The sequence below is a fragment of the Saccharolobus shibatae B12 genome, assembly GCF_019175345.1.
GTDB lineage: Archaea > Thermoproteota > Thermoprotei_A > Sulfolobales > Sulfolobaceae > Saccharolobus > Saccharolobus shibatae.
Genome location: NZ_CP077717.1, coordinates 2,037,651 through 2,095,321, shown reverse-complemented (window position 1 = coordinate 2,095,321; position 57,671 = coordinate 2,037,651). Strand labels below are relative to the sequence as shown.

Sequence of the window (57,671 nt, the reverse complement as noted above, 5' to 3'; positions counted from 1 at the left end):
TTTGAAGCTTGTGGGGGTTTGTAGAAGTAAACTCCATCATCAATTATATAAATTAGATCTAGACCTTGATCGTTATCTGGACCAGGTATCGTTCTTCCTGTAGCATAAATGAAGGTTGCAATATTATTACTAACGCCTAAATCTGCTAGGATTAGCCCATTTGGGCCTGCAGCAGCCCAGGTAATTAAAGCATTCTCGATATCAGATAAAGGTATGGGCTTCTTTTGGGACTTAAACTCTAATAATCCCTTAGGGTATTCAACTACCAGATTTCCTTTTCTAATATTCTCTCCAGTATCATATCTATATCCTAGCCCGAATCTCCTACTTCTAACATGAGCTAATTGCTTCATTAAGGATTCATTCCACACTCTTCTTAATAGTTCCCTCTCTTTTTCAGATGCCATATATTTAGTTAAGCAAAATTCTTTTTAAAACTTTATTCTTCTCCGAGAATTTATGATTAAAGTTTATTAAGTTAAATAAGAGAAATATATATGGGGGAATATGAAGGGTAAACTAAATGTAAATCAAGTATTTGCCATGCCTGGTAACGCTCCTCTATATTTAAAACCGCCAGCCTATTATAGGGACTGTCTAATATTGATGGGAGTATTTAAGGGAGATCCAGATGGAATTAGTGAAACAATACCAGATAACTTAGACCTAGTAACGTTAGGAGATAATAAGCCATTATTTCTTTATTTCCAAGCATATTATCCCTTCTCAAGTCTTTACGGGTCATATAACGAGGTTGTGTTAGCTCCCTTAGTCCTTTATCAGAATCAGCCTCATCTCTTTGTCTCATATATTTACGTGGATAATGACTCTGCTCTTACTGCTGGTAGGGAAATATGGGGATTCCCTAAGAAGTTCGCTAATATGAAATTAGAAATAAAGGGAGAGAGTATAGAGGCAAGTCTAGAGAGACCAGCTGGAAGGAAGTTAATAAGTGCTCAAATGAGGATTGAGAGGCAAGCGAAGTTAGAAGAATTGCAGGCAGCTGGAATTGGCTCATCACCAACTCTTCTCCTTAAAATAGTTCCCAATCCAGATGCGGAATCTAAACCTTCAATAGAGTTAGTTAAAGTTGAAGTTAAGATGATGCCTAGACTTTCAACGAGTGATAACTCCCTAGAATTATGGACCGGGAAATTGTTACTAAACTTCGTAGAGGAAAGTTTAACAGATCCTCTATCTAAATTCGGTCCAGTAGAATTAGTAGGTGCTTATTTCGGAAGATTTGATATGATCCTGCCTGTTGGAAAAGTTATATATAAATATATTTAAGTATTTAATTTTTTATTTATAGACTTAAGCTTGATAGTAAACTTTATATTTTTTTGAACTATTATTAATATAATGGAGTTGTATTCATTATCTAAAATTAGAAAGTTTATAAAGGAAGTTGAAGAAAATCCCCTTAGATTTTGGTGGGAAACTAGGAGAATGATAAAATGGATTGTGGAACCTAGATATGTCGCAGAAGGGGATTCACCAAAAATAAGATGATATATAGGAGGGAAATCAAATATATGCTGGAATGCAATAGACGTTAATCTCGATGAGAGTAAAGATAAGGTTGCATTCTATTATATGAATGAAAACGGGTTTGTCAAAGCGATAACTTACTGGGATCTGTTCTACGAGGTAAATAGAGTAAGTTACCTCTTAAAGGAGTTGGGTGTTAAAAAGGGAGATACTATATCCTTATTAATGCCTAATGTTCCAGAAGCGTTATACTTCGCCTTATCCATATATCGATTAGGAGGGATAATAGCAATGCACTATCTTGGTTTATCGTCACAATCTTTCGCTGAAAGGTTAAACGATAGTGGGTCTAAAATTCTAGTAACTGCATCAAAGGGATTTAGAAATGGAAGTGAGGTAAGGATTAAGGATTATGTCGATAAAGTCTTAAGTGAATATAAAACTCCCGTAGAGAAGATAATAGTAGTAGGTAGGGGATTTTCAGATTTCAATCTAATTCAGAATAGGGATTTATTATATGAAGATGTAGTTCCTAAGGGGAAGATTTATGTTAAGCCAGAAGAGGTTGAGTCTAACGATCCAGTGATAATTGCCTATACCTCCGGTACTACTGGAAAGCCTAAGGGCATATATTCCTCTTTAGCATATATAGTAGCCTCGACGTGGGCACTTAAGGCAGTTTTAGGATTCCGTGAGAAAGAAGACGTGATTTGGATTCTCTCAGATTTAGGATGGCTGACTTGGGGAGGTAATATTCATTTCCTCCCTCAGAAAAGGTTAATTGGAGTAATATTTGAGGGATTTATAGGTTACAAAAGGGAGTTATTCTCAAGGATTATTGAGAGGTTCAACGTTAATTTAGTATGGATGCCTACTACACTCCTTAACATGCTTAAGAGTTTAGGTGAGGAGTCCGTAAAGGCTGGAGATATAAGCTCACTAAGGTTGATACTAAATACCGGAGAGCCTCTTAATCCTGGGACGTGGAAATGGTTAAGAGAGAACATGCCCAACGTAGTTATTGCAGATTCCTATTGGATGACTGAATATGGATTTCCAATAGCTGCAACACCTTTCGGGCTAGGTGAAATTCCCTATAAGCCCGGTTCCGCTGGGTTAAAGTTCTTCGGCGTTAGAGTTGTTGATGATGATGGTAAACCGTTGCCTCCCAACCAGAGGGGATACATTGTTTTAAGTACGCTTAATCCCTCAATGGGTAGATTATGGAACGATCCTAACATGGAGAGATTTATAAAAGTATATACTTCGAGATTTCCCAATTACGTCTATACTGGCGATTACGGATTTTATGATGATGATGGATATCTTTACGTTTTAGGAAGAGTTGATGATATAATATTGGCTGGTGGAAATAGAATAGGTACTATGGAAATTGAGGGGATTTTAGCGAGTAATCCCGATATAGCGGAAGCTGCTGTAGTTGGTTATAATAGGGATAACAGTTATAGAGTAGCCGCCTTTATAGTATCCAAGGCTGGTATTAACATAGTAATAGACAATGTTAGAAATTATCTGAAAGACAAGGGATACTCAGTAGACGACATCTTTATAGTTAGAAGATTGCCTAAAACTAAGAGTGCTAAGATAATGAGGAGGTTACTTAGGGCTTTACTTTCCAATGAACCATTAGGGGATGTATCGGCTTTAGATGATATTAATATATTAAATGAGTTAAGGGAAGTAATAAACAATACCACCACTCATTAGATTTTGCCTTTTAATATTTTCGAAAAATTTTTAACTTTTTCTATTACGGAATCACTATAATTAGAAAACTGGAAGCTTATTAAATTTACTACCTTAAGGTAATACCTAACGGAAAGTTCCATAACTGCTACAAATAAGTTTCGTTCTAAATTATTTCGCAAATATGTGTAACATTTATTTGTGTAAAATTTCTTTAATAGCTAAGGTAATTATCCTATAAAATTAAAATGCTTCTATTTCATCATATTTATGATACTTATCAGATTTATCGTAATAAATACCTTTAAAAACATTTTTTGTAGTAATAATTAGTATGGGGTATGTAGATTCCCATGTTCATATTTGGGTAGAAGAAGTCCTATCTGAGGAAATGAAAAGGAGAATAAGCGGTATTGCCCAAAATGCTGGGAATAGAACGAACGTAAATGACGTAATTAAGGAAATGGATGAGGCAAATTTAGATTACGTGGTTAATATAGTATACCCATCAAGGGAAATGTGGGGATCCAATGAGGAAATAGTGATAAGGGCAATTAATTTCTTTAGAAAATATTCCGATAGATTTTCTATAGTTGGAGGAGTTCAAGTAAATCATTTATCTGAAAACGAGACTAAATACTGGATAGAGAAGCAATATGAGGTTGGAGTCTCTGGCTTCAAGGTTCATCCTCCCCATATGTGGCTTAAACCTAACGCCTATAGGCAGGAAGAGGGAGGATTAAAACAGTTGGAAACATTATATGAATTTGCACAAGATCATAAAATGCCCGTTATAATTCACACCGGGACGAGTTATTTTCCATTTGCCAGAAATAAATATGCAGATCCAGTATTTGCTGATGATATGTCAGTGGATTTCCCAAAGCTTTCAATTATATTAGCTCATGCAGGAAGACCTATTTGGGTAAATACAGCATTTCAACTGGCTAGAATTAGGAGGAACATATACTTAGACCTATCAAGCGTACCACCGAGGAAAGTGTTAGAATATTTACCTAGGCTAGAGGATATTAAGGATAAATGTCTTTACGGTAGTGATTATCCAGACATAGGAGTAAGAGGAATTAAGGAAAACTTACTTGAGTTTTTACAGATAAAAATTTCTAAGGAGGCTATGACTAAAATAGTTCAAATAAATCCGAAAAATTTCTTCAAACCGTTAAGTTATACTAGGTAGTTTTGAGCCCTACTGAGGTTTCTTCTAAGGGCTTTTTCTTAGTTTCTTTAGCCATGAGTAAAGATATTATAAATGCTAAAGTGCAAATAATTCCAAATACTACTAGGGAAGTTGAAAATCCTAACAACTTAGTCATAGTGGGAAAGTACGTTACACCTAAGACTGCCCCTACTCTGCTAACTGCAGTTGCGAAACCTTGCCCACTAGATCTAACTGAAGTAGGGAAGAGTTCTGTAGGATAAAATAACGTTACTGCGCCCGCCCATTGTTCTAAAGCTACAAATGACATGAAATAGGGTACCAGAAGCGTTCCCGTAATCTTAACCAATCCTCCTAATATTAGTAGGAGAGACATAGAGCCTAATCCTACTAAAAGGACCATCTTTCTGCCTAAGGAATCAATGAAGAATTCTGCAATTATATAACCTATAATAGCCCCTATACCTATTAACATAGTACCATAAAGTACTTCGTAATTTGAAGGGAAAGCGAATTGTCTTAATATAAATGGATAGTAAAGCCCTATTCCGTAAGAAGCTACATCAAAGAGGAACCATACACTAGAGACAAATAGCGTAATATATAATACTTCTCCCTTAAATAAATCTAGATATCTCCTAACTCCCTTATTCTCATCCTCTTGTCTAGGTAAACCGCTGTTCTTTATAATTCCCTTAGAGATTAACCATCTTGGGGATTCACTGAGGCGTATTCTGACCAGAATTATGGGAACGGATATTATAGCCCCAACTAAGAATACCCATCTCCAGAAATAAGGTCCTAATGGCAATAGAAATAGCGTAACTACAGCTGAGAGAAGGGTTCCTATCCAATACATTGATACGCTACCGGTCAAATATCTTCCTCTACTTGGGGAAGGGGAGAACTCAGCCATTAGAGTACTACTAACGGGATAATCACCACCTATTCCTATGCCTAAAAGCAATCTGGAAATGAAGAGTTCGAGGAAATTTTGAGACAATGCGGCAGTTAATCCGAAGAATGCAAAGAAAATTAAATCTATTCCCATTATTCTACTCCTCCCCATCTTATCCGACAACAAGCCGAAAAGTATTGCCCCCAATATCATGCCCATTAATGACGATGATGTGATTAATCCCGTTTGTATTGATGCTAACTTAAATTCACTTGAGATGAAATAAATAGCGAAAGATATTACAGATAAATCATATCCATCTAGAAAGAAACCCGCAGATGAAACGAAGAACGATTTAACCTTAATACTCGTGGGAATGTTATCGAAATGTCCCATAATTGTATTAACGATAAATGAAAATAAAACGTTTACTCGCTTATAGTTAACTGATATATTAAAAAGGTTTATCGAAAAGCTTAATTTTTACGAATGTTTAGAAGTTAGTGATGAAAATAAGCGATATTAAAACATATAGAGTTAAAATACCTTTAAGGGAGCCCACACAATTCTCATGGGATCCGTTACCTAATACCCACTTTGAATTTGCATTAATAGAAGTTACGAACAATAAGGGTACTAAAGGATATTCTGCGACACAGTTCACAGCACAGACTGAGGTTGCAATAAGGGGTTTAAAACCATTATTGAAGGGATTAGATGTAGAGGATTTCTTAGCTAATGATAGGCTTCTGGAATTGGGTAGTTGGTTTTTCGGAAGAGTAGGAGCTATTGAAGTGGCTCTATGGGATCTCTTAGCTAAGGAAGAGAACTTACCGTTATATAAACTATTTAGAGGAAATAGAAAGATAGTTAAAGTATACGCTAGTACTGGAAGATTAGCTAAGTCTGAGGAAATCATCGATTTAGTTAAAAAATACTACGATATGGGTATTAACGTCATTAAAATAAGGTTTCACAGAACTAATATAGACGATGATTTAAATATAGTTAAGGGAATAAGGAAGGAGTTTGGAGAGCAAGTCAGAATCGCAATAGATGCTAATCAAGCCTGGGGATTAGTTCCCCCGTTCTGGAATAGACGTGATGCATTAAAGGTGGCTAAGGAGTTAGAAAGATATGACGTAGAATGGTTAGAAGAACCCCTTTTTAAGGACGATATAGAAGGTTACATGTGGTTAAGGAGAAACGCTAACGTTAAGATAGCTGCTGGAGAACTGGAACATAATTTGTGGATATTTAAAAGATTTATTGAAGAGAATGCCTTAGATATAGTTCAAGCTGACGTCATCTACTCTAATGGCATTAACGAGTGTGTTAAGATAGCTTTATTAGCACAGATTAATGGCTTATTATTCTTACCTCATGCGTGGGATCCAGGATTAGGATGGTTGGCTAATTTGCATTTGACTGCAAGCTTGCCAGAAAGTTTAACTCCTTACTTGGAAACTCCCTTAGATCCTTTGTGGTGGTTTAATGACGTAATCCAGTTTGCCTTTAAGAAAGAGATAGAAATAGAAAACGGTTATGTAAGATTACCAGAAAAAGAGGGACTTGGGATTGAGCTAGATATGGAAAAAATTAAAAAATTCATCATATAATTATTTTTGACTTAAAATATTTGAATATCTATCTCTTAAAACCTTCTTATCCGTTTTTCCCGTACTCGTCTTAGGAAGCTCTCCCTCTATAATTATAACCTTTTCTGGAATCCACCATTTTGGAATAGTACCTTGGTTTACAAATTTATTTAAATGCTGTATTATGTCGTTTTCAGTTAATTTCCCCTTATATTCCTGCTTAGGAGTTATAATTGCAACTGGCCTTTCTACCCACTTTTCGTGCTTAGCTGCTATTACTGCAACCTCAGCTACTCCTGGATGTGTAGATATTAAATCCTCAAGCCTCGTACTAGGTATCCACTCTCCTCCGCTCTTTATAACATCTTTTACTCTATCAATATAGGCAATGTATCCCTCCTCATCCCAGACTGCTAAATCTCCAGTATGCATCCATCCCTCTCTCCAGGTATCCTCTGTCTTTTTAGGATCTTTATAATATCCTCTGGTGATCCATGGTGCCCTAACTATTATTTCACCCATGGTTTTTCCATCTTTAGGAACATCGTTCATATCTGGATCTACAACTCTAACGAAAACTAGTGGGGCTGGTCTTCCTGCTCTATATAAAATATATTCCTCTTTCTTTTCTTCAGGCCAATTCTCCATTTTGGGTTTAAAAGTTAAACCTCCCATTAGAGGAGCAGTTTCAGTCATCCCCATTCCTTGAGATATTAATATTCCTTTCTTCTTAGCCTCCTCATATAAACCTTTAGGAATTGCCTGCCCAGCAACAATAAATTTAAACCCCCTGAGATCATAGTTCGCCAGTTCTGGGCTGTTAATAATTAAATAGAGCATAGTTGGTACTCCCGCAGTATATGTTACCTCTTCCTCCTTAATTATCCTTATAATGTGATTCCAGTCATACCTTCCTGGGTATACGGTTTTCATTCCCAATAATAAAGTAGAGTAAGGAGATCCCCATCCATGAGCGTGGAACATGGGCGGTATCTGTAGCCAAACGTCTTTATGAGTTAAGTTTAAGGGTGGTGCGTTCCATACACCGGCATTTACTACAATACTGTGAAGAACCATATCCCTATGTCTGAAATATGTTCCCTTAGGTAAGCCAGTAGTCCCAGAGGTGAACACTAAAGTAGCAATCGTGTTCTCATCAAGTTCTGGAGGAGTGTAATTCGGGTCTCCTTCTCTACTTAACTTCTCATATTCATTTACTTCAACATTTGGCAATTTTACGTTAATGTCTTCGTTTTTATCGCTCATTACTATAACCCTCTTCACTGTAGGTAGTTTAGGAAGTAAGGAAGACAATAAAGGAAGGAAATCTTCGTTGGCGAATATTATCTCATCCTCAGCTACGTTTATAGTGTATGCCATTTCTTCTGGCGATAATCTTACATTAATTGTATGCATTACTGTCCCGGTGATGGGTATTGCGTAATATAATTCTAAGAATCTACTTGTGTTCCAATCCATAACACCTATCCTAGTGCCCAAATTTTCCTTATTCCCTTGTCTTATCTTAAACTGGCTTAGCGCACTAGCTATTCTCCTCACTCTTTCATGGAGTTTAGAGTAAGTCAGCCTAACTTTGGGAGCCTTAGGAGGAGCGTAGACAATTTGTTGGTCTGGATAGGCATAAGCGGCCCATTCTATTATCTTATCTATAGTTAATTGGTAGTCATAGATAGGACTTTTCATTCTTCCTCAAAAAATATTCGATTTAACCTATAAAAAGTTTGATAGATATAGAATCGATATTTTTATTTAATATATTCTTACCCTTGAAACTAAAAGTTTAGACTCAGATTCTACTAGGACTTCGTTATTTTGGTTTTTTATAAGTGATTTTATGGTAACTATACCACCATTGTATTTTTCAACTGGTCTTTTATCTATTACTTCAGCTTCTCCATAAATCGTGTCGCCAACTCTAACAGGTTTTAAGAACTTAGTATACATTTCTAGAAACGCTATTGCAGTCCCAGCAACTAACATGCCCATATGTCCAGAAAGTAAAGTTATAGTTAATAGTCCATGGGCAATTCTACTTCCAAATACTGTTTTCTTAGCAAAGACATCATCTACATGCAGAGGATTAAAATCACCGCTTAGTCCGGCGAAAAGGACTATGTGAGCATCTGTTACCGTTATTCTAGGAGATATGAATTTCATTCCTATTTCGAAATCATCGAAGGTTAAAGGTGGTGCTTTATTTGAGGACATACTTATAAGCTATAAAAATCGTTTAATAAACTTTTCTATTGTAACTTGATTTTCCAAAGTAATATATAGCTAATAAAAAATTAAAAATAGCTTGTCTTACTAGACTTTTCTTAACTCGTATGTGAAATAGCCCTCTGGTTCTCTCCTCACTACATTTACCTTCACCTTCATTCCTACTTGTATATCCTCAAGTTTCTCATTAACCCACGCTAAAATATTTATTCCCTCCTTCAGCCTCGCTATACCAACTATGTAATCTTGGTAGTGCATGAAACTAACAGGTTTCACAGTTATAACTGTGTAGGTCAATAGTTCTCCCTCTCCAGAGAGCTCTATAACATCGAGACCAGACACTCTACACTTAGTGCAGTCGTCTTGAGGAGGAAAGTAAATTGAACCACATTTAGGACATTTGGTTCCTATAATTTTTCCCTTTGATAGTTGGTCAAAGAACTTATATATTCTCCCTATGGGAATCATAAACCTCTGCGTTAGTTCCCTAACATCCACCCAAAGGGGATTATTAGTCTTTAAATCTCTCATTATAGGCATTTTACTATTCTTAATTAGTAGATCTATCTGCTCTAAAACCTTTTTGTCAATCTCATTAAATTGTCTCTCTCTAATCTCGGTAATGCCCATTACGATCACGCTGAAGGCTTCTTTAAGGAGAATATTGTTACATATGCGTAATGTCCTGTTCCTCCTACGTTGTGCGCTATTCCCATTCCCTTTTTGATGTCTGCTTGTGTTCCTTTTGCTGCTCTGTGTAGTAGTTGTCTTGTTATTGATACTGCCATGCTTACCCCAGTTGCCCCTATTGGGTGTCCTTTTGCCTTTAATCCCCCATCTACATTTACCGGTATTCTTCCTCCTACATATGTTTGTTCTTCTCTTGCTAGCAAATGTCCTTCCCCTCTTTTCGCAAAGCCCAAATCCTCATATGCCATTATTTCAGCTATTGTGAAGCAATCGTGAGCTTCAGCTACATCAAAATATTTCCAAGCCTCATCAAAATCTACCTTAGCCTTCTTATAAGCTTCCTCAGCAGCTAATCTTGCGACATCTATTGATATAAAATCGTCTCTTTTAGATAGATTAGCTGTCCCGGATTTAAACCCTTGTGAGACTATCCATACTGGGGAGTCTGTTATCTTTTTAGCGACCTCTTCTGATGCTAAAATTAGAGCTGCAGCACCATCAGTTATTGGGCAAGCATCGTATATCTTTAATGGGTAAGCTACAACTCTGGACTTTATATACTCGTCCATTTTTATTTGTTTTTGAAACATAGCATAGGGATTAAAGCTACCGTAATAGTGATTTTTAATAGCTATTTGTCCTAAATCCTCTTCCTTCATTCCAAACTTTGCCATACGACGCGTTGCATAGAGTGCATAATATCCAGGGAAGGTTAAGCCGAAATTCTCAAATTCCCAGAAGTAGTTCCCAGCCCTTCCCATCATTTCTACGGCGACTGGATTGGGCGATTGATGCATTTGCTCTACTCCAATTACCATTGCTATTTTAGCTTCTCCTGCCTTAATTGCTTGGTAAGCTATTCTTAATGCAGCACTGCCAGTAGCACAAGCAGCTTCAACTCTCATAGTTCCTTTAGGTGCTAAATTACAATACTCTCCTATTACTATTGCGGAAAGGGATTCTGAACTCCATCCACCGGCATTGCCTACTACGAATGTATCTATATCCTTTTGGTCTAAATTCGACTCCTCTAAGGCTTGTTTTACCGCCTCCCATGTTAGCTCTTGGAGATTAACATCTGTTCTATTTCCGAATTTACTATGACCAGTACCTACTATCGCAACATCTGTCATAACTATATGTATATGTTAACTGTCTAATTAACTTTTCGTTGTTTCATAATATAATTTTTATTTTAAGCTAACTTTATGTAAGGTATATATCTCAGAATCATAAAAGATTTTTAAGTTATTAATTATAAACTCTAATAGTGGTAGCAAATGTTATTGGGTTTTTCAAGTAAATATGAAAAGGTATATCAAGGATCGGTACTCGACTTAATAGCGGAAACGGTAGGAGAATCGTTAGATATGGCTAAACTGGAACCTAAGGATATAGATGGGGTTATAACTACGTGGTTACCATGGATTTTCGATGGTACGTTAGCAATAGGCTTTCCAGAGAATTATATTAGTGAGTATTTGGGAATAAAGCCTAGGTTCACAGACCTAGTTCAATACGGAGGAGCTTCTGCTGTGGAGATGTTTTATAGGGCCTATAAGGCAGTAAAAAGCGGTGAGGCAGATAGAGTTTTATGCATAGTAGGAGGTAAGGGTACTTTAATGAAAAAACAATTAAGAGAAGGAGGAGTAGAGAAACTTTCAGAAGTTGAACTGCTAAACATATTAAGGAATAACCCATTTGATGAATTCATAAGGATATATCGAGATATGGATCCTATATCCTTTTATGCGATGGTCGCTGCTAGACACTCGAAGTTATATGGAACTACTGATGAGCAAAGAGCATTACTAGCAGTTCAGCAGAGGTATAATGCAAACTCTAACGAGAGGGCTTTATTTAAAGGTCCTCTTACAGTTAAGGACGTTACGAATTCGCGAGTAGTATCAACTCCTCTTCGTCTTCTTGAAATAACTTATCCTATAGATGGCGTTTTAGCCTTCATAGTAGGTAAGGGAACTTCACAATTGAGGTCAATGGATATAATATCCTATGGAGACGTAGTATGGCCTGAATTCTTCGCTGAAAGGGATATTGATATCGTCTATACCCCCACAGTTGAGAGTGTTAAGAAGATAGATTTCAATTTAAATAAGATAGATGCCTTCGAAATATATGACGCTTTTACAATAATGGTATTAACTGAGCTGGAAGATTTGGGCTTAATCGAGAAAGGAAAGATAGGGAAATTTGTAGAAGAAAACGATCTGACGATAAAGGGTAACATACCAGTTAATACTGGAGGTGGTAGTTTGAATATGGGACAGCCTGCATATATGAGCGGGATAATTGTACTTGAAGAAGCGTTCCTGCAATTCAATAATATGGCTAAAGGAAATCAAGTAAGTGGGGCTGATCATATACTAGTTAACGGTCTGGGAGGGTGGAATACACATGCTATTACGCTAGTAATAGGTGAGAAAAAATGAATTTGAATGAGATAATTCAAACTTATTACGAATACTTTAATAAGGAGAAGTTACCTTATATTAAGTGTGCAAATTGTGGATATGTGTTTTACTATCCCAGAGGGATATGTCCGAAATGTTTATCTAAGAAATTATCCATTATGGAGAGTAAGGGGGAAGGTGAAATATACTCTGAAACTAAATTTGTAAACGAAAGAGGACAAGTTGTCATAGTAGGCTTAATAAAGCTTGAGGAAGGGTTTATAGTTTACGCTAATATATTAACTGATAGGTTAGAGAACGTTAGTATAAATAGGAAGGTTAAAGTAGAATTTAAGGAAGCTATTAAAGGGCAGAAATTCCCGTTCTTCACTACTATAAGCTAATCTTAACGTTTTCCTTTTGTTTAACATACTTAATTATACCGTCACTTATCATTGTCCTTACAGCGTTTATATTCTCTAAATATTTCAGATGCGCTAAGGTCTCTCCCATAGCTAAGTATTGCTGAGAGGGATCTAACTCATCCCAACCGTCATATTTCAACTTCCATTTGATCTTAGTTGCAATCTCGTAAGCTGTTAATCCACTATTTCCCATCACTTCTAATATTTCATTTAACCTCTCCTCATGATGTCTTATTAACTCTCTTATCCTTTCCTTAGTATTCTCTATAATTCTTCCGTGAGCTGACAGTGATTTTTTTACTTCAAAACTGGAAATTTTCATTAAGGACTTTAGATAATCGCTTAATGGATTAGAATTCTCTTCGTACAAACTTATATTAGGTGTTATGTCTGCTAATAAGGTATCACCAGATAAGAGTAATTTATTCTCTTCATCATAAATGCACATATGTCCGATCGTATGTCCAGGTGTAAATAAGAACCTTAAGTTATATAGTGACTGATTATTGTTAACTATTTCAATGTTATTAAGCTCTCCTACTCTGGAGTAAATGTTAGCTCTAAATCCGGAGGTAAAATCAAACGCTATATTTAAAAGTTGCTGAGAAGCACCATTCAATTTTAGGATTTTAATCATCTCGTCATATCTATATTTAAACCTCTTTATGAAATTATATTCTACATTACCGATTATTATTTTAACATTAGCTAGTTTACTTAGGAGATATGCTAGACCTATATGGTCTATGTGAAAGTGTGTTATTATAACCTCGTTAATCTCACTAATTTTCATGCCTAAATCTTCTAGATCTTCAACCAGTGACGATATTGAACCGTATGATGGACTTCCAGTGTCGATTAATATATTTTTATCACTAAGAGTTAATAAGTAAGCGTTTAGACTTCCAATTTCCAAATCTGGTAATTTAATCGAAAGTTTGAATAGATTCTTAGTTATACTTTCTGGCATGAGATAATCTAATTGCTTTATTATAAATAAATCTTTCCTTTTAAGATAAATTTATAGGCTCTTATTACGTCCTAGTTTATTATGAGTTTAAAAGATAAGCTTCGTGAATTATTTGAAAGTATAGACATGAAGTCCTTAGAGGATTTACCGAAAAAGGGATTAAAAATAGGAATAAATTTTGGGAATGATCATATTACTGTATTTTTAGATAGATCTAAGACTAGCATAGTGGAAAATAAATTAGATAATTTAGATAATGAAATAATAACTGATGAGGAAAGTTTAAATCAGCTCCTTGAGGGAAAAGTCTCATTAATAGACCTTATTATGCAAGGTAAATTGTATATAAGCGGGAAGTTAAGCAATTTATTGAAATTAGTTAACGTATTTAAAGCTAAGTCGATCAGCTTAGGGTTTGAGGGGTCTAGTTTATATGATGTTTTGAAAGCTGTTTTTGAGGGAATATGTAATAAGAACGAGGAGATTTTAAGACAGATAAGAAACTTTAATGCTACCTTTCAATTTAGCGATTTTGAGGGAAGTGTTTGCTGCCTTATAATAGACAGAGGTAAATTCATTGTTAAGGATGGGAAATGTGAAGGGAAACCTACTGCTTCCATATCAGCGGAAAGGGAAGTGTGGAATAAAATATTTAACGGTGAGGAAAGTGTAGGTACTGTTGCAATGAACGGTGAGGCAAAAATAGAGGGTAACTTAATCCAAGCGTTTAAATTAAAAACAATAATTGATAAAATATTTTAGAATATATAGTTACTCATTTTTTCCTTAAACCACCTTGGGAAGTACATATAATACTCCCTTGGATAAGCCTTTTTTAGACCGTCATATGTAGCCTTAACTAGTCTAGGCTTATCCCTATCCTTTAAAACCTTTACTAACCCCCTGGTCTCTAAGGAATTTATTACCTCGACTAGCTGCTTTTCATCACACTCTATAAACCTCTTAATGTCGTTAAGCTCCATGAAAAGTCCTGGATTTACTAAATAGTCTCTAGCTAAAACTCTTAGCACTTGCATCTCTCCCTCTTCCCCTCCTTGAAGTTTTTCCTTAGTTATGGACTTTTCAGAAACCGTAATTGGTACTTTAAGTTCTTGATGAGGTATCCTTATCGGCGTTTTTAGATCGTCAGCCATAGCAGTTAGGGCATATCTAACTATAAACCTCTTCAAAACCTCACTAGTACCCCCACCTATGGTTCCCAGTTTAGCGTTCCTATATATGGCTTCAACTGGATAAAACTTAGTCCATCCGTCTCCTCCCATCGCCTGAATAGCATCTCTAGAAGCTTTTTCTACTGCTTCAGTAGAGAAAACTTTCAACACGTTTGCATCTATTACCGGGTCTACTCCTTGATCCATTAAATAGGCATTATAATAGGTTAATAGCCTAGTAATTCTATATGATATTAAAATATCAGCTAGCTTATATTGATTAGCCTCATACTCAAATGTAGGCTGATTAAACTGAACTCTTCTTCTAGTATAGAATGCTACGTACTTAGCTAATTCCCTTAATAGACCGACCTGCTGAGCACCTATGACTAACCTTTCGAAATTAAGACCAGACACTAAAATCCACCATCCTTGCCCTTCTTCGCTTAACCTATTTTCCACTGGAACTTCAACGTGATCTAAATCTAAATAACCGTTTAATAATCCGTCAAATCCTTGAAGTTCATTTATCTTTTCCACGTGAAAACCTTTCATTCCCTTTTCCAATATGAAAGCAGAGAGATGAGAGTATGACTTTCTCGCTTTAGAGCTAGGATCAGTAACTGCATAAACTACGTAAATATCTGCCATGCCCGTATTGGTTATAAACCTCTTTTTACCGTTTATAATATACTTATCCCCTTCTTTAACCGCTATAGTTTCGGCACCTGCAGCATCGCTACCGACATAAGGTTCGGTTATACATACAGCTCCTACAGTACCCTTAGCGAATTTAGGTAACCATTTAACTTTCTGTTCCTCATTTCCGAATCTTAAAATCTGATAAAGTCCTCCGAAAAGCGTAGTAGCAAAAACTCCCCCTACAGATCCTAAATTGCTTATATACTCCGATACTATCGCAACGCTTGTATAGTCTCCTCCCATACCACCATATTCCTTAGGTATCACAACACCCCACCAGCCCTTTTCTACTACCTTTTTATGTAAATCCATGGGATATTCGTTCTTCCATAACGCTTCTTCTGCCCTACTCGTATTTTCCTCTACGAAATTTTGTACTTCTTCTGCTAAACTCTTATGCTCTTCTTTCCACCAAGGTAAAGGTTCTACCAAGATATGTCACTAATCAATTTAATAGAGAAACATTAATAAACTTATTTTAAGCAGTTAAATCATTCTATAAAAATCTGAGTTAAAAAATTATTTTGATTTGACGTCTTCTATTGCCATTTTTATTGATGTTAAAATGTCCTCTTGAGTTACCATAGGTATTTCCCATCCCTTCCTAGAATATAATTCAGAGATCTTTTCACTAATTTCTTCTAAATTATTTATTTCAATTCCCTTTAAGCTATTCTCGAAGTCAAACAAATATTGTGTAGGACTACAGTAGAAGTCTCCGCTTATCATAACATCCTTAATAACCTTTTTATCAGTTAATAAGTGAACTACGAGTAGCTTTCTGGCCTTATATCTTGCAAACCCCAAAACGTGATTTGGCGGTATGTTGGCAAATCTCTTACCACTGGACCTTAAGTATAAATGCTCTTCAGAAGACGCAATTCTTCTGTACTCCTCCCTGATCTTTTTAGCATCATCTGAAAGTTCGTGCTCTTCAAAATCTAACCTTAAGGTCTCTCCTAAACTGCTTACAAAAGCATTGTAAACTTCCTCCATTGATGGCCTATAGCCAGTTTCTTCTTCAACCGAAGTCACGTAATCTTGGGGACCCTTAGCAGTCTTGTCCTTAAACTTTTCTGAGGGAATTCTTAAAACCTTAATCATTTCTTCTACGTTTAACTTACCTATTCCTATTATCATGTTAAGAACTAATGTATTGCCTAATGTAGTAAATCCGAAACCAGTTATTTTCTTATGGCTTCTAGGAGAACCAACCCTAACATCTCCTATATGGTCATACCATGCCCCTTTAACTCCTAATTTATAATACCCGTGAACAGTAGCTGATCCTATTTGGCAAAACGCCTTATCCATGTTAGAAAAGAAATCTGAAGGCATTGCAATGTAGAGTGCCATACTTGAATTTTTATCACTATATATGGTACCTCCTCCTACGCCCAGTCTTCTCACCACTTCAATGCCTCTTCTCTTAGCTTCATCTAAGTTTACTTCAGTATCTAAGTCTTGGAAATACCCTAAACTTACACCGCTGACTTTACTGCCCACAACAGCCATTATGGGAACGTTTAGTCTTCTAGACTCCTCGACTAATGAAGCTGGGATTGCTACAGTATCTAAGAGATCTCCGTTTTTAATTAACATACTCTTTCCTTTCATATTAAAGCATATATCGTTAAATTTCCTAATAAAACTTTCTTTAGACACTTTACCTGAAAAGTAGAGGTGAGACTATTCGTCCTAAAAATTAGATAAAAAATATCAATACATTGATCGATTAAAACCTTTGCTATTAAATAAAATATTCATTCTAAAATGTTTCAAATAGATGCGTAATGATTAAAAATGAAATATCATATAAAAAATTCAATTAAATAACTTTATCTAATCTACCTTCCAATTTCAATCAAGATTCAAATAAAAAATAATGAGCCCATATAAGCTCACAGTTAAAACCCCCAACTCTCGTTTTTAAAATAGCACCCATTGGCTAATGCTCCCAGTATTTTAGAGTTATACATAATTCTCCACAAAACTTTCAATAGTATTCTTAGTGAATTCCCAATAGGAAAGTTTAAGTAACGATGAGCCCACTATGGCAGTAGCCGAAGTGTCTTTAATCACTTTATCGTTGAAATTTCAATAGGCTACGTAATCCTTTACCTAAGGTTTGCTAAGGATCTTAGCAATGGTTTAATCAAATGGTAACGTTACATCTACAAAGAAAAAGACTATTTAAGCCGAAATTTCTTAAAACAATGTCTAAGTGTTAATGTTTTTGCAAACATAGGCTAGAAGACTCTAACATATCGTTAGATGTAAAATTTATTAGCTTATATTAAGTATTTAAAACAATGCCGATTTTCTCAAAAGTTGGTGTAATAGGAGCAGGAACAATGGGACATGGTATAGCAGAGGTAGCTGCAATAGCTGGATACCAAGTATATTTAAATGATGTATCTCAAGATATCCTTAATAATGGGATTTCAAAAATTAACTGGAGTTTACAAAAACTAAAAGAAAGTGGAAAACTCAAAGAAAGCCCAGAAATAATAATGAGTAGAATGAACCCCACGACTAATCTTAGGGATTTCATGGATGTCGATTACGTAATTGAGGCTGCAGTTGAAAATAGTGAGGTGAAAAAGAAAGTTTTCTCAGAGCTAGATAATATAGTAAAATCTAGTACAATATTCGCTACAAATACATCTACTATTCCTATTTCTTCTCTAGCAGAATCAACTAGAAGACAAGATAAGTTCATAGGTCTACATTTCATGAATCCCCCGGTTCTTATGCCCCTAGTTGAAATTATAATGGGTAATAAAACAAGTCAAGAAACGTTAGAAATTACAGTGCAATTTGCTAAAAGTATAGGTAAAGATTACGTCATTGTTAAAAAAGATGTTCCGGGGTTCTTAATAAATAGAATAAATGGTAGAACCTTCCCTGAGGCAATTTTACTTTATGATGAAGGTCATCAGAAAGAGGATATAGATGCAATGGCAAGATTTAGACTTGGCATGCCAATGGGATTTTTAGAACTCTTAGATTTCACTGGAATAGATATTTCATATAATGCAGCATTAGAAGCCGTAAAAAGAGGAGAAAAAGAACCACCACATTTTAAGGTTTTAAAGAAAATGGTCGACGAGAAAAGATTGGGAGTTAAAAGCGGTAGAGGATTTTACACATATACTAGTAAAGTTTACGAAAGACCTAAAATATTACCTAATGACAATATGTACTCATTAAATCCCTTAAGAATAATAGCTCCAGCCGTAAATGAGGCTGCGTGGCTAATAAGAAATGAGATAAGTAGCCCACAGGACATTGAAAAAGGAATGGTAAAGGGAATGGGATGGCCCCAAGGACCTTTAACCTTTGCAGATAAATTTGGAATCGATAACATTATGAACTTTTTAGAACAAAGATATCACGAAACTGGTAATGATTATTATCAGCCAGATCCATTACTTAAGGAAATGATTGAAAAAGGAAAAATAGGGGTGAAAAGCGGAGAAGGTTTCTTTAAATGGAATTACGAGAGAGTGGACTTAGGCCCAGTAAGATACGAAAAACTACATGATTACGCTAAGATAACTATGAGAAGAGCGGATAAGCTAAACGCACTTAACGAAGCAATGTGGACTGGACTAGCTCAAGCTTTTAATAAAGCTAAAGAAGATAGGGAAGTAAGAGCTGTAATTATAACTGGTGAAGGCAGAGCTTTCTGTGCTGGAGATGATATAGAAATGATGCATTATTGGGAAAACACTGCAAGCGTAATTGAGTGGAGCCAGAAGGTATCTTCACCATTAATAGATACTCTATCTAATTATACTAAACCCGTCATAGCGGAAGTTAATGGATTAGCTTTTGGAGGAGGAATGGAACTCCTTATATTGTTTGACATAGTTATAGCTAGTGAAGATGCAATGTTCGCAATTCCAGAAGGTCTAATAGGTGCTTTACCGCCTTTAGCATCGTCTGTAGGTGTTGGTTTCGTAAGTAGAAAAATAGCTAGATATGCTTTGACCGGAGAATGGATGAGTGCAAGACAAGCTAAAGAGTTAGGATTAGTAGATATCGTAATACCTCCAGATCAATTAGAAATAACTGGCGTAGAGATCGTAGAAAAAGCTAAAAGAGTTCCGCCATTATCTGCTATGTCCATTAAGAAAACAATAAATTCAATTAGAAATACATACCTAGATAAGTTACAAATGGCCTCTCAAGAACTAGTATTACTATCTACAACAGAAGATTTTAAGGAAGGAATGAAAGCTTTCATTGAAAGGAGACAACCTAAATACAAAGGAAAATAATGATAATATATACTTTCTGAGACTTTAAAGGGCAAGACTTTCTCCCTAATATAAGGAAAGGTTTTTGTGTAATTTTAGAAATGTAGTTGCCCTTTAGACTATAAGCAAGTATATAGTAGGGTTTTCGCTTATGGAGAGATAAATGAATACTGTATAATCTTTAATCGTAATAATAGCAACATACTCTATCACTTAAGGTTTGCTAAGGATCTTAGCAATAATTAAATTAAATAGTAACCTTGAATTTACTAAGAAAAGGAGTACAAGAACTTACACTGATATTAAGTCCAATAGTAGTATTACCAGAGATTTGAGAGTAAGATTTAGGGAACTATATGGATGTATTTTAAGGGGACATGCTTATGGTTTAACTAAGTCTCACAGTATCTGCACTATTACTGAAGGCTTTCATGTGGTAGTTATAGGAAAATCGCCACATTTAAAGATTCTCATAAAAACTATAGAAAAACTTATACTTTTTTCTAATTATTAGTAGTAAATAACAGAATTATAGCTTGATATTTTTTAACTTTTACCTTGATTTTCAGATATACTATTAAGCTCTTGAAATTTCTCTAAGGCTATTCGTGTTAATAGCGTTGTATTTTGAGATCAGAAAAAGTTAGCGATGCTTCTTACGGCATCCATGTCCAGGTATCTTGATTAAAATTATTGATGAAAATGGTAGAGATTCTAAGTTTGGAGGGATCATTATTAAGTCTCCAGATCTAGTTGGTGGATATTTTAATAATCTTGCAGAGACTGAAAAAAGGCTTTTAGGGATAGTTGGTTTTATAATGCTCAAATGGAAATTATTGAGAAATGGATTTATGCATTTGGGGGAGTATATGATTAAGGTTTATGGTCTTAGTGTTTCCCCGGGTTTTCTGGTATATGTTAGTTTAAGATATCCTGCTATTGAGAAAGTTTGGGTTACCGACATTTCTGATGCGGAAAAAGATGATGTCCTTATTGCTTTTGTTAAGTTAAGGTCTAGCGTTAATCATGAAGATTTGTTAGAATGGTATAAGAAGAATATAGTTTTATCTTCTTTACCTTTAACTGAAAGCGGAAAAGTGAGAAGAGAGGAGCTAAAAAGATTATACAAGGAGGCTTATAGACAAAAATAAATATCTATTGATAGATTAAAATAGAAGAAATACTTAAATTTCTTAAACAGTATAAATTACTTATGGGGAAGGTATTTATAAAAGGTTTGCCGTCAACTATGATGGATGATTTTCAGCTTGATGTAATTAATTTACTTCAACATGCAGCGGAAAATTATGGGGAGAGAGAAGTAAAGTCGAGAAAGATTGATGGTACTTTAGAGAGATATAATTATAGAATAATCTATGAGAGAGTAAAGAAATTAGCTAATGCATTAGAAACCTTAGGTGTCAAACCTATGGATAGAGTAGGTGCGTTAGGTTACAATACTCATAGATACTTTGAACTTTACTTTGGAATTAGCGGGATAGGTGCTGTTATGGTAGAAATGAATTTCAGACTATCTCCAGAAGAGTTATCATATATTGCTAAGCACTCTAAAATTACCGTAGTATTTACTGATGAGCAACTATTACCTATTGTGGAAAAAGTTAATGATAGAATAGGCCTCGAAAAGGTAGTAGTTATGACAGATAAGGAAAGCACCCCATCTACAAAAATTTCTAAAGTATATCACTATGAAGATTTATTAAGTAATAGCTCACCAAATTATGAATTTCCCATAATAGATGAAAAGTCTGCTTGTTTTGCTTGTTACACATCTGGTACTACTGGAATGCCTAAAGGAGTATATTACTCGCATAGGGCAATAGTATTACATACAATGGCTGTAATACAATCATTACCTATTAATACTAATGACGCGTTGCTACAATTAGTTCCAATGTTTCACGCAAATGGTTGGGGTTGGCCTTTCACTGCTACTATGGTAGGAGCAAAACAAGTATTTCCTGGCATTTACAGTATAGATAATTTAAAACCAATAGTTGATCTATTGATAAATGAAAATATTACAGTATCCAATGGGGTTCCTACTCTTTGGATTGCCATTCATAATTATTTATCATCGTTAAAGGAAAGACCTAAATTTGCTAATCTAAGGGTACTTATAGGGGGAAGTGAGCCACCACTATCGTTAATAAAGGGGCTTAGAGAATTCGGTATAGAAGTAATTCACGGCTACGGTTCTACGGAAACTACTCCTCTATCGCATATAAATGTAGTAAAGTATTATTTAGGTTTAAGTCAGGAGGAGTATGAGGAAATGAAATCTAAGCAAGGAATTCCAGTATTTCCTATTCAAAGGAGGATAATTACTCCAGATGGTAAAGATGTTCCATGGGATAATAGAACCGTAGGTGAACTTTTAGAAAGGGGCCCCTGGGTAGTTAAGGAATATTATAAGGATCCCAGAACTTTTGATTCATTCATAGGTGAGGGATACGATCTGTGGTGGAAAAGCGGAAATGCGGTTACCATCGATCAATATGGATACATAAAAATTGTTGATAGGTTAAAGGATTTGATAAAGAGTGGAGGAGAATGGATATCAAGCGTAGATATGGAGAATTACTTAATGGCATATCCAAAAGTATTAGAAGCTACTGTAGTTGGTGTACCTCATCCTAAATGGCAAGAAAGACCTTTAGCATTTATAGTAGTTAAGCCAGAATATAAAGGAAATATAACTAAAGAAGAGATTTTAGAACACTTATCTAAAAAATTCCCTAAATGGCAACTACCTGAAATAATATTTACGGACTCTGTGCCTAAGACTAGTACAGGTAAATTTGATAAAAAAGTATTAAGAGAACAGTATAAAGAATATTTCATTAAAACTGTGAAGGAATTGTAATAAAATATTATAGAATCTTTTATTAAAAATATTAATTATTATTAGGTCATTCAAGTTTCTATTGTAAATTTGCTATATTTCAAAAACTATGACGAATTTAATTGAGTGAAAACGGTTTATAAAGGGAATACATGCTTAATAATGTTGACACCTTTATGTCCATACTATTCACAAATTACAATTCGCAAAGGAGACCTGAATCGCCCCTTTTCCGGCACTTTCTATTAAATTTAATTTCTTAGCGTCAATAAGGAAATCCTTACAAACTACGGATCTTCTGTGCCTTCTTCACCAGTCTTCCATGTAAAGTATTAGACTATAATTAAATAAGATAGTAACCCGCGTTTTCCTTAATTATTACTAAATCCACTTTTTAAAGATATTTTCATAAATCTCTTCACCTCTTGACAATATCTTAATGATTTGAGGCGAAATTTCGTAATATGATAAAAAGCTGTTCACTTATTTGATACAAAAATTATGATTGTTCAACGCGATGAGAAATACTTAGATTGTTATAAGTGTTTTTTAGCTACTAAATTAGTGAAGATTTTCCTAAAAACACACTGAAAATTATTTTTCCTATGGATTTTACCGTATATCTATGGACTTCAAAGAAGTTGAGGAACTCACTAGGGGTCTAACTGCCTATGAAAGGAGATTTTCTGAGATTTATTATTATCTATACAGAGCTTCGGAAAATAGCTTAACTAAAGATGAGCTGGACGAGTACTATAAGATCTTAAAGAAGAGATCTCATTCTGCTGATCACTTAGTTAAACTGGCTGAGGTTTACCTAATAATGGGAGATAAGGACACTGCATCTACAATACTTCGGAAAAGTAGGAGAGAAGTAGAGAATGATGTTTTAGTTTCTAATACACTCATTCTACTCGAATGCGTCAGTGGAAGGAAACCTACGTATACCAGGTTAGCTTTAAATGGGGTAATCGCAGAATGTTCTCACCTATTAGACGATTACGATCCTATGGAGGATTTCATGAGATTGTTAAGAGATAATCCATCTTATAATAATGAACCCAATATTTCCGAATTCCTGAGGAGTATAGCAATTAGGTTTGATAAGGAACCAGGAAGACCAGAATTGGTCGAAGACGCTCTTATACTTAATGAACGAGTAAAAAGAGAAAAAACGGAGAAAATTAAAAATAGTTATACTTTGGCAGTAGCGTTAAGAGGTTTAGGAAGAATTAGAGAAAGTGAGAAGTTCGTGGAGAGTTTAAGGGAAGGCTTAAAGAAACATAGCTACGAGTTCTATTTATCTGCTTACTCGTTAGTAGCCTATCACTCCATCTTCAATGAAATTGACGAGGTTGACAAGTTGATTGATAGTATGGAGAGGATTGAACATAGAGACAAAGGTACAAATATTATGCTATACGCACTTTCCGCTAATACAGCTTATGCATACACTAAAAAGGAAAGATACTTAGACATTGCTTTGGAAGCCTTTCGGAAGTCAAAAGGTAACGTGAAAATTGAAATTGGGATCTCTTTCATAGGTTTAGCGGACAAGCCGGATATTCTATTTAATATAATAAATGAAGTTCTCGCAGAAGGCAATTGCTTATTTTATCTAGATAAAATCTCTGCGGCTCTGGGAATAGCTTACGCTAATGTTAAGGACGATAGGATTCTAGAGCTTATGAGCCATGCACCCTTCTACCGTTTCATATCAGCTTTCATCTTGAGTATGGCGGGGCAATCACTATCTGAAAGACTTAAAATATCTTTATCCTTTTGGTAATCACATTATCTATTTTAGGGAGATGTTTGGGTAAGCGGGTAAATATCCCCAAAGTATACATTCTCAAGAATAAATTTATGCTCAAAGATTTACACTGACTTCAACACCTTAAAGTAGGATACTAAGAGGTTCTTACGATTCATATCCAAGAGGGTTAGTAACTTAACTCACAGCATGAAAAGGCGTGGTGAACCTTGGATATCAATATTGAGTGAAATTATCTTGCTTTTTAAAGTCTGATTGAAGAATGTAATTCCCAGCATCTTCCCACTAAATTTATGTAGTATTTTATTAATACACATCTCCCTCATCTTAAACAATTGTAATACTCTTTTATGTGATAAATACATAATTTTCATTGAATCCCCTGTCTTTTCTCCTTACTATCAATATATTTTTAATAGATTAAGATAAATTTTTAGAGAGTTTTTAAGGTTACTTTAGGCTGTAAGGATTTTCCAATAGTCACTATTTGAGATAGTCCCTCGTAATACTCTTTGTAATTATTATGAAGATAGCAGTTGTTCTAATTTTCCTCGGCAATACAAAATTCCCGGCACTACCGATAAAGTTTTTAGTTTAGTGTTTAGTTAATTAAAAATATGAGGATAAACTCCTCAGATTAGTTGAGATGTGTTTAGTTGATGCACTAAATTTGCTGAAAATCTTTAAGTTACGTTAAAGTAGAACAACTGCTAATGAAGAGAAGAGTATAAGGCTCTTCCGGGCTCATAACTATGCATTGATGAGTAAGAATATTTTTATATTAGTCTAACTCATTTTAAATTATGAAGACTAAAGTACGTGTAGGTAAGAAGCTTACAATTCATATTCCCAAGGCTGTAGCTGAAGAGCTCAGCATAAAGGAAGGCGATGTTTTATCCTTAAACGTTAAGGATAATAAGATAATTTTGGAACATAATGACGCTATACTGCTTTCATTAAAAGGCAAGAAGTTCACTAAGATCACATTAGATGAGGTAGAAAAAATAAGTGAAGAGGAGCAGAGTAAGTATGAGAATCCTAATTGATACTAGCTTTATACTTCCAGCTCTGGGCATAGACGTAGGCGAGCAAGTAGTAAACCTCATAAGGGAGTTTTATAATCATGAGGTTTACTTTATAGAGTTGTCCTTACTTGAAGCAATGTGGGTGATTAAGAGACTAATAAAACAAGGAATTGAAGTAGATTTTAGTGCAGTGAGGACTGGATTAAAAAGCATAAACAAAACTTATCATTTGCTGAGAATACCTACAAGAGCTTATATAAATGCTGTGAATGATAAAAGACATAGTGACCTAATAGACTTGATCCTTTACTACACTGCAAAGGCCTACAACCTTAAGCTACTTTCTTTAGATAACAAGTTAAAAGAGATCGATAGAGAGAGAATTATTATACAAAATCTAGATGAATAGATATTATTATATCTTAAGATTTTATTCTCTCTTCTCTTCAATAGTCTGACTTTTATATAAAACATATTAGTTAGGTCTGATTATACTTGCTTATAGTCTAGGGCAACGACATTTCTAAAATTACACAAAAACCTTTCCTTATATTGGGGAGAAAGTCTTGCTCTTTAAAGTCTCAGAAAGTATAAGTTTAGCACTGATATCGAATAAAAAACAACCTATATTCTTTATAGAATAGCAGATAATAATTCTAATATGAAGACTTTACAATATTTTTCGCAAAAAATAGTTACGTTCTATTGAGTATCCAACATGCAACTGAATTGGAGAGAAGTCTCGAATAATCGCTAATAATATGATCTAAATATTTTTATTTCATATATTTCTCGTACGTAAGATGGACTTCGTTCCCACATTCGCAAATTTTTGCATCAATTAACTTGAGTCTAGGCGAATCCTCACCAATAAATCCTTCTCCTTGTGTAAAACTGACTCCATTTCCAAAAATTCTAGGAGAAATTGTTATCCTAATTTCGTCGTAAAGATTGTCTTTTATAAACCACCATATTAAATGTCCGCCTCCTTCAACCATTAGTCTTCTAATGTTGAAGTTGTTGTATAAGTCCTCTAAAAGGTCATCTAAATGAAGGAATTTCCTAACGATAACTCCTTTCCTATTTAATTCCTCGGCTTTTTCGCTTTCGTAATTAGAAGTATAGACTATTGTTGAGGGTGGTGTGGTGAATATCTTGTATGAAGGGTCTAGATTGAAACTTCTAGTCACCACTACTCTAATGGGGTTTCTCCTATTTTTACTATACTTTACAGTTAATGATGGGTTGTCTACTCTTACCGTATTAGCTCCCACCATTACTGCATCAACCTCACTTCTTATCTCATGTTGTCTTTGCTTATCATAAGGGCAACTCAATTCGCTATAACCAGTTTTCGTTGCGAGTCTACCATCTATCGATACTGTGCTAAATATTATTACATAAGGTCTCATAACCTAAAGGATCTAATTGGAGTAAAAGAGTTTTGTGGAAAACTGCTTTGTGGATTACTCAATTTTCTATCTAAACTAATGTTAAACTTACAAAATTGGGATTAAGGGGCGAAAAGCCTCGCCAAAGAGATGGATGGTCCCCTTATATGTATATACCCCTTTATCGAGATATTTTTAATGATGTTGATGACGCTCTTCTCCAGCTCGATTGAGGGTTTAATGAGACTGTGGGAAGAGCATCCATCATTCCCCTTCTCTTTATCTCTTAATCGACTAGACGTAATGAATGAAAGTCCATACCCTTTAAGATGGGAGTGGATCTCTGATCCACTCGACTGCCCACCAAATGAGAGATGTAAACCCGAATCAATGGTGGAACGATGAACCCTCTGGAGAGGGAACCTCACCCTTCCAGGGTAGGGAGAAAGTCAGCTTTAACACAACGATAGATTCTGAATTTGAGAAAATTTAATGAACTCAACATCTAAAGAAATTGAAGGATTTACCTTAAACAGTGGAAAACACTATATACTTAAAGTTATACATTATCATATGAGAGCGTACTACATGTACCCCGACATTAGAGGGGATCTAATATCATTTACTTCAGATGATGACGTTTGGCTTCTTTCTTTAAAAGACATGAAACCGCTTAGGATAACAAGTGGTTTAGGAGTTTCCATAAGGCCTAAAATAAGTCCAAGTGGTAGAAAAGTTGCGTTTACTGTTGTTTGGCTTAAGAGTGGTAAGCAAGGTGGAGATATCTACGTTGTTGAAGACGGGCAAGCTAGGAGGGTTACCTATTTTGGTAGTAGGAATAGTAGGGTTGCTGGTTGGATTTCTGAGGACGAGATTATTGTAATAACTGACTTTCACACTCCTTTTGTTCAATGGACTGAGGCGTATAAGGTGAATATAAATAGTGGAAAGGCAGAGAAATTGCCTTTTGGTATGTTATCCAACGTTGTAATAAGGGATGATATAATAGTAATTGCAAGGGGTTATCAAGACTTACCAAATTGGAAAGGGTATAAGGGTGGAACTAAGGGTGAATTATGGATTTCTCGTAATGGTGGTAAAACCTTTGAGAAGTTTGTTAGTTTAGATGGTAACGTTAGTTGGCCCATGATAGTTAGAGAAAGGATTTACTTTCTATCAGACCACGAGGGAGTTGGTAATCTCTATTCCGTTGATTTGAACGGTAAGGATTTAAGAAAACATACTAATTTCACCGATTACTATTGTAGGAATGCCAGTAGTGACGGTAAGAGGATTGTTTTTCAAAACGCTGGTGATATATATTTGTACGATCCAGAAAAGGACGGCTTATCTAAACTGGATATCGACTTACCTACTGATAGGAAGAAAAGGCAACCGAAATTCGTTAGTGTAATAGAATACATGAATGAGGCTGTTGTAAATGGTAATTACGTTGCTTTAGTAAGTAGGGGTAAGGCATTTTTAATGAGGCCGTGGGATGGTCCCGCAGTTCAATTGGGCAAGAAACAAGGTGTAAAATATAGGCAGATTCAAGTTTTACCTAATGGTGACGTGATAGGAGTAAACGATGAGGACAAATTGGTGATTTTAGGTAAGGATGGGAGTGAGAAGGTAATAAATAAGGACTTTGGTAGGATAGAGAGAGTTAAGGTTTCTCCAGATGGTAAGAAAGTATTACTGTCTAACAATAAACTTGAGTTATGGGTTTACGAGATTGATAGCGATAACGCCAGATTAATAGATAAGAGCGAATACGATCTAATTTTAGAATTTGATTGGCATCCAAATAGTGAGTGGTTTGCCTACTCTTTTCCAGAAGGCTATTATACTCAGTCAATAAAGCTTGCCAGCGTTGACGGGAAGATTGTTAGGATAACAACTCCCTATGGATATGATTTTTCACCGTCATTTGACCCTGATGGTAGATATTTATATTTCTTGGCTGCAAGGCATTTAGACCCAACTAACGATAAGGTAATATTTAATTTAAGTTTCCAGAGGGTTGTTAAGCCATACCTAGTAGTTCTAGGGAATTACTATTCCCCATTTAATCAGCCATTAGATGAGGTTAGTAGTAACGACAAAAACGTGGTAATTGAGGGAATTGAAGATAGAGTAATTCCGTTTCCGATCGAAGAGGAGAATTACATACAAATAGCTGGAGCTAAGAACAACAAGATCTTCCTATTCTCTTATCCAATAAGGGGGCTGAGGTCACTGACTGGAGATGTATTTGGTAGGTTAGAGGTTTATGATCTGGAGAATAAGGCAAAGGAGTTATATGCAGATAACGTATCAAACTTCTCCTTGTCTAGCGATAAAAGTAAAATACTTTTAATGCTTAAGGATAATCTAAGACTATTTGACGTTAACGCAAAACCAGATTTTAACTCAACTGGAAGGAAAGGTGGGGTAATAGATTTATCTAGAGTTAAGGTTTACGTTGAGCCTGAGAAGGAATGGAGACAAATGCTCAGGGAAACGTGGAAGTTGATGAAGCAGAATTATTGGAATGAGGAGAGATTAAAGAATTGGGACTCCGTTTTACCCAAATATGAGAGACTTTTAGATAGAATAAGTACTAGGTTTGAACTTTCCGATATAATTCAAGAGATGCAAGGTGAGACTAGGACTTCTCATTCCTATGAGACAGCTTACGATTACGATACTCCAGAGCCGTTGTCAGTTGGAGGTTTAGGTGCTGAGTTTGAATATGACGAGAACAATAAATGTTATAAGATTACAAAAATTTATGTTGGGGATTCTACTAATGAGAATGAGAGGAGTCCATTAAGGGATCCTGGTGTTCAATTGAATGTTGGAGATTGTATAAAGGCTATTGATGGGGAAGAGGCGAACGGCAACATTTACTCTCATCTAATAAACAAGGATCAAGTGATTCTTGACGTAATAACTAATGACGGTAAGAATAGACACGTTACGGTTAAAGTATTAAAAGACGAAAGGTTCTTAATATATAGGTATTGGGTTGAGAAGAATAGGGAATACGTTCACGAGAAGAGTAAGGGTAGGTTAGGGTATATTCACATACCAGATATGATGTATCAAGGGTTCGCTGAGTTTTACAGATTGTTCATGTCCGAATTCCACAGAGAAGGGTTAGTGGTTGACGTTAGGTTTAATAGGGGTGGTTTCGTCTCAGGATTACTCTTAGAGAAGCTACTCTTAAAGAGGGTTGGCTATGATCATCCTAGGAATGGAAAACCAATACCTATGCCGTATTTCTCATCTCCTAAGGTTTTAGTGGGAATAACCAATGAGCATGCTGGGTCTGATGGTGATATCTTTTCGTTCTTGTTCAAGAAGTACAAGCTAGGAGTACTTATTGGTAGAAGAACTTGGGGAGGTGTTGTTGGTATAAGGCCCAGATATAGATTAGTTGATAAGACCTATATCAGTCAACCAGAGTTCGCTGTTAACTTCGAGGATGTAGGTTTCGGTATAGAGAATTACGGAGTAGACCCAGATATAGTTGTTGAGATTAAGCCAGAGGATTATGTAAATAATAGGGATACACAATTAGATACTGCAATAGAGTTAGCATTAAAACAACTTTAACCACTTTTTAGTTAATATAACAACTTTATGTTCCCCAATACTTTGTCAGCTTGCTCAATATTTATTTCAACGTTTTTCCAAAGTTTACGCTTTAATACTCAAAGCAGTAATAGTGGAAACCATCCAGATCTTGGTTTGCAACTCATTTACATCCACTTCTTAAGCATTTTCCTTGTGACTTATAAAAAAGGCTCTCACCACGTAGGCTTTATTTAATGTTCAAGTCGTAAATTGTTATGTTAGGAATTATACTCCGTATTGGAAGGTTTCGCTGGTTTGATATCGGATCTTGTAGTTTCCTCGTTTGCTTAATCCACTCTTGACTCTGGCGTATTTCTGTTGTTGAAGGTTTAGTCTATGATGATTACTATGGGTCAGTTGATTGTTTCGCTTAGTGTATTGAGATATTTGTTCCACTCTTCATTTACTCTCTCCAGCGCTGAGAAGCGTTGTCCGATCTGAGTAAAATTGAGAAATAATCATAATTCAAATGTTTTATATTATATAATTATACATTATATCAAACTATAAAGAATGACATAATTTATATTCATCAAGTAATATCGAGATAGCTGTACTGTTTTGCAGAGAAATTTGTCAAAAACCAACCAGGCAAGCTTTGTTCTGCTGTTCTTTAGGTATACACTCAAATGTGAATTTTTAGTGAATTTAACAGTAAAGCAAATTTACACTACATTCTCTAGTTTCTGTAATAAACATGTTTAATATGTTTTAAAAATGCTTGTCTAAATTAGTTTTAAGCCGTATTTCTCTAATCTTTTAAAATGTTTCTTATTATGTGTCATCAGAGAGAAGTCATTAGCTATGCATATCGAAGCTATTAATAAATCTGGATCTTCAATTATTTCTCCCTTCTTTCTAAGTTCTGCGTAAATTCTTGAAGCAGTTTTTAGGGAGTTATTATCAATACATACTACGTTAAGGTTAAGTTCTATCCACGATTTGAACTCATCTATATTTTTCCCAATAAAGGCTAATCCTCTTAAGAATTCGTAAAGATTAATACATGTAGTATAATAACCTATGAATTTCTTAATATCATTTCTAAAAGCATCTATAAGTACATCCGTATCTAAACAAATTCTCTTATTCTCCAATTCTTCCTATCCTCCTTAGTCAAATCCTTAAGAATCTCAGCCTCTTCCTCAGTTAATTTCGGTATTCTCTCCTCTTCCTCTCTAAATATGTTCTGGAAAAATTCGTCCCAACTTAACGGTTTGTTTAACTTAATTTCCATTTCCTTCTTCTTCCTCTCAAGGACTTCCTTAACTTTTTTACTGACAGTTATTGTTGACTTCACACATAGTTATATAATTACATGATTATATAAAGTTTATCATACACATGATATAATTTCTATAAAGTTGGGGGCGGCGAAAAATCTCGCCTATGGGATGGATAGTCCTATATTTAAACACCTCTTTTTTCAAAATATTTCTTAGCAATGTTAATGGCGCTCCTCAGCTCGATTGAGGGCTTAATGGGACTATGGGAGGAGCAACTATTATCGTTCTATCTTCTATCAGGGATACGGGAGTATTCTATAATACTAAATTAAAATGAGTCGCATAATAAGTTAGCGATGTGATTACATCAAAGTGTTCAGCCGGTAAGTTGACTTTGCGATTAATTGTCATTCCTATCCAAAACTCTGGCACTAAAATCGCTATCAGTAGTTTATAGGCATTCAAATTCCAATAAGATCTCTATAAAGTTCATTAACGTTATTATTTGATTTTCTTCTCATCGTGGATATCCTCATTCACTGTAATTACTCCTCCGTTTACTGATGCAATGATCTTTAAAACACCGTTTTTCCCTATCCTACTTTTAGGTAACGTGACAACTCCTCCATTAATATTGGAATTTGTGATAACAGTCATATCTTCTGGAATTGTTATTGACATATTCGAAATCCCTCCATCAATCTGTATAGAAAGGTTAGGGTTAGTGTTGGGTATGAAAACTATTTTACCGCCCATTTTTCCTCCATTTAAGGATAACCTGACCTCATTTTCCGATACAACGTTAATATCCACTACTCCCCCATCAACTTCTATTGAGAGATTATTTATTTTTAAATCAGAAACGTCTACAGTTCCTCCATCCAAAGAAATCTCTAAGGAATTCAGATCCGGATAAGTGATTTTAAGATAGCATCCGTCAGCGTTTATACTATCCTTCTGGATTTCCAGATCCTCTAAATCGATGCACTTAGCTAATAAATGAGGATCTCCTCTTCTAATTTTTACTACACCACCATCAAGATGAATTCTCAAATTGCCCGAATATTGGAGAGGGCCATTATAAACAATATTAAGTTGTCTCTTGGGTAAGAATAAAGAGATTAAACTATCTACGAAACTCTTTCTCTCGTTCTCGTCATTAGTGCTGATCGAACCTACGTTTTTAGATTTGTATGAAACGATTTCAAAAAGATCCTCTGTACATTTTATAACATTTACATTTTCAATCAATTCCAATACCTCACTTAAAAGTTTAGGTTCTATGTGTTTAAACTCTACCGTATCAACGTCTTTTATTACAAGCTTTCTTCCCTCATTTCTTAATTTTATAATCATATTTTCTGTTACAGTGATATTATCTGCATATTGAATTATTAAGGGAGGGGGATTGTTATTAGTAGTATAAGGAATATTGAAGTTATTATATTGACCTTCGATTGAATTTATGATTGCTAGAACCCTCTTTCCTTCTTCTGTAAGCATATAATTACCTTGGGAATCTTTGGTTACTAATCCTTCCAGTTTCTTTAAATGAAATGCCAAAGCAGCACTCTCAATGTTAAGCTCCTCAACGAGTTGTGAGAAAGATTTGGGTGTAACTAGCGTTTTTAGTATTCTCCTTCTGATGTCGTTCGAAATAGCTTCAAATGTGTCCATGATCATATAATTGTAAGCGGTATATTTAAGAATTTTGTAAAGTTATATCAAGTAAAGAGAAATTTAGTCATGAAAATTTTGTGGCAATCTCCTAAACTGTTGAGAAGATTTAAAAGGAAGTTTATATTAATTTAATTTAGTAATTAGTAAAAAACTTTAAATATAATATTAAATATTTTTAATTAATTAAGATAGATTTCAGTATATCGAGACGCACAATATGCTTCGCTTCCAATAGACTCATGGGAATCGAGATATTGTCCAATGTGAGTAAAACTAAAAAAATAACGGTAATCACAATATTTTATATTGTATAATTATACACTAGACTTAGTTGTAAAGAGTAATATGATTCATAATGATAAATATAATAGGAATAATTATGCAACTCCACAAAAACTTATCAAAAATACAGCTAAGTGAACCTTGTTATGGCAGATTTCTTAGAGGTTACAACATAAATACAGCAGATAAGATATTAAGTACTCACTAACTCAAGTAACACCTTAACGTTTAATTCTATTTGGCATAATGTTATCTAATTATAATTCTTATTAACCCTACTCATGAGTTTCTGTTTTAATCATCTTCGATAACGTTACATATAATTGTTTACCCCAAAGCCATTTCCCAAATGAACTCTACCTTTACTATCTGCCTTTCTTTCTTCCATACAATAGATTAAAAGCTTTTCCCACTTTCAGTTCCAACCCATAAATGAAATTTTTAGATTTTTAAAAAAAAACTATTAGAGAATGTTAATCAGGTCCTCCAGGTGGTTTTGAGGTATCGTGGTGGGTCCGAAGATCTGCACTTCTTTTATTAGGCTTCCGTTTAATAATATTATCTCCGATATGTAAGAGTGTAAGAAATCACTATAACGGTACATCACAAACTCATTATTTGATAACACGATCAAACTGGCATTAAGGTAGTGCAACGCTCTCTGATCGTTGAAAAATCCTTGTAAGCTGAAGTAGTTTAATGCTTCAGACGAATTGCTGAAGTACCACAAAGTCAAGGTCATGTTATAAGTCCGCTCATCTATTATACCTCTGAGGCTCTCCGTGAGACCTTGCGCCATCGGAGTTTGTTGATTAGAACCGACTCCTATCACTAAGCTATTCGTATGGTTAGAACTCAAGTTCATCACAATAGGTTCTGAAATTATCATAGCAGTCCTTCCCAATCCCACTACTTTCCACGTACCACCTAAAATCGCCGACACTTGAGATGGAGATACCAATTCTTTAGCATATATACCGAGAGTAGCTGGGACAAGTACTGTCATGGATGCTATTATAAATACAGTGATGATAATGCCTGCGATAAATGGAACGACAAGCCATTTTCTGGGTCTGCGGGACGGTTTCATGTAAGGTTGCTGGGTTGGAAGTGGAGTACCACATTTGATGCAATAAAGTGCGTCATCGGAATTTTCGAAATTACATATAGGACATTTTTTCATGTGAAACGGTATCTCAATTTGAAATAATAAAACTTTTCTCAATGATGTTCGATATTTTCATTATTAAGCTATAAATTATCGTACAAAGAAGTTCTCCCCTTAGAGTAAGAACATAAAATAAGAATTTACATTATTTTTTATAAAGCAAAAAGAGAGTTTGTAGTCCAATAGTGACACTATGAGGCAATTAATCAAATTATTTCTTGTGAGGAATGTAATGTCTCTCTTTCAAATAAGATATTAATTTAGAGTAAATTAAGAGAACAATTATGGAATATAACAAATTTAAACAAACATAGCATGTAATACCTGAATAAGGAAAATTTCGATTTATTTCATGTCTTGAAAAAACAACATGCATACTCAAGAGGAATCACATGCTTCATCTCTTATATAAAACTTATACTCATATCTGAGTAATACATATCTGACCAGAGTAGTTCAAGAATAAATCTATATAGATAGTTCACTCACTTTTTTCAGTTAATATAACGACTTTGTGCTCCCCAATCAACTCGCTCAAATTGTATTCTCCACTACTAATTTCCTCATTTCTGATCCAATCAACGCTTTTTTGCCTTATACTAATCTTCTCTTTAACCTCCCTAGTCACTATTGGTGAGAAAAGGACAGTTACTTTTCCCCTTTGGAAGCCAAAGGGTAATGGTTTATAATCGTTTAGTGAATACTCTCTTCTAAGCTGTAGCAATTTCTTAACATATAACATTTTGGTTCTTGGATCTGAGAGTTCTAAGTTCTTTTCAGTCAAGTTGTTTAATAATTCCCTTAGTTTTCTGAAATCCACCGCCATTCTGTTATCAGGGTCTGTAAGTAAGAATCTCCAAACTTCAGTTCCTTGGTAAATATCTGGTACACCGGGCGAAAGGAACTTAAGTGTCGTTGCAACTAATGATTTCATATAACCGAAATAAACTATTTTCTTCTCAAAATTATCAAAATCATTTCTAAAACTACTGTTCTCGAACACTTCATCTATGAAACCCAGAACCTTCTTTTCATACTCTAAATTTGGATTTTCCCACGTTGTATGTACCTTAGCTTCTCTTATGACCTTAATAATGTGGTTCTTAATTCTCTCCTTATTATCAAATCCCTCGTAACTTCCCACAAGTGTTTGATAAAATCTATACTCATCATTTTTATCTATATTTGGCCTTAATAAATCATGCCAGTATTTTACCCTCTCCTCCCACTCCTTTGGTATCTCAGATAGTACTGATATTCTCGCTCTAACGTCTTCACTGAATTTAGTATCATGAGTGGAAAGAGTGTTCATTGATATGGTATTTACTCTGCTTAGGTTAAAGTTATGAAAGTCTTCGATGCTTAAACTGAATCTTCTTAGGTCACTCCCAACCTCGTTAAGGGAAATTAATCTATTGTAGATGAAGAGGGTAGTATCCTCATAGCCCTTAGCGAAGATTGCTGGCATGTATTGTTGGAGTCTCATGATTCCCTTTTCATCTTTTAACTTTCCCTCCTTATCGCATTCCCTTATTCCGTTAATATCCTCAAATGGTAAATACGTCCTGTATTTTTTCATACATGCTAGAAAATCTACTAAATAATCGTAATTAACGTTCAGTAACTTGCTTAATCTTTCAATGTCACCTTTAAATAACTGATTTGCAACTAATTTTTTACTTTGTATTATTAACTCGTCTATATTGATTTTCCTTCCAATGAAATTCTCATAAAACTTAGTTAACTCCTCCTCACCACTTCCATCTACTAATAGCATATTAACGTAGTTCAAGAAATCATATCCAGTAGTCCCATCTACTTTCCAATCATCTCTTAATTTCTCGTTGATTGACAATATCTTCTCTACGTATATTATCTTATCATTTCCTACTAACTGTCTTAGCTTATCTAAATACTCCTTAGGGTTATATAGTCCATCTATGTGATCAATTCTTAAACCGTCAACTGGTAGCTTAGCAATTATCTCGTGAGACTCTCTAAACACTTCATCCAATTCTATCCTAACAGCTATCAAATCATTTACTGCAAAAAATCTCCTATAGTTTGGATAACCTTTCTTCCAGTAAGTTAGCTGATAATATTGCATTAATAGTAATTTCTTTATATCCTCTTTCTTTAAACATGAATTATCAAAGCAATTAATCCTTTTCAAGAATTCAACTCCCTCATCATTTATAGGTAATACAAGCCCTCTGTACTCTATATTATCCTTCTGTAGTTTTATCAATCCCTTATCTATAACGGTATCCAACTCGTCCTCAAGTATTGGGAGGATTATCTTGTCATCATCGTAGTGATCAAAATAGTTATAGTATTTACTATTCTTCCAACTCTTTAACAGATCCATAAGCCTCCAATTAGTATGATGTACCGCCATGTGATTTGGTACTATATCTTGTATGATTTCTAAACCTCTACTCTTAGCTTCCTTAACTAGTTTAAAGTACCCCTCTTCTCCTCCTAATTCCTCATTAATTTCACTATGATCTACTACATCGTAGCCGTGGGTGCTCCCTGGTCTAGCCTTAAGTATTGGAGATAGGTATAGGTGTGATACTCCTAATTCTTTAAAGTAATCCAAATTTTCTATTGTATCATAAAAAGTGAATCCCTTATTGAGTTGCAGCCTATATGTGCCTATTATCATAGTTCTGTCCTCCTATAAACTAATGCTGTTCTTCCCTCAATTTCCAATTCCTTCTCACCATCTACAATTCTTTCTTCTGGTTTTATCTCTCTCAAATAAGAACCAACAACTAGTTCCCATTTACCTTTTGGAAACTTCACTTTTACGTTATTGGGATTTGCGTTAAGTATTATTAAGAATGAATCATCCGCAATTCTCTCTCCGTATATGTTAATCTCATCCATTACGCTCCCCTCTAACACGAAAATAACTGTTTGCGTTGGAGAATTCCATGTTTTCTCATCAACTTCCTTACCGTCTGAAGTGTAAAATGTTACATCTTTTAGTGGCATGCCGAATAATTTCTTTCCTTGAAAATATCTTTCCCTTCTGAATACCGGATGTGCTTTATAAAATTGGATCATTTTTTTAACAAACTCCAAGAATTTTGATTTCCTCTCATCCAAATTCCAATCAAACCAAGTTATCTCGTTGTCCTGGCAAAACGCGTTATTATTTCCTCTTTGTGTCCTGCTTAGCTCATCTCCTCCTAATATCATAGGAGTTCCTTGGCTAACGAGTAATGTTATCATGAAGTTCCTTTTTTGTTTCTCTCTGCACATAATTACGTTTTGGTCATTTGTAGTTCCTTCTGTACCACAATTCCAACTGTAGTTCTCGTTCATTCCATCTTGATTATTAAATCCGTTCGCTTCATTGTGTTTTTGATTATAACTAACTAAATCTTCTAATGTGAAACCATCGTGCGAAGTTACGTAGTTTATACTTGCAAATGGTGTTTTATTATTACCTAAGTAGATGTCTGGTGAACCTAATAGCCTGTTAGCAATCTCGCTATAGGGTAACGCTTCTCCTCTCCAAAATCTCCTTATAGAATCCCTATACTTTCCATTCCATTCCGCCCATTGATATGGGAAATTCCCAACTTGATATCCTCCTTGTCCTACATCCCAAGGTTCAGCTATCAGTTTTACTTGTGACAATATTGGGTCTTGCTGTAGTGCAATGAAGAACGTATTTAACATATTAACGCTATACAATTCCCTAGCTAAAGCTGCAGCTAGGTCAAATCTAAAGCCATCTACGTGCATTTCCGTAACCCAATACCTTAAGCTATCTAGGACCATCTGAATAACTCTAGGATGGCTAAGGTTTAACGTATTTCCAGTGCCAGTGAAATCTAAATAATATCTCTTATTGTCCGGTTGGAGCATATAATATGCCGTATTATCAATTCCTCTGAAACTCAACGTTGGTCCTAAGTGATTTCCCTCAGCGGTGTGATTGTAAACCACATCAATTATAACTTCAATTCCTGCGTTATGCAATTTGTTTACCATTCTCTTGAAACTGATTACTTGTTCTCCTAAACAGCCGCTACTGGAATATCTACATTCCGGGGAAAAGAAGTTTATTGGATCATATCCCCAGTAATTTGTTAGTCCTTTATCTATTAGAAATCTTTGATCAATAAAGTGGAAAACTGGCATTAATTCTACAGTAGTAATCCCCAAATCTTTGAGATAGCTGATCATTTGTTCTGAGGCCAAACCTTCGTAAGTTCCCCTTAAATTTTCCGGCAAATCTAATCTGAGTTTTGTAAACCCTTTCACGTGAACTTCATAAATTACGGTATCCTTTAATGGAACTTTCTTTCCCTTAATGAAATTTTCATCATCCCATTCAAAGTATGGATTAATCACAACACTTTTAGGGACATATTCGCTTGAATCCCTCTCGTCATAACTTAAATCTTGATTTTGATCTCCTATCTTATATCCAAATACCGCATCGTTCCAAATTACATTACCATTTATGGCCTTAGCGTAAGGATCTATTAAAACCTTATTTGGATTAAACCTTAATCCTAACTCTGGTTTATAAGGACCATAAACCCTATATGCGTAAAGTTGCCCAGGTCTCAGTCCTGGGATGAATACATGCCAAATATCTCCAGTTTTGTTTTTAACCTCTATTATCTCCTTTGGATATTTTTGATTTGTCTGGGAGTAAAGGAATAATTCAACTTTTTCTGCGTTTTCTGAGAATAAAGAAAAATTTACGCCATCCTCATCTTCTATCCAATTTGAACCTAATGGATACGGATCTCCAGGACGTAAAGGTCTATCCCTAGTTCTGAAGAATATCGACATGGTGGTATTTATTATTATATTTAGTTTTTAAAAAACCTTATCTTAACATCGCTAGGAGCATTACTAATCTTTTGACTTCTTCTCTTCTCTTTTTTTCTTCCTCATCGATTTTGCTTTTACTCATCATCTAAAGTATAATCATTAATAGGAATTTTTAAACTCTCCTGCCCTAAAGTTTATATAAAGCAAATCCCTTATCAAACTCATACTTACCTTCTTCAATATGCTGAGGGAATGAATTATTTGAGGACAAAAGTAAAGTTCCACTGTACTTAACTTCAATAGATGATCTAGAGAAAACGCAGAGTGATAAGTACTCTCTTCCCTTTATGATTAACCAATTTTCGCCATTCTCGACGTATACTCTCCTATCACACGCTATGCTCAACTCATTTCTCATTTTTATTAAAATCTTGTAAAATGAAAAGATTTCCTCGTCAATCTTCCAACTCAGTTTAGAAGCGTTAAAAGTTGACTCATCTTGAGGGTCAGTATCTTGCCCATTTTCCTTTTTTCTCCCTTCCCTTAATCCTTGTATTAGTTTAGTGTCTGAAAAATCAGAAAAGAAATAAAATGGATTTTGCTCACCGTATTCCTCTCCCATGAAAATCATTGGAATGTATGGAGAAAGAATATAGAGAGCTGCAGCAATCTTATAGCTTTCCTTGTCGACTAATTTAATTATTCTTTCACCTTTACCTCTATTTCCGACCTGATCATGATTTTGTATATAAACTACGAAATTGCATCCATCTAGCTCACCAACTGGTTTTCCGTGAGTTTTCCTTCTAAATTTGGAGTACTTACCATCATATACGAAAACGTCCTTATATGATTTAACTATATTGTCAAGGTTACCGAAATCCAGATAATAGCCTTGCCTCTCACCAGTTAAGTACGCGTGAATAGAATGGTGGAAATCATCCACCCATTGAGCATCAATATTATATCCACACTTTTCCTTGGGATTAACGACTCTAGGATCGTTTAAATCACTTTCGGCTATGACAATCCTATTATACTTATGCACAACGTCAGCTATTTCCTCCAAGATATGCTTAGGAGAAGTGTCAATAATTGAATGAACTGCATCTAATCTAAACCCATCAACGTTATATTCCTTAATCCAGTACTCAACGTTTTCTAAGATGAACTTTCTAACCTCATCGCTTTCAGCATCGTCAAAGTTAAAGGTTAATCCCCATGGCGTTTTGTATTTCTGTGAGAAATATGGCCCCAATTTAACCATATAGTTTCCCTCTGGTCCAACGTGGTTGTATACTACGTCTAAAATAACTCCTAAACCTTTCATGTGCGCTTCATCAACTAACTTTCTAAAACCTTCTGGCCCTCCATAAGAGTTCTGTACGGCATATAAATAAACTCCATCATAACCCCAATCCCTTTTCCCAGGGAATTGAGCTATTGGCATTATCTCTATTGCCGTAATTCCCAAATCCTTTAAGTAGTCAAGTTTCCTTATCACTCCCTCAAACGTTCCCTCTGGAGCGAAAGTCCCCACGTGTATTTCATAAATTATCAAGTCCTCTTTCTTCAGAAAAGTCTCGTTGTTGAACTCTTTACTTTCTTGTATAATTTGTGAAGGCCCATGTACACCTTCTGGTTGATATCTAGATGCTGGATCTGGTATTTCACTAGCATCATCTAAAACGTATTTATACCTATCTCCAACCTTTACGTTGTTTAAGGTAATGGTGAAGTAACCTTTATCATCTCTTTCCATTTCGTAAAGTCCCTTCTCTAGAACCTTTAGTTTAACGCTCTTTTGATAAGGTGCCCATAAGGTAAAGATTACCTCATTTCCATCTATTTTATAACCAAACGTCATTAAATTTTTCTTTACAACTCTAACTTATAACTTGTGCTATGGAACCAGCAAGTATCATCATGGCTAAGGAAAGTAATAAGAAGATTAAACTAATTTTAGATAAATTGGCAATACTATTCCTCAACTCTAGGATTGTAGCGTCACCTTCCTTAATACGTACCATAAGCCTTATCCTATTGCTTATAACTATCCCTGCCCCAAAAGCCAATAACCCAAACGCTCCTCCTATTAAGTTTAGTAAGGCCCTTAACCTAATGTCAAGGCTTGAACGTAGAATTGCCGCTACTAGAAATAAATTCCCTTGATAAGGGGCTAGGTAAATGTAGGCGAAAATTATTATCCCAGTTATTACTGTAATGACTGAGGTTATCATGAAGAATTTCCCTATTCTCTCAAATTGCCTCTTATCTTGAGGCTTAACTAAGAAGTTAAGTAGAGCTGCTCCCGCCCACAGTGCACCAAAAAAACCATGGATCTCGTTTAATCCATCGAAAATTACATTCATGGGTTTACCTCTGCATGTTCCAAAAATAAATTTAAATGATATTAAAGTCCTTATTCAAAAAGGTCTTCTAGACTCACTGGAACCCTATTTATCCTTCTCTTTATAACGTCTTCGATAGCGTTAGTTACTGCAGCTGCAGCTATTCCAACCGGAATCTCCCCTATCCCCTTAGCTCCATAAGGAGTTGATGGAGAGGGAGTTGGAACTATGTTAACCTCTATTTCCGGTAAATCAGCAGCAGTTGGCATTCCGTAATCTGCTAAGCTAGTAGTCAACAAGTTAGCGTTATCATCATATACGTAATGTTCATATAACGCAAGGGAAATTCCAATTGCAGTTCCTCCTATTACTTGTTCTCTTACTAGATCCTCATCTATTGGAGTTCCAGGATCAATGTAAACTACGTGCTTTATTGGCCTAATCTTACCATCCTCTACTCTAACTACTGCCAGATCACAAGCGAATGGATAGGCATTGAATCTATACTTACCTTGCAATGTGTAAGTGAAGTCGACCTCTTCTCCCTCAAGTGACGTAATCCTAACTTTTCCTCCATTTTCCCCTATAAAGTACCCATCTCTATAATCAATAACCTTATCGTTTAAGATAACCTCAGCCTTCCTCCTTAATCTAGCCTTTAACTCTTCCACTGCACCAGAAACTGCCCCAAAGGTGTAAATTGCCATTCTACTTCCTCCTGGACCAAAGGATGTTGGTAATTCAGTATTATCTAGAATCTCATATGTAACGTCATCTGGACTTATCCCTAATAGTCTTGAGGCCATTACTACTGCTGAATGCTCATTACCTTGTCCTTCTGGACCAAATCCTAAACCGATTACAACTTTGTTATTCTTAACCTTAATTTTCACTCTCTCGCTACCAGAAGGCGTACTGGGATCTGTTGATAATGCCAAACCCACTCCAGTGTTCTTATTCCTCAATGCAAAGATATCGTTTCTTGATAACGCTAAGTCCAGTAAGCCTCTCGGATTTCCAGAATCATAGTATGCGAATCCAGTGTCATATGGAAAAGAATCTATTGCATTGATCTTTCTCACTTCAGCCTTACTGATACCTAAATCATCAGCTATGGCATCCATGGTTCTTTCCAGTGCCCAAGTATGAGGAGGTGTACCAGCACCTCTAAATGCTCCAGCCGGGTTCTTATTTGTGGCAACTAAGGTTCCAGTATATCTTATACCTCCAACCTTGTATGGTCCCGTTAAGAACCCTAAAGGTTTAAAAGGTTGACCAGCATCTCTAGAGGCACCAATGTCTTCCCATATGTGAATATCTAAACTATTTACTCTTCCATCGGAGGAATAGTAAGCGTGAATTTTGAATTTCCTTTCCGGTCCACTTCCATTTGATGCCATTAAATGTTCAGTTCTTGTCTCAATCCACTTTATTGGTACTTTGAACTTCAACGCTGCAAAACCTAACACTGTCAAGTATCTGACTAGAGAGAACTTCTCACCAAAGCTTCCTCCTTGTCTAACGTTCTTATGGACTACTTTAACTCCTAATGCCTTCTGGATTTCATTGGATACTACGTTTCCTGCTTGTTGATTCGAAATTATGGTCAGCCCATCATCTGTTGGAATTACGATTGCCCCATAAGGTTCTATTGGATTTCCAGAACTTCTAGACCAGTACAAATCTAATTCTAAGTGTCTGCCTTGCCTATTAATCTTTCCAAATTCGAAGGTTTGTTCTCTTACTACGTTTGTCTTCAAATCCTCAAATACAATTACTTTGTTCTGTAATGCTTTTTCGATGCTTCCTATACCTTCTAACGGTTCGTAGTCAATCTGAACTAATTCAGCTAAATCCATAGCTTCGTAGGGGTCATTAGCAATAACCAAAGCTACTGGTTGACCAACGTATAATGCCTTATTTATTGCCATTAGTGGAGTTGTTAAACTGGCTCCCTCTCTTTCACCGGACTCAACGCTCCTAGATACTAAATCTTTACCGGTTAGAACTAGTGCTCCTCTTCTTTCCGCATCTTCTTTATTGATATTAATTACTCTCGCGTGGGAATATGGACTTCTGATAAACACTGCATATTTTCCCATATACGTTATGTCGTCTACGTAATTACCCTTTCCTACTAATAGATCATATACATCTATTCTTCTCATTGCTTGTTTGTTAGCTAACTAACATAAAAATTTATCCAGTTGTTATAAGGAAGTTATTTATTATGGTTAGATATAAGTAAATTATAAAATGATTTATAATCTAGCTTTGTAATTTATGATTATGAGTATACTAGAACAGATAAGAAAGGAGTTAGAAGGACTAAATGAGCAAATAATTAATCATCCCTTATTAAAGGAGAAGGTGTTGAGAAAGGAGGTAGTTAATAGTTTCGTTGTAAACCAATGGTACATTGTAAATCACGATTTAAGGTCATTAGCAATAGGTCTATCCAAGAGTACTAATATGGAGGAGCTTGATAAAACGAACTACAAACCTCGTCTTTTTAAGGCAAGGTAAAGCTTTTTAACCAACTTAACAAACGCTCTCCTATGACACCTCCTTCCGGTCAACTTACTGAGGATGAGGAGCGGGAGCCGACCATTACTCCCGCAATACCAGAAGGAGGTGTCTACGAAGTTAAGTTCGGGAATAGGAGGACAAACGTACTTCGTCTCCTACCAAACGGTCACCAACACAAAAAATTACTGAAGTTAGCAGATGTTTCAGCCAAGTTATTCAACGAGATAAACTACGAGAGGAGACAACAATTCTTTCACGGAGAAGAAGTAGACTTCAAAGGAACGTGGAATAAATATTACGAGAAGTATAAGAACATACTGGGTGTTAACGCTCAAGCAGTAATGCAGAAGAACAACGAGGCGTGGTCCTCCTTCTTCTCCCTACTTAAACTCAAGAAGGAGGGAAAACTACCACACATGGATCACGTATCTCCTCCACGTTATTGGAAGGATAGGGAAAACAAGAAGAGAAAAAGGATTCTCATGGTTAGACAAGACCGTTATGAGGTGGATGAAGAGAGGAAGAAACTTATCCTCAAGGACTTTCATATGGAGATCGATTTTGAAGGTAGGTTAAGGTGGTACGGTAAGCAAGGTAGGTTAGAGATTATTTACGATGAGGATGTGAACAAGTGGTATGTACACATTCCCGTAGATGTTGGTGTTGAGACTACTAAGAGAGGTAAGCAATCAAAACACGTAGTTCATGGTGAAAGGAAGTCAATTCAAGTAGTTTTACCACAAGGTAATAAGGTAGCTTCTATTGACTTGGGTGTAAACATCCTTGCTAGCGTAATAGTAGATGATGGTACTTGGTTGTTATACAAGGGAGTTAGGGCAAAGGAGGATTACTTTTACTTTGAGGGGAGGATTGCTGAAGTTCAATCGCTTGCAGATAAAGCTAGGAGCGTGGATGAGTACGAGGCTTATGAGGAGTTAACGGGAGAGAAGAGGAGGCTATTCGAGAAGTTGCAAAGGAGGTTTCTTCATTTATACAGAGCTCTAGCAAGTGGTATTGTTGAGGAACTTCACAAGTTGGGCGTTTCCACAATCTACTTGGGCTATCCTTATAACATCTCTCAAGATAGGGGTAATAAGTACACGGTGAATGTGTGGTCTTATCGTAAGCTCATTGAGGCTATTGAGCTTAAGGCTCAGGAATACGGTATGAGGGTATACGAGGTGGTGGAATACAATACTTCTAGGTTCTGTGCTTATCATAACGTGGAAGTGAGGAGGCAGCCGAGGGGAGTAGTTTATTGTTCTCTAGGTCATAAGCTGCATAGTGATTTGAATGGTGCATTAAATATACTAAGAAAGGGGACAGGGAAAATAATAAATAGTATAAAGAAGCCTCTTTCCTTCATAGTAGACCATAATCGAATAGCTCCCATAAAGGGGAGTAACGCTCTAGACCCAAGCAGAACCCTCGCCCCATTTAGGACGGGGGGTGGGTCAGATATTTAAGATATTAGTGGATGGAGATTATGCTGCGTTGAAGGAGTTGGTAAAACTGATGAAGGAGTTGGGAATTGAGGTAAAGGATCCACTTTTATATAATGTATCACCTCAAGCCATAAGCTACACTCACTATTTATCCTGGTTAGCTAATTACGCGGAACCCTCCGAGTTCTTGTTTACTGGGATTGTGAATTTACCAGTATGGGCTAATGTTGTAACTAGATTTGGGGAAATGATAAAGGAGAGATTTGGGATTAGGGAGACGGGATTCTTTGATGCATTCAGAGGTTCTTATAAGGAGTTGGAGGATAGGATCGTTAAATTGATAGAAGGTAATCAAGTTGATAGACTTAGAAGGATTGCTTACACTATTCAGTACTACGAGAAGTCCTTCTGGGATTCAATATATGTTGCTCATCAACAATAATTGAAATATGAATAAAGTTTATATTAAATGATATAGAAAGCATATTATGGAAAGTGGAAATGTAATATTAAAAAGGTTAATGTTACTTCTAATATTAGTTCTAAGTACTACGACTTTCCTAGCAACTATAGCAGAGAGTCAAGTACAATATTATTATATAGAAACATCTTCTCCACAATACTCAATACTTCCGGGATCAGAATTTGTGGAACCTCTCAACAGTAGTCAAACACTGTACATAGCAGTTCTCTTAAATTTCACTAATTTACCTTCTCTTCAATCATATCTTAACGAAATTTACCTCTCTGCCTCACAATTCCATCACTGGCTAACTCCATCTCGATTTAGAGAATATTACTATCCTTCCGAATCCTATGTGAACTCACTAATAAAGTATCTAAAATCCCATAATTTACAATTTCTAGGCAATTATGGTCTAATACTAGTATTTAATGGAACTGTAGGGAATATAGAGAGGGCATTTAACACTTACATTAACGTTTACTACTATCCATTTAAGAACCTCTATTGGTTTGGTCTACTAGGGATTGAAGATATAGGTCCATTTTACTACTACTCTAATAACGTTACTCCATCATTGCCATATAATGTTGGAAAATACGTATTAGGAGTAGTTGGGATAGATAGTGTAGATCCCAAAGTAATTAGCGTAGTGACGCAAGCGTGGCATTTAGATATGGTTAAAGCTCAAAGTGGACTAGTTTCAAAAGCCATAATTTCGCCAATAACAATAGGGCAATATTTCAACTTTACCTTGGCTTATGCACACGGTTATAACGGCAATGGTAGTAACATTGCGATTGAGGGAGTCCCTGAGTCCTTTATAAATGTATCAGATATCTATCTGTTTTGGCAATTTTATGGTATACCTAGAACTGGTCATTTAAACGTTATATATTTTGGTAACGTTACAACTGGAGGCCAATCTGGAGAGAATGAGCTTGATGCAGAATGGTCTGGTGCCTTTGCGCCTGCAGCCGACGTTACGATAGTCTTCAGTAATGGTTATGTGGGCGGTCCCCAGTTAGTGGGTAATTTACTAAACTATTATTACGAGTACTATTACATGGTTAACTACATAAATCCTAATGTTATTTCAATCTCTGTAACGGTTCCAGAGAGTTTCCTAGCAGCTTACTACCCTGCAATGCTATATATGATTCATAATATAATGATGCAAGCAGCTGCAGAAGGAATTTCCGTATTGGCGGCCTCTGGCGATTGGGGATTTGAAAGTGATCATCCTCCTCCTAATTTTCATATTGGAATTTATAATACGATATGGTATCCTGAGTCAGATCCCTATGTAACGTCTGTTGGCGGGATATTCCTTAATGCATCATCTAATGGCAGTATTGTGGAAATAAGTGGCTGGGATTATAGTACTGGAGGTAATAGCGTAGTTTATCCAGCACAAAGTTACGAGATAACTTCACTGATTCCGTTTACTCCTACTGTCGTTAGGACTTATCCAGATATCGCATTCGTCTCAGCTGGTGGTTATAATATTCCAGAATTCGGTTTCGGTTTACCTTTAGTATTTAACGGTCAATTATTCGTATGGTATGGAACTAGTGGAGCAGCACCAATGACTGCTGCGATGGTTGCCTTAGCGGGTACCAGATTAGGTGCACTCAACTTTGCATTTTATCACATCTCATATCAAGGTATAATAGAATCTCCACTAGGCAATTTTGTCGGTAAGGTTGCTTGGATCCCAATAACTAGTGGAAATAATCCATTCCCAGCCCATTATGGATGGAACTACGTCACTGGTCCAGGAACGTATAGTGCATATGCGATGGTTTATGATTTGCTGCTATATTCCGGCTTAATTTAAAGTTAATTATTTTTTTATCTAACAAAAATAGATAGTTAACTTTTAAACCATTTGCCAGTAAAGGTAAATATGGAAAAGGAAATATTTTACGATTCAGAGGGTGCTAAAATAAGGGCTTTCCTAGCTTCTCCAGAAAGTCCTAAATTGGCAGTAATAGTAATACATGAAATATGGGGTCTTAATGACAATATAAAAGACATCTCAAGAAGGTTGGCAAACGAGGGTTACATGGCATTTGCTCCACAATTATACACTAGAAATGAGGACGTTCTGAATCAAGAGAACATCCAGAACGTAATGATGAAAGTATGGAGTATACCACCAGAAAAGAGGAATGATCCAAACTCTTATCAGCAAATAATGTCAGCGTTAGATGAAAAAGGCAAAAGAGTAGCTGAGTTGTTAGTTTTAAATAGGCAAAAGACGGAAGAACAGATGATAAAGGACGCGATTAAGGCTTACGAGTACGTAAGCTCTCAAGGCGTTAAAAAGATAGTCAGCATGGGCTTCTGTATGGGTGGGGGTTTAGCATTCCAGTTGGCAACTGAAGTGCCATTAGATGGGACAATAGTTTTCTATGGCAGAAATCCCCAGCCATTGGAGGCAATTCAGAAAATAAAGGGGCCAATATTAGGTCTATACGCTGGAGAGGATCCGCCAATAGATGCTGGGTTACCAGATTTAATATCCGCCGTGATAAAGTATAAAAAGGATTTAGAGCTCAAAATTTACCCTGGAGCCTATCACGCGTTCTTTAATGATAGGGGACGTTCATACAATAAAGAAGCATCTGAAGACGCATGGGAAAGAGTTAAAAACTTCCTAAGGAGGGTTTCAAAGTGAGTGAGGAAAAGAAAAAGCAGCAAGTAGATCCTTGTTTTTTGGCGTGGGTTTACCTGTTGGAGGTAATTGAAAAGAAGGAGAAAAAGGACTAATTAATTTTTTAATTTGTAATTACAAATTTAAGATAGGATGGTCTTTAAATTTAAGATAGGATTCTTTACCGATGTTCACGGGTCGGAGTATTCATTTAAGAGATCACTAAATATTGCAAAAGCTAGGAAAGTTGACTTTCTCATTGTAAGTGGCGGATTAATGGCTAAAGAGATACTGTTTGTAGAGGATACTGGAGGGAAGTATTTCCTAAATGGGAAGAAGGTTAATTTGAATAACCTCAACGAAGAGGCGTTAAGGTCTGGTAAATATATAGTAGTAGATAAGAAAGAGGTAATTGAGGATATAAAGAGTGATAAGAGTAAACTGGAGAAAGTAATTAGTGAAAAAGTAACTGAGCAAATGTCAAGATGGGTTAAAATAGCAGATGAAGTGTTTCGTTTAGAAAGGATATTTTGGTCTGCAGGGCACGGCGATATTCCGCAACTTGACTCTATCCTTAAGAATTTTGGGGGTAAATTGATTAATGAGAACGTAATAAATATAGAGGAAATTCAGATAGTCTCGTTAGGTTATGGTTCTCCAATGGGAAATTCATATAGGGAAATTCCAGACTCTGAATTATACATAAAGGGTAAATCATTACTTAAGGACGCTGATAAGGAAAGATTAATTATGAACTTTCACATGCCTCCTTTAAATACTAAATTGGATAACGCAAAGGTTGGTTTAAGGAAATCTCATGTTGGTTCAAAGGCAGTACTTGATTTAATTACCGAATTCCAACCACTTATTTCACTTCACGGTCACGTTCATGAAAGTACTTCAATGGATAAGATAGGGGAGACCATTGCATTAAACCCTGGTAGCTTATACCAATTGGGTGATCCTTCCATAGTTACGTTTGAAGTTCATAAGGAGCTGAAGAGTTTCGGTAGTGTAAGTGTTAGCAAGTACATTATAAAGAATATCGAGTTCGTGTCCACTAATCCTTTAGACGTGGTATAACTTTTGAAAAGACTTAATAGTTTCCTTTAACTTTTTAAATTATGGCTATAGGTAAAACAGTTCTGATAGTAGGGGTAATAATACTAATAGTCGGCATTGCACTGTTCTTTATTGGAGGATATTTAGCATCATCTGGACTCGTTAAAGTGATTAACACACTAAGTACTGTGACTCCAACTACTTTACAACCGGGGACATCACAAGACTTAGGTGTTCCCACTAAGTTGGCAATATTGCTTTACAATACGAGCTCTGGACAAGTTTTGAAGATTTTACAAGAAATAAATGGGACGAACCAATCAGTACCACAAATTGCAGAAAAGGGATATGTAATAGCGTTATTAAGTCCTAAATATGATGCTATAATGGTAAATAACCTCACTACTCCGATTTCAGTGAAATACGTTTTAAGTCAAGAATTGGCCTCTTCATTGGTAAACGTTGCACTATATACTGGCCTTGGTTTCTTTCTAGCTATTATCGGTGTAATCGTGTTGCTAGTTGGTTTAGTACTATTCCTCAGAGGAAGAGGTAAAAAACAGTAAAAATAAATATTCAATTAACTTTTAACTCATAACATGGTTAAACTAGTAGCTACTTTAGGAACCTCGCCGGGAGGAGTAATAGAGTCTTTTCTTTACCTAGTAAGAAAGGGACAAAACATTGACGAGATAAGAGTTGTAACTACAACTAATGCAGAGGTAAAGAAGGCATGGAAAATAGTAAGATTAATGTTCATCTGTTGTATTCAAGAGAAGTTTCCTAAAGTAGAAATTAGTGAACATCCACTTGATATTGAAGATATTTACAGTGAAGAGGACTTGAAAAAAGTTAAGGAATTTATTGAAAAGCAACTAAACGAAGGAGACTATCTGGATATAACAGGAGGGAGAAAAAGCATGAGTGTTGCAGCTGCCTTAGCTGCGAAGAATAGGGGAGCTAAAATAATAACTTCAATAATCTCACAAGATGACTACAATAGGATTAGCAAGAGAGTTAGGGAGTTAAAGGATATAGTTGAAATCAAGAATAGAAGTGAGTGTAGTGAACAAATAAGGGAAACCTATTGCAGTTTAATCGTGCAAAATGCTAGAACAATAGAATTTGAAATTTAAACTTCTACGAAAATGTCTTTACCCTTAACCTCAACCTTGTAGATCTTTAAGTTAGGTGAGAAGTACCATCCATCGGATTTCCCATAGGGATTGTACACTAGCTCACCGGTTTCCATATTATACTCGTACCCGTGTAAATGACATTTTATCCTATATCCGTTTACATCACCATATTCCATATTTCCTCCCTTATGAGGGCAATAGGCATCCATGACGAACACCCTATCTCCAACCTTTACGACTACTACTTCTATATTATTTAATGAAAATTTCTTTGGTTTCTTATCTTCTAAGTCTGATAAGCTGCACACTCTTACTAACATTAAATAATCACCAAAATATAAAAATAAAAGAAAGAAAAAGATAGTATATCTTATTGTTTCTTGGAATACGGAGCGTTACCTGGTAGACTTCTTCTGAAGTGTCCAGATGGTCTTCCATATAGTAGTTCTAAGAACCAAGCTTCGTGCTCTATTTCCTCTTGAAGTATTCTCTGGGCTAGATCGTATGTTCTAGGATCTTTTCCGTATGTCATATCACATACTTCTTTCCATGTTCTTATTGCACATTGTTCTGCTTCTAATAGAACCTTCAATATTTCCTTAGGGTCTTTCCAATTCTCTGGTAGATATGCATCTGAACAAGCTGAAATGTCAGCTAGTTGTCTTAAGTCTCTGGGTAGACCTCCTCCTAGTTCGTAAATCCTTTGAGTCATTAGTTCAAAGTGAAGTCTATCCTCAAGCCTAGCATCCTCAGCAATCTCCTTAAGGCCTTCTCCTTCCATACCAGTTAGATGCATTCTCAATATTGTATAGTAGTAGTACGTAGTGAGCTCTGCAGCCGTAGCTCTTACTAGCTTATCTATTAACTTTTTCACATCTAATCCGGATTTTTCCAAGATTTCTACTCCGACTACCTTTGGTTCTTGGGGTTTATCTGGCATTTGCACACCCTAAAAGACTATACTCATTTCTAGTTTATAAAGTCTTTGAATTAAAAGTCATTATAAGTCTTAACTCGAAGTTATTTTAATTTAGCACTAAAACTAATCCATGTCTCTACTCCTTAAGCTTAAAATGGGATATTAAGTAAGGCAATAACTGAGATTTTATACTAATTAAAAGCAATTTCTAAATAGAAATCTTTATAAGTTAGAGCTTCATAGAGTATACCATGTACTACATAAATGGATGTAGGTTTTGCATTTATCTTCGTTATAATAGCTTTTTACCTAAAAAAGAAATTTATAATTACTTATGTGAGGTGATCTAAGACGAGTATAAGAGATACTGCGAAACTCTTTGGACCAGCATGGATAGCATTGTTGGCAGACGCCGATGCTGCAAGTATATTAGGAGGATTGTCCACTGGGGAGGAATACGGATACAGACTAATATGGTTCGTAATGCTGTTATCTCTACCCATTTTTATAATACAAGAAGCCGCAGGAAGATTAGGTGCAATATCTGGCAAGGGTATTGGAGAACTCATAAGAGAATACTATTCTAGAAAAGTATCTATTTTATCTATTTTCCCAATTTTCTTCGTTGATTTCTTTACATATCTAAGTGAGTATGCAGGGATTGCAATTGGATGTTACTTAATTGGAATTGATCCTTTACTAGGCTTAATAATATTCTTCATCCTTCACGTTATAATAGTGCTAACTAAAAATTACGAAGTAACTGAAAGATATCTAGTAGTAGTTTCCGTAATTCTATTATTATCAGCCTTAATTATAGTTGGACCTAAGCTGAACTTTACAGGACAAGACATCTTTTACTTCTCTACCTCAAAGAACTTCCTATTCTTCATTGCCGTAAACATTGGTGCAGTGGTAACTCCACCTTGTATGTTGATTTATCAAAGTTCCGCTACAGCAATTAAATATCCTAAGATAGATATTAATAATTCTAAAAAGATATCATGGATAACCATAGAGACGTTACTAGGGTCTATAATAACTGAATTGATAATAGTATTATCTGAGATGATAGGAACTTCAATTGGTAATATAGATCCTAGTGATCCAACTCAGTTACTATATAATTTAGGAAATGTCCATTACATATTTGGAATAACGTTAATAAGCGCTGGGTTCTTAACGCTTATAGTTGTATCTCTAAGCAGTGCATGGGGTCTGCTAGAAGCTTTAGGGAAAAATACCTACAAAAACTCCGTGAAGATCTACATTATGGAGTCAATACCAGCTATGTTAATAGTTTCCTTAATGCTGGGTAACTATTCTTCCGTTATTAACTTCGCTTTGACTCTATTATCATTATCACCCATAATTATTGTCATACCGGCAGTAATGGTGGGTATATTGATAAGCAATAAAAAGATCATGGGTAAATACGCTTATACTAGGACTAGATTAGTAGCGTATTTCTTTACAATAGTTATGATTGCAATAGGGGGACTTGTGGGAATACTACACTTGTAGATAATATAACTAATAGATAGCCCTTTAATTCTATTTGGCATATTGTTGTCCAATCATAGTTTTTATTGACATTGCTCATGAATTTCTGTTTTAAACATTTTGGATAACGTAGCATAAACACGGCATCTAGAGGTACGTTAAGTACTCTGTAGAGTTCTCAATACCATTGGAATTCAAAACCTTTTCCCTCAACCTGTATAGGTTTATTACTGAACGCCCGCACATCTTGTATAATATCTTGCTACCTTTCGGGAAGCCCATCCACATCTGGTAGCAAGCTTTCTAAAAAATACTTTACATATAAAATAATATAAACTTTACGGTTTATCGAAAACTGTTAGCGACGGCGATTCACGGATCCTAGTTAGGTTTAAGGGTTTGTTCCCTTGCTATATAATGTAAATCTATTTGTGGATATGAGAGATTAAGATCTTGCTATTAGTAAGAGAGCTACAACTTGCAATATTCCTACTATCAATAAAGTATACTCGTATCCATAAAACGAATAAAGTAACGGTAGTAATAAGCCCGCCACACCATAGCCACTATCTCTATATAACCTATAGTAACCTAACGCTTTTCCCCTTACACTCTCGTTGACCTTATCGTTAACAAAGGCTATTAAGTTGGGATATACCATACCCATTCCAATCCCCTCCAATATTGAAAATAAGATGGGAAAATCTGAATATTTTATAAAACCTATAAACATTAATAAAAACCCTATTACGAGTATTTCTCTTCTCCTGTTATATATATCAGCCAAGTACCCAAATAGTGGTTGCGAAAGTGACCAGGTGAACGTGTAACTAGATACGGTAATTCCTATCAAAAATAGGGTGTAGTGTTGTAATAATAGGAATGTTGGTATGAGGATAAAGAAAGAAGAATCTACGAACTTCTCCAGGTGTCCTGCAATACTTATTTTAGTTATAGAAAAATAATTTACACGATTATTATCCTCCTTTAGAGAACCATTATTAATTGTAATTAGTTTCTTAGTCTCCATTACAGTAAATGACGAAATTAACGCTATTAAGCAGATTATACTAATTAAGATGTAACTTACATTAAATAGATAGCTGGCAAAGAGACTTCCAAAGGAGACTCCTAGATACCCTGACATTTCATTAATTCCAGTAGCTAATCCCGCCCTCAATTTACCGCTAATGTCTATTTGTGAAGTTACAGTAGTAGTCCACGTAAAAGCTTGATTTATTGCAAGTAAAATCGAAATTATGATCACAGTATATATGTTAACCGAGAGAAACAAGGGGACTGTCATCAACGCAACTATCCAGCCTATTATGAGTACTCTTTTTCTTCCCAAGTCATCAGAGAGTTTCCCAGCGAAAAAGTTAAACGCTCCTTTTACAAACCCAAAGGCTACCAAGGGTAATAATAAGCTAAGTGTTATTGCAATGTTTAATTGCTTCTCAAATACCGGAATGGCTATTCTTAGAATTCCTAAATATAATCCTGTGAAAAAGACTAATATTGTAAACATGATAAATTGCTTATTCATTATAAGTACTAAGATTTAAAAGTAATAAAAAGGATTATTCACTGTGGATAGTGAATTAGAAATCAATTTGAGAAAGTTAGGGTTTTCGGTGTATGAGGCTAAAGTTTACCTAACATTATTAGATCTTTGCAATTCCACGATGAAAAGGCTTTCAGAGAAGGCTCAAATACCTTATCAGAAAGTTTACGAAGTTGTAAAGTCCTTAGAAGATAAGGGTTTGGTTAGGGTAATTGAAGGAAGGCCGAAAAAGGTCAAACTAATAGATCCGTCAATATCCTTAAAGGTGTATAAGGATAAGATCGTCAACGAGTTAGATTATGCAATAGGTAATGTTATCTCGTTTTGGAAAGAAAAGCGAAAAGGAGAAGTTGATCGTAGTTTGCACATTAAGGGTAAAAAGACTGTAATAAGGATAATAAAGGAATTCGCAGAGAAAAGTAACAAGATGAAGGTAGTCTGGGATAATTTGCCGGAATGGTTGATCAAGGTTCTTAAGCAGTACAAGGGTAATTTAACTTTGATAACTTCTTCCAATAATTTAAGTCTGAATAATGCTGAGATTAAATACACTGAACATATCAAATCGAAATTTATTATATTTGATGATTCAGTATTGGTTACTTTCAATGATGAAGATGAGATTGTTGTAGATTCATGTAGAGGATGTGTACTTCAAGCAGAAGAGCATTTCGAGTTATTAACTTATAAGAGTGAATAACTCTTATATTTGATACTTTTAAAAAAGTAAATGATGATATTCAGGCAAATTATAAGCAAAAATGGTGGTTGCGCTACTTACATCTTTGGCTGTACTCAAGCTGGAGAATTGTTTGTAGTAGATCCTAAGTATGAAATGGTAGATGAAATAATTAGATTAGCCCAAGATTTAGGCGATATGAAGATAACTTATATAATAGATACACACACTCACGCTGATCACTTATCTGGTGTGAAGAAATTGCAAGCATTAACTAACGCTAACATTTACTATCATGAGGAATCACAGGTCAAATTTAAGGTGGAGAGGATTAAGGATGGAGAGGAGATAAAGGCAGGAAATGTGAAGATAAAGGTAATCCATACCCCTGGACATACTCCAGATAGTATTTCAGTTCTAATATATGATAAAAGAAGGGATGAGAGTTGGAATGAACCGTGGGCTGTATTAACTGGGGATACTTTGTTCGTAGGAGGTGTTGGAAGAATTGATATAGGTGGGGAAAGTGCGGAGGAGAATTTATACTATAGTCTAGCCAAGTTGAAAGTATTGCCAGATTATGTTGAAATTTACCCAACACATACTGCCGGTTCAGTATGTGGTGTTGGGATAAGTGGAAAACCTAGTTCCACAATAGGCTTTGAAAAGAGATTCAATACTTTATTTAGAATAAACGAGAAAGATGAGTTCATAAATAGAGTTAGAGAAGTTAAAATGTCTAAACCCAAAGAGTTTGATGAGTATATAAGGAAGAATTTAGAAGGTGTAATTTAAGAGGAAAATATTTAAAAATCATTAGAAATATTTTTAAATTATACTTATAACAGTACTTTTACCGGCCCGGTATCATTTCCTCTCCTCCTTGTAATAAAGGGTAAATTGCCATTTAGATTTAGAAAACTCTTGCAAAACCATGAACTGGGTGATGTAATTCTGGACTCAATTACAATTAATGGGTTTGAATTGGAAAGAGCCAAGAAAGTTCATGAAAGAGTAAAACTTGAATTAAGTGAGTTGGACATAAGAGTTAATCTCTAAGTGAAATTGTTTATCGAACTGTGTAAAATTAGAAAAATTTATAAGATAATCTTTTTACCGCAATTAGATATATCTAATTTATGGTTAAAGTCGGAGATAAGGCACCTCTTTTTGAGGGAATAGCGGATAATGGTGAGAAGATTTCCCTATCCGATTACATAGGGAAACATAACGTAGTCCTTTATTTCTACCCTAAAGATGATACGCCTGGCTGTACAAGGGAAGCTTGCGCTTTTAGGGATAACTGGAATCTCCTCAAGGATTACGATGTTGTGGTAATAGGAGTTAGTTCAGATGATGTTGACTCTCACAAGAAATTTAAAGAAAAATACAAGTTACCCTTTATCCTAGTTAGCGATCCAGATAAGAAAATCAGGGAACTTTATGGCGCTAAGGGGTTCATATTACCAGCAAGGGTTACATTCGTTATTGATAAAAAGGGAATGATAAGGCATATTTATAATTCACAAACTAATCCAGCCAATCACGTTAATGAGGCTCTTAAGGCGTTAAAGCAAATAAAAGCGGAAGAGATCAGTTAACCGATTGCTCTCTTTATTTCCTCTAAAGCCGATGGATTTTCTAGAGAAGAGGTATCCCCTAAGGGTTTATTTAAGTATATTGCCCTTATTAGTCTTCTCATTATTTTCGCATTTCTGGTTTTAGGTAACTCCTTAACGATCTTTATTTCTGCTGGCGCAAATGCCTTACCTAGT

48 protein-coding genes and 3 pseudogenes (2 of these 51 cut by a window edge) are annotated in these 57,671 nt (G+C 35.5%); 28 read left to right on the top strand and 23 right to left on the bottom strand.

Annotated features, from left to right (window positions below):
• On the bottom strand, positions 1-407 hold the 5' portion of the coding sequence (locus tag J5U23_RS10950; protein WP_218266172.1) for a hypothetical protein. The gene continues 991 nt to the left of window position 1, outside the view; only the first 407 of its 1,398 coding nucleotides appear in the window; its start codon is at positions 405-407; the stop codon falls past the left edge of the window.
• Between the two features lie 100 nt (positions 408-507).
• On the opposite strand from J5U23_RS10950, the gene J5U23_RS10945 reads away from it, so the two are divergent.
• The 3 genes and pseudogenes from J5U23_RS10945 to J5U23_RS10935 all read left to right on the top strand — a co-directional run bounded on the left by J5U23_RS10945 (position 508) and on the right by J5U23_RS10935 (position 4,396).
• Positions 508-1,290: an acetoacetate decarboxylase family protein gene (locus tag J5U23_RS10945; protein WP_218266171.1), complete on the top strand. Its 783-nt coding sequence runs from the start codon at positions 508-510 to the stop codon at positions 1,288-1,290.
• 72 nt (positions 1,291-1,362) lie between these two features.
• Positions 1,363-3,219 (top strand): annotated as a pseudogene (locus J5U23_RS10940) (AMP-binding protein).
• A gap of 313 nt (positions 3,220-3,532) precedes the next feature.
• Positions 3,533-4,396 carry an amidohydrolase family protein gene (locus tag J5U23_RS10935; RefSeq protein ID WP_218266170.1) on the top strand — a complete coding sequence of 288 codons (864 nt, stop codon included), beginning with the start codon at positions 3,533-3,535 and terminating at the stop codon, positions 4,394-4,396.
• Here the strand turns inward: J5U23_RS10935 and J5U23_RS10930 are convergent.
• Positions 4,389-5,669, bottom strand: coding sequence for an MFS transporter (locus J5U23_RS10930; RefSeq protein ID WP_218266169.1), 1,281 nt, complete (start codon positions 5,667-5,669; stop codon positions 4,389-4,391). The genes J5U23_RS10935 and J5U23_RS10930 overlap by 8 nt on opposite strands.
• Positions 5,670-5,779: 110 nt before the next feature.
• Here J5U23_RS10930 and J5U23_RS10925 point away from each other — a divergent pair, with 110 nt between their 5' ends.
• On the top strand, positions 5,780-6,892 hold the full coding sequence (locus J5U23_RS10925) for a mandelate racemase/muconate lactonizing enzyme family protein (protein ID WP_218266168.1): 1,113 nt from the start codon (positions 5,780-5,782) through the stop codon (positions 6,890-6,892).
• On the opposite strand, the gene J5U23_RS10920 is transcribed toward J5U23_RS10925, so the two are convergent.
• The 4 genes from J5U23_RS10920 to J5U23_RS10905 all read right to left on the bottom strand — a co-directional run bounded on the left by J5U23_RS10920 (position 6,893) and on the right by J5U23_RS10905 (position 10,935).
• Positions 6,893-8,575, bottom strand: a complete 1,683-nt coding sequence (locus tag J5U23_RS10920) for a long-chain-fatty-acid--CoA ligase (RefSeq protein ID WP_218266167.1) — start codon at positions 8,573-8,575, stop codon at positions 6,893-6,895.
• Positions 8,576-8,641: 66 nt separating this feature from the next.
• Complete coding sequence (locus J5U23_RS10915) at positions 8,642-9,100, bottom strand: MaoC family dehydratase (RefSeq protein WP_218266166.1); 459 nt, start codon at positions 9,098-9,100, stop codon at positions 8,642-8,644.
• A 99-nt stretch (positions 9,101-9,199) separates the two neighbouring features.
• Positions 9,200-9,742, bottom strand: coding sequence for a Zn-ribbon domain-containing OB-fold protein (locus tag J5U23_RS10910; protein ID WP_218266165.1), 543 nt, complete (start codon positions 9,740-9,742; stop codon positions 9,200-9,202).
• Between the two features lie 5 nt (positions 9,743-9,747).
• Positions 9,748-10,935 carry a thiolase domain-containing protein gene (locus tag J5U23_RS10905; RefSeq protein WP_218266164.1) on the bottom strand — a complete coding sequence of 396 codons (1,188 nt, stop codon included), beginning with the start codon at positions 10,933-10,935 and terminating at the stop codon, positions 9,748-9,750.
• Positions 10,936-11,082: 147 nt separating this feature from the next.
• Here J5U23_RS10905 and J5U23_RS10900 point away from each other — a divergent pair, with 147 nt between their 5' ends.
• On the top strand, positions 11,083-12,252 hold the full coding sequence (locus J5U23_RS10900) for a thiolase family protein (protein ID WP_218266163.1): 1,170 nt from the start codon (positions 11,083-11,085) through the stop codon (positions 12,250-12,252).
• Positions 12,249-12,617 (top strand): Zn-ribbon domain-containing OB-fold protein, encoded by a 369-nt coding sequence (locus J5U23_RS10895; protein ID WP_218266162.1) that lies wholly within the window; start codon positions 12,249-12,251, stop codon positions 12,615-12,617. The genes J5U23_RS10900 and J5U23_RS10895 overlap by 4 nt, the downstream gene beginning before the upstream one ends.
• Here the strand turns inward: J5U23_RS10895 and J5U23_RS10890 are convergent.
• Complete coding sequence (locus J5U23_RS10890) at positions 12,607-13,608, bottom strand: MBL fold metallo-hydrolase (RefSeq protein ID WP_218266161.1); 1,002 nt, start codon at positions 13,606-13,608, stop codon at positions 12,607-12,609. The genes J5U23_RS10895 and J5U23_RS10890 overlap by 11 nt on opposite strands.
• Before the next feature lie 81 nt (positions 13,609-13,689).
• Here J5U23_RS10890 and J5U23_RS10885 point away from each other — a divergent pair, with 81 nt between their 5' ends.
• A complete protein-coding gene (locus J5U23_RS10885) occupies positions 13,690-14,370 on the top strand; it encodes an SCP2 sterol-binding domain-containing protein (RefSeq protein WP_218266160.1) in 681 nt (226 codons plus the stop codon).
• On the opposite strand, the gene J5U23_RS10880 is transcribed toward J5U23_RS10885, so the two are convergent.
• Both J5U23_RS10880 and J5U23_RS10875 read right to left on the bottom strand, forming a co-directional pair.
• Positions 14,367-15,914 (bottom strand): acyl-CoA dehydrogenase family protein, encoded by a 1,548-nt coding sequence (locus tag J5U23_RS10880; protein WP_218266159.1) that lies wholly within the window; start codon positions 15,912-15,914, stop codon positions 14,367-14,369. The genes J5U23_RS10885 and J5U23_RS10880 overlap by 4 nt on opposite strands.
• 87 nt (positions 15,915-16,001) lie before the next feature.
• Positions 16,002-17,099 (bottom strand): lipoate--protein ligase family protein, encoded by a 1,098-nt coding sequence (locus J5U23_RS10875; protein WP_218266158.1) that lies wholly within the window; start codon positions 17,097-17,099, stop codon positions 16,002-16,004.
• A 695-nt stretch (positions 17,100-17,794) separates the two neighbouring features.
• On the opposite strand from J5U23_RS10875, the gene J5U23_RS10870 reads away from it, so the two are divergent.
• From J5U23_RS10870 to J5U23_RS10840, 6 genes are all read left to right on the top strand, one after another.
• Positions 17,795-19,768, top strand: coding sequence for a 3-hydroxyacyl-CoA dehydrogenase/enoyl-CoA hydratase family protein (locus J5U23_RS10870; protein ID WP_218266157.1), 1,974 nt, complete (start codon positions 17,795-17,797; stop codon positions 19,766-19,768).
• A gap of 659 nt (positions 19,769-20,427) precedes the next feature.
• The gene (locus tag J5U23_RS10865) at positions 20,428-20,898 is read left to right on the top strand and encodes a hypothetical protein (RefSeq protein WP_218266156.1); all 471 of its coding nucleotides are present in this window, start codon (positions 20,428-20,430) and stop codon (positions 20,896-20,898) included.
• Between the two features lie 62 nt (positions 20,899-20,960).
• The gene (locus J5U23_RS10860; RefSeq protein WP_218266155.1) at positions 20,961-22,634 is read left to right on the top strand and encodes a long-chain fatty acid--CoA ligase; all 1,674 of its coding nucleotides are present in this window, start codon (positions 20,961-20,963) and stop codon (positions 22,632-22,634) included.
• A 604-nt stretch (positions 22,635-23,238) separates the two neighbouring features.
• Positions 23,239-24,402, top strand: a complete 1,164-nt coding sequence (locus tag J5U23_RS10855; RefSeq protein WP_218266154.1) for a hypothetical protein — start codon at positions 23,239-23,241, stop codon at positions 24,400-24,402.
• Between the two features lie 788 nt (positions 24,403-25,190).
• Complete coding sequence (locus J5U23_RS10845; RefSeq protein ID WP_218258259.1) at positions 25,191-25,433, top strand: AbrB/MazE/SpoVT family DNA-binding domain-containing protein; 243 nt, start codon at positions 25,191-25,193, stop codon at positions 25,431-25,433.
• The gene (locus tag J5U23_RS10840; protein ID WP_218266153.1) at positions 25,417-25,821 is read left to right on the top strand and encodes a PIN domain-containing protein; all 405 of its coding nucleotides are present in this window, start codon (positions 25,417-25,419) and stop codon (positions 25,819-25,821) included. The genes J5U23_RS10845 and J5U23_RS10840 overlap by 17 nt, the downstream gene beginning before the upstream one ends.
• A gap of 367 nt (positions 25,822-26,188) precedes the next feature.
• Here the strand turns inward: J5U23_RS10840 and J5U23_RS10835 are convergent, their stop codons facing one another.
• On the bottom strand, positions 26,189-26,824 hold the full coding sequence (locus J5U23_RS10835) for a 2,5-diamino-6-(ribosylamino)-4(3H)-pyrimidinone 5'-phosphate reductase (protein WP_218266152.1): 636 nt from the start codon (positions 26,822-26,824) through the stop codon (positions 26,189-26,191).
• Between the two features lie 186 nt (positions 26,825-27,010).
• On the opposite strand from J5U23_RS10835, the gene J5U23_RS10830 reads away from it, so the two are divergent.
• Together J5U23_RS10830 and J5U23_RS10825 are read left to right on the top strand one after the other, a co-directional pair.
• Positions 27,011-27,208, top strand: a complete 198-nt coding sequence (locus J5U23_RS10830; protein WP_244988786.1) for a hypothetical protein — start codon at positions 27,011-27,013, stop codon at positions 27,206-27,208.
• Between the two features lie 168 nt (positions 27,209-27,376).
• A complete protein-coding gene (locus tag J5U23_RS10825) occupies positions 27,377-30,403 on the top strand; it encodes a S41 family peptidase (protein WP_218266151.1) in 3,027 nt (1,008 codons plus the stop codon).
• Between the two features lie 746 nt (positions 30,404-31,149).
• On the opposite strand, the gene J5U23_RS10820 is transcribed toward J5U23_RS10825, so the two are convergent.
• The 9 genes from J5U23_RS10820 to J5U23_RS10780 all read right to left on the bottom strand — a co-directional run bounded on the left by J5U23_RS10820 (position 31,150) and on the right by J5U23_RS10780 (position 44,102).
• On the bottom strand, positions 31,150-31,521 hold the full coding sequence (locus J5U23_RS10820) for a PIN domain-containing protein (protein ID WP_218258251.1): 372 nt from the start codon (positions 31,519-31,521) through the stop codon (positions 31,150-31,152).
• Positions 31,497-31,724: a hypothetical protein gene (locus J5U23_RS10815; protein WP_009989781.1), complete on the bottom strand. Its 228-nt coding sequence runs from the start codon at positions 31,722-31,724 to the stop codon at positions 31,497-31,499. Before J5U23_RS10815 ends, J5U23_RS10820 begins: the two co-directional genes overlap by 25 nt.
• Before the next feature lie 427 nt (positions 31,725-32,151).
• Complete coding sequence (locus tag J5U23_RS10810) at positions 32,152-33,327, bottom strand: winged helix-turn-helix domain-containing protein (RefSeq protein ID WP_244988785.1); 1,176 nt, start codon at positions 33,325-33,327, stop codon at positions 32,152-32,154.
• Positions 33,328-34,075: 748 nt separating this feature from the next.
• Entirely contained in the window at positions 34,076-34,795 is a 720-nt protein-coding gene (locus J5U23_RS10805; protein WP_218266149.1) for a zinc-ribbon domain-containing protein, read from the bottom strand.
• 466 nt (positions 34,796-35,261) lie between these two features.
• Positions 35,262-37,448 (bottom strand): malto-oligosyltrehalose synthase, encoded by a 2,187-nt coding sequence (locus J5U23_RS10800; RefSeq protein ID WP_218266148.1) that lies wholly within the window; start codon positions 37,446-37,448, stop codon positions 35,262-35,264.
• Positions 37,445-39,601 carry a glycogen debranching protein GlgX gene (gene glgX, locus J5U23_RS10795; protein WP_218266147.1) on the bottom strand — a complete coding sequence of 719 codons (2,157 nt, stop codon included), beginning with the start codon at positions 39,599-39,601 and terminating at the stop codon, positions 37,445-37,447. The genes J5U23_RS10800 and glgX overlap by 4 nt, the downstream gene beginning before the upstream one ends.
• Before the next feature lie 169 nt (positions 39,602-39,770).
• Positions 39,771-41,450 (bottom strand): malto-oligosyltrehalose trehalohydrolase, encoded by a 1,680-nt coding sequence (treZ, locus tag J5U23_RS10790; protein WP_218266146.1) that lies wholly within the window; start codon positions 41,448-41,450, stop codon positions 39,771-39,773.
• Between the two features lie 19 nt (positions 41,451-41,469).
• Positions 41,470-41,955 carry a hypothetical protein gene (locus J5U23_RS10785; RefSeq protein WP_218266145.1) on the bottom strand — a complete coding sequence of 162 codons (486 nt, stop codon included), beginning with the start codon at positions 41,953-41,955 and terminating at the stop codon, positions 41,470-41,472.
• A 50-nt stretch (positions 41,956-42,005) separates the two neighbouring features.
• On the bottom strand, positions 42,006-44,102 hold the full coding sequence (locus tag J5U23_RS10780) for a xanthine dehydrogenase family protein molybdopterin-binding subunit (RefSeq protein ID WP_218266144.1): 2,097 nt from the start codon (positions 44,100-44,102) through the stop codon (positions 42,006-42,008).
• Between the two features lie 121 nt (positions 44,103-44,223).
• On the opposite strand from J5U23_RS10780, the pseudogene J5U23_RS10775 reads away from it, so the two are divergent.
• The 8 genes and pseudogenes from J5U23_RS10775 to crn1 form a co-directional block, all read left to right on the top strand.
• A pseudogene (locus J5U23_RS10775) lies at positions 44,224-44,421 on the top strand (thiaminase II/PqqC family protein); the annotation flags it as partial.
• 71 nt (positions 44,422-44,492) lie between these two features.
• The gene (locus J5U23_RS10770) at positions 44,493-45,929 is read left to right on the top strand and encodes an RNA-guided endonuclease InsQ/TnpB family protein (protein ID WP_218266143.1); all 1,437 of its coding nucleotides are present in this window, start codon (positions 44,493-44,495) and stop codon (positions 45,927-45,929) included.
• A pseudogene (locus J5U23_RS10765) lies at positions 45,922-46,350 on the top strand (thiaminase II/PqqC family protein); the annotation flags it as partial. The gene J5U23_RS10770 and the pseudogene J5U23_RS10765, both read left to right, overlap by 8 nt.
• A gap of 46 nt (positions 46,351-46,396) precedes the next feature.
• Positions 46,397-48,211: a S53 family peptidase gene (locus tag J5U23_RS10760; protein WP_218266142.1), complete on the top strand. Its 1,815-nt coding sequence runs from the start codon at positions 46,397-46,399 to the stop codon at positions 48,209-48,211.
• 69 nt (positions 48,212-48,280) lie between these two features.
• A complete protein-coding gene (locus J5U23_RS10755) occupies positions 48,281-49,054 on the top strand; it encodes a dienelactone hydrolase family protein (RefSeq protein WP_218258239.1) in 774 nt (257 codons plus the stop codon).
• Positions 49,055-49,183: 129 nt separating this feature from the next.
• On the top strand, positions 49,184-50,113 hold the full coding sequence (locus J5U23_RS10750; RefSeq protein WP_218258238.1) for a metallophosphoesterase family protein: 930 nt from the start codon (positions 49,184-49,186) through the stop codon (positions 50,111-50,113).
• 41 nt (positions 50,114-50,154) lie between these two features.
• A complete protein-coding gene (locus tag J5U23_RS10745; protein WP_218258237.1) occupies positions 50,155-50,658 on the top strand; it encodes a hypothetical protein in 504 nt (167 codons plus the stop codon).
• A 33-nt stretch (positions 50,659-50,691) separates the two neighbouring features.
• Positions 50,692-51,228, top strand: coding sequence for a CRISPR-associated ring nuclease Crn1 (gene crn1 / locus J5U23_RS10740; protein ID WP_218266141.1), 537 nt, complete (start codon positions 50,692-50,694; stop codon positions 51,226-51,228).
• Here the strand turns inward: crn1 and J5U23_RS10735 are convergent.
• Entirely contained in the window at positions 51,225-51,551 is a 327-nt protein-coding gene (locus J5U23_RS10735; RefSeq protein ID WP_218266140.1) for a Rieske (2Fe-2S) protein, read from the bottom strand. The genes crn1 and J5U23_RS10735 overlap by 4 nt on opposite strands.
• 50 nt (positions 51,552-51,601) lie before the next feature.
• Positions 51,602-52,171: a DNA protection during starvation protein gene (dps, locus tag J5U23_RS10730; RefSeq protein ID WP_218266139.1), complete on the bottom strand. Its 570-nt coding sequence runs from the start codon at positions 52,169-52,171 to the stop codon at positions 51,602-51,604.
• A 378-nt stretch (positions 52,172-52,549) separates the two neighbouring features.
• Here dps and J5U23_RS10725 point away from each other — a divergent pair, with 378 nt between their 5' ends.
• Entirely contained in the window at positions 52,550-53,674 is a 1,125-nt protein-coding gene (locus J5U23_RS10725; protein WP_218266138.1) for an NRAMP family divalent metal transporter, read from the top strand.
• Between the two features lie 424 nt (positions 53,675-54,098).
• Here the strand turns inward: J5U23_RS10725 and J5U23_RS10720 are convergent, their stop codons facing one another.
• Positions 54,099-55,199: an MFS transporter gene (locus J5U23_RS10720; RefSeq protein ID WP_218266137.1), complete on the bottom strand. Its 1,101-nt coding sequence runs from the start codon at positions 55,197-55,199 to the stop codon at positions 54,099-54,101.
• Between the two features lie 43 nt (positions 55,200-55,242).
• On the opposite strand from J5U23_RS10720, the gene J5U23_RS10715 reads away from it, so the two are divergent.
• The 4 genes from J5U23_RS10715 to J5U23_RS10705 all read left to right on the top strand — a co-directional run bounded on the left by J5U23_RS10715 (position 55,243) and on the right by J5U23_RS10705 (position 57,497).
• Positions 55,243-55,917 (top strand): TrmB family transcriptional regulator, encoded by a 675-nt coding sequence (locus tag J5U23_RS10715; RefSeq protein ID WP_218266136.1) that lies wholly within the window; start codon positions 55,243-55,245, stop codon positions 55,915-55,917.
• A gap of 30 nt (positions 55,918-55,947) precedes the next feature.
• Positions 55,948-56,691: an MBL fold metallo-hydrolase gene (locus J5U23_RS10710; RefSeq protein ID WP_218258229.1), complete on the top strand. Its 744-nt coding sequence runs from the start codon at positions 55,948-55,950 to the stop codon at positions 56,689-56,691.
• A 129-nt stretch (positions 56,692-56,820) separates the two neighbouring features.
• On the top strand, positions 56,821-56,955 hold the full coding sequence (locus J5U23_RS16040; protein ID WP_261310053.1) for a hypothetical protein: 135 nt from the start codon (positions 56,821-56,823) through the stop codon (positions 56,953-56,955).
• An 80-nt stretch (positions 56,956-57,035) separates the two neighbouring features.
• The gene (locus tag J5U23_RS10705) at positions 57,036-57,497 is read left to right on the top strand and encodes a peroxiredoxin (protein WP_218258228.1); all 462 of its coding nucleotides are present in this window, start codon (positions 57,036-57,038) and stop codon (positions 57,495-57,497) included.
• Here J5U23_RS10705 and J5U23_RS10700 read toward each other — a convergent pair.
• On the bottom strand, positions 57,494-57,671 hold the 3' end of the coding sequence (locus J5U23_RS10700) for an AMP-binding protein (RefSeq protein WP_218266135.1). The gene runs 1,643 nt beyond the window's last position; 178 of the gene's 1,821 nt are visible here — the last part of the coding sequence; its start codon lies beyond the right edge, outside the window; it ends in the stop codon at positions 57,494-57,496. The two genes, J5U23_RS10705 and J5U23_RS10700, sit on opposite strands and share 4 nt — an antisense overlap.

Bases quoted from the DNA above. Each gene is read 5' to 3' on its own strand.
- J5U23_RS10945 (WP_218266171.1), top strand. From the start codon at position 508: ATGAAGGGTAAACTAAATGTAAATCAAGTATTTGCCATGCCTGGTAAC.
- J5U23_RS10935 (WP_218266170.1), top strand. From the start codon at position 3,533: ATGGGGTATGTAGATTCCCATGTTCATATTTGGGTAGAAGAAGTCCTA.
- J5U23_RS10930 (WP_218266169.1), bottom strand. From the start codon at position 5,669: ATGGGACATTTCGATAACATTCCCACGAGTATTAAGGTTAAATCGTTC.
- J5U23_RS10925 (WP_218266168.1), top strand. From the start codon at position 5,780: ATGAAAATAAGCGATATTAAAACATATAGAGTTAAAATACCTTTAAGG.
- J5U23_RS10920 (WP_218266167.1), bottom strand. From the start codon at position 8,575: ATGAAAAGTCCTATCTATGACTACCAATTAACTATAGATAAGATAATA.
- J5U23_RS10915 (WP_218266166.1), bottom strand. From the start codon at position 9,100: ATGTCCTCAAATAAAGCACCACCTTTAACCTTCGATGATTTCGAAATA.
- J5U23_RS10910 (WP_218266165.1), bottom strand. From the start codon at position 9,742: ATGGGCATTACCGAGATTAGAGAGAGACAATTTAATGAGATTGACAAA.
- J5U23_RS10905 (WP_218266164.1), bottom strand. From the start codon at position 10,935: ATGACAGATGTTGCGATAGTAGGTACTGGTCATAGTAAATTCGGAAAT.
- J5U23_RS10900 (WP_218266163.1), top strand. From the start codon at position 11,083: ATGTTATTGGGTTTTTCAAGTAAATATGAAAAGGTATATCAAGGATCG.
- J5U23_RS10895 (WP_218266162.1), top strand. From the start codon at position 12,249: ATGAATTTGAATGAGATAATTCAAACTTATTACGAATACTTTAATAAG.
- J5U23_RS10890 (WP_218266161.1), bottom strand. From the start codon at position 13,608: ATGCCAGAAAGTATAACTAAGAATCTATTCAAACTTTCGATTAAATTA.
- J5U23_RS10885 (WP_218266160.1), top strand. From the start codon at position 13,690: ATGAGTTTAAAAGATAAGCTTCGTGAATTATTTGAAAGTATAGACATG.
- J5U23_RS10875 (WP_218266158.1), bottom strand. From the start codon at position 17,099: ATGAAAGGAAAGAGTATGTTAATTAAAAACGGAGATCTCTTAGATACT.
- J5U23_RS10870 (WP_218266157.1), top strand. From the start codon at position 17,795: ATGCCGATTTTCTCAAAAGTTGGTGTAATAGGAGCAGGAACAATGGGA.
- J5U23_RS10860 (WP_218266155.1), top strand. From the start codon at position 20,961: ATGGGGAAGGTATTTATAAAAGGTTTGCCGTCAACTATGATGGATGAT.
- J5U23_RS10855 (WP_218266154.1), top strand. From the start codon at position 23,239: ATGGACTTCAAAGAAGTTGAGGAACTCACTAGGGGTCTAACTGCCTAT.
- J5U23_RS10845 (WP_218258259.1), top strand. From the start codon at position 25,191: ATGAAGACTAAAGTACGTGTAGGTAAGAAGCTTACAATTCATATTCCC.
- J5U23_RS10840 (WP_218266153.1), top strand. From the start codon at position 25,417: ATGAGAATCCTAATTGATACTAGCTTTATACTTCCAGCTCTGGGCATA.
- J5U23_RS10835 (WP_218266152.1), bottom strand. From the start codon at position 26,824: ATGAGACCTTATGTAATAATATTTAGCACAGTATCGATAGATGGTAGA.
- J5U23_RS10830 (WP_244988786.1), top strand. From the start codon at position 27,011: ATGACGCTCTTCTCCAGCTCGATTGAGGGTTTAATGAGACTGTGGGAA.
- J5U23_RS10825 (WP_218266151.1), top strand. From the start codon at position 27,377: ATGAGAGCGTACTACATGTACCCCGACATTAGAGGGGATCTAATATCA.
- J5U23_RS10810 (WP_244988785.1), bottom strand. From the start codon at position 33,327: ATGGACACATTTGAAGCTATTTCGAACGACATCAGAAGGAGAATACTA.
- J5U23_RS10805 (WP_218266149.1), bottom strand. From the start codon at position 34,795: ATGAAAAAATGTCCTATATGTAATTTCGAAAATTCCGATGACGCACTT.
- J5U23_RS10800 (WP_218266148.1), bottom strand. From the start codon at position 37,448: ATGATAATAGGCACATATAGGCTGCAACTCAATAAGGGATTCACTTTT.
- glgX (WP_218266147.1), bottom strand. From the start codon at position 39,601: ATGTCGATATTCTTCAGAACTAGGGATAGACCTTTACGTCCTGGAGAT.
- treZ (WP_218266146.1), bottom strand. From the start codon at position 41,450: ATGACGTTTGGTTATAAAATAGATGGAAATGAGGTAATCTTTACCTTA.
- J5U23_RS10785 (WP_218266145.1), bottom strand. From the start codon at position 41,955: ATGAATGTAATTTTCGATGGATTAAACGAGATCCATGGTTTTTTTGGT.
- J5U23_RS10780 (WP_218266144.1), bottom strand. From the start codon at position 44,102: ATGAGAAGAATAGATGTATATGATCTATTAGTAGGAAAGGGTAATTAC.
- J5U23_RS10770 (WP_218266143.1), top strand. From the start codon at position 44,493: ATGACACCTCCTTCCGGTCAACTTACTGAGGATGAGGAGCGGGAGCCG.
- J5U23_RS10760 (WP_218266142.1), top strand. From the start codon at position 46,397: ATGGAAAGTGGAAATGTAATATTAAAAAGGTTAATGTTACTTCTAATA.
- J5U23_RS10755 (WP_218258239.1), top strand. From the start codon at position 48,281: ATGGAAAAGGAAATATTTTACGATTCAGAGGGTGCTAAAATAAGGGCT.
- J5U23_RS10750 (WP_218258238.1), top strand. From the start codon at position 49,184: ATGGTCTTTAAATTTAAGATAGGATTCTTTACCGATGTTCACGGGTCG.
- J5U23_RS10745 (WP_218258237.1), top strand. From the start codon at position 50,155: ATGGCTATAGGTAAAACAGTTCTGATAGTAGGGGTAATAATACTAATA.
- crn1 (WP_218266141.1), top strand. From the start codon at position 50,692: ATGGTTAAACTAGTAGCTACTTTAGGAACCTCGCCGGGAGGAGTAATA.
- J5U23_RS10735 (WP_218266140.1), bottom strand. From the start codon at position 51,551: ATGTTAGTAAGAGTGTGCAGCTTATCAGACTTAGAAGATAAGAAACCA.
- dps (WP_218266139.1), bottom strand. From the start codon at position 52,171: ATGCCAGATAAACCCCAAGAACCAAAGGTAGTCGGAGTAGAAATCTTG.
- J5U23_RS10720 (WP_218266137.1), bottom strand. From the start codon at position 55,199: ATGAATAAGCAATTTATCATGTTTACAATATTAGTCTTTTTCACAGGA.
- J5U23_RS10710 (WP_218258229.1), top strand. From the start codon at position 55,948: ATGATGATATTCAGGCAAATTATAAGCAAAAATGGTGGTTGCGCTACT.
- J5U23_RS10705 (WP_218258228.1), top strand. From the start codon at position 57,036: ATGGTTAAAGTCGGAGATAAGGCACCTCTTTTTGAGGGAATAGCGGAT.